This is a genomic window from Ruegeria sp. YTSA226 (genome assembly GCF_059609905.1).
In genome coordinates this window covers 55,725-113,395 of sequence record NZ_JBXWMQ010000005.1, presented here as the reverse complement: position 1 = coordinate 113,395, position 57,671 = coordinate 55,725, and the positions used below count along the sequence as shown (strand labels likewise).

The following is a 57,671-nucleotide window of genomic DNA, read 5'->3' as shown; positions in this document are numbered from 1 at the left end:
CCTGTTAGGATTGTGGAAACCGGCCGTTGGCGAAATCAGGCTTGGAGGCGCTACACTGGATCAATACGGGACTGATGATTTGGGCCAACACATCGGCTATCTGCCGCAGGAAGTCACTTTGTTCAACGGAACAGTGACCGAAAACATCGCCCGGATGTCCCAAAACCCGGATTCGGAAGCGGTCATCGCTGCAGCCAAGAAAGCCAAGGCTCATGACCTGATCCTGACATTGGAAAAGGGGTACGACACTTTTCTGGAAGGCAATGACAGTCAACTGTCGGGTGGCCAAAAGCAACGTATTGCTCTGGCGCGCGCTTTGTATGGAGATCCTGTCCTACTGATCCTGGACGAGCCGAACTCGGCTCTGGATGCTGATGGCACTGAGGCATTGAACACCGCGATCCGAGAACTGAAGGCCGCGGGTAAATCAGCCATCATCATGACGCACCGGCCACAGGCCATTTCCGAATGCGACGATCTTGCAGTTGTTGAAAATGGGCAGGTTGTGAAATCCGGCAGCCGCGACGAGGTGCTAAGCGCCATGGTTCAGAACGCAAATGCGATCAAAAAGGGTCTGGCACGGGTGGGTGAGTAATGCAAAAGCCCAATCATAATAACACGCGCCCTGTTTGGCGCATTACATTTCCTGCTCTGGTCGGGTTTCTCGCACTGGCTATTTTAATCGGCGGGTTGGGCTTTTGGGCGGTGCAGACCAGGCTGGCAGGCGCCATTGTATCGCAGGGCGTCATCGAAGTTCAAAGCAACCGCCAGGTAGTCGAGCATCCAGACGGTGGCGTGGTCGGCGAGATTTTTGTGCGCGACGGTGATTCCGTCACCGGCGGCGACATTCTGTTACGTCTGGATGACACGTTTCTGACCTCGGAAAAGACCATCGTTGAGGCGCAGCTGTTTGAATTACTCGTCCGAAAGGCGCGGCTTCAGGCCGAACGCGATGGCACTGATCTGACTGTTTTGACATCCGCGCTGAACGACGTACAGAAACAAGAAGACATTGACCCTGAGCTGATCGCCGGCCAGCAACGCCTGTTCGAGGCGCGTCTGAATACCCTAAATCAGCAGACTCAGCAGTTGAGCAAACAACGGATTCAGATAGAAAGCGAGATCGAGGGCACCTTGGCGCAACTGGTCTCGCTGCGCCGTCAGGTCGATCTGATACAGGAGGAGCTGCAGGACCAGCAAAGCCTGCTTCAACGCGGTCTGACACAAGCCAGTCGGGTTTCCGCCTTGCAACGCGAAGAAGCCAGCCTGACAGGTGAAATAGGCAGGCTCGAAGCGGCTGCCGCGCGGCTCAAAGGCCAAATCGCGGCAACCGAGATCAAGATTGTAGAACTGCAGGCGACACGCCGCGAAGAAGCAATCACCGCCTTACGCGATGCGCAATCGAAAATCGCCGAACTGTCTGAACGCAGGCTCTCGCTGGCTGTTCGTCTATCGCGGCTGGATATTAGGGCGCCGGTTTCCGGTACTGTCTATGGAAGCCAGGTGTTTGCACTGCATTCGGTTGTACAGCCGGCAGAACCGATGATGTATGTCGTACCACAGGAAATTCCTCTGCTGATCGCCGCTCGCGTAGATGCGATTCATGTGGACCAAGTATATATTGGGCAGCCCGCCCTCCTGCGATTTCCCGCCTTCAACCAACGCGAAACCCCCGAAATCGAAGGGCATGTTGTCACGATTTCTGCCGATACGTTCACTGATGAGAACACCGGACACACATTTTATCGCGCTGAAATGTTACCTGATGCCAACCAGATCGAGCGCCTGAACGGGCAACGCCTTCTACCCGGCATGCCAGTCGAAGCGATGATCAAGACGGACGAGCGATCCCCGTTTTCATATCTGATAAAACCGATGGCCGATTACTTTAACAGGGCCTTCCGGGAATAGATTCCGTCGTCTTTAAACCGCTTCGAGATTGCCCAACAGGATCGAAGTCATGTCAGTCGTGATCACTCCGTCTACCGCGACGACATCGACACCGGTTTCGTAGGTCACGTTTGAACTTGTGATCCCCGACAAATCAGCGTCTGCGTCCAGAAACACCCACTCTGCCTCATGCGCTGTGGGCAATCCGACGGCGATCTGCAAGATAGCCAGCGCATCCAGAGCGTTGATGAGGCCATCTTGATTGATATCGGCTGCAATTAGGTTTTCCGGTGCTGCCTGCCCCCATGTCGGGTCCAGTCCCACAGAAAGCCGCAAGACCTGCAATGCGTCCAAGGCCGTGATCTCGCCGGTCCCAGCCGAATAGGACTTTATGATATCCAGTTCACCGATAAATGTGCCCGAAGGCAGATCCAGATCGAACCTCCCTTCATCGTCGGCTTGGACACTAACCGTGCCGCCTCCGTCCGGGGTGAAACGTATTTCAGCGTTTGACAGACCGGGATTTGCAGCTTGTGAATCAATGGTAATATTCCCTTGAATGCCTGCCGAACTGTCCGGGTCGAGCCCGCCCAAACCGTTCAAATCCAACGGAATATGGTCTGGCCCGCCAAATCCGGCGCCAAAGACATCTGAACTGGTCAGCGGAGCACCTGACGCCGAAAACACCTGAACCACATTATCCAGATACCCGATCTGCGCACCTTGCGCGGTGGACGTAAAAGTGAGCTGTCCAGGTGAGCGCAGAAATGGATAGTCAAACAGATCCAGCCTGTCCGATCCGACTTCAAAATCGGTAATCGTTGTCATCGCGGTTCCGGTCTGCATCACAAAGATATCAGACCCGGAACCGCCGGTCATCATAGTGGCCCCAATCCCCGCAATCAGGATGTCATCGCCGCCGCCGCCAAGTAGAGTGGCATCAAGGATGCTGCCACTGAGCATATCGTTCTGCGCGGTGCCAGTGACTGTCCCATAACCGTCCGCGGCGATACCCAGGTCAGCGACCGAAAAAGTAAGCTGCGTTAACCCGGCCTCTTCTTGTGAGGCGGCAAAGATCTGAATTTCGTCCCCGACATGGGCCACGCTGAGCGATTCGACATTTTGCAGCCCGGTGCTCAACGTATCGGCAAAACTGTCCAGATAGACCAGTTGACCATCCGGTGTCAGGGTAAACAGTGTCACCCCATCATCGCCTCCCCCGGCCACGACAAACACCTGACCATTCACTTCGACCACGGCCAGGTCCTGAGCCGATTCAAAGCGGGTATTCAGTGTATCCAGCACGTGATCGGTGGGTATCAACCGGCCATCACCAGACAGCTCCATGACGCTGATCGTGTTGCTTTCGCTGCCAGCAACGATGACCCAGGAATGGCCATGCGCCTGCACAATTTCGACGGCCGTTGGGGCGCCAATGCCCAAGGTCGAGACCCCATCGCCGGAATCTGCGAGGCTCAAGGTTGCCGCGCTGCTGTCCACCAAATAGGTCGTTATCGAATTGCTGGTGGCGTCGGTTGCGACGACAAATTGATCCGACCCGGACTTAGCGGTCTTGATCGAGTCGGCCTGACCTGCAACGGCCCCCGAAAAGGTCAGTGAGCCGTCTGAGCCGACCGTATAGGTCGAAATCAACCCGCTGCCCTCTTGCGCCACGGCCAGAATGTCGACCGATCCAAAGGAAACCTGCACTAAGGCCGAATAGCCACCCCCACCGCTCAGGGTCCCGGTTTCCTGTAATTCTCCGATAGATCCGTCTGGAAGGATTTCGTAGCTGACAAGGCCGGCTGCGGACCTGACATCCAGAACGATGTGATCGCCCCCCAACAGAGAAACCGTTACCCCGGAACGTCCAACTGTGCCCAAGATTGTACCACTGAAATATTCTATGTCTTGCTGCTGGGGAACCGCGCCTTCGACGAGGTGCCATACAACAATGCCCCCTCCCTGTCCGGTCAGGCTGTACAGATACGTTTCCCCGTTAAACGTTTCTAAAGCCGTATCGCCGATACCTGAATCGAGCGCTGCGCTCCCTGTTGCAACTACTCCGCCGAACTGAAGCATCATACCAAATCACCCCACGCCAAAATCTGGCTCTTGAACAGGATGATCTGATGCCCGGTCCAATACCAAAGCGGGATTGTGGTGAAAACGAGGAGTTCGGTTTCAGTTTAACACAATTTTTTCTGGTCCGACCGCATGAACATCCGATGGGCAACACACATGAACAAAACGTCGCTGCCCATGATTTCAGCGCGGAAACAGCATGTGAGGGCAAGATGACCAAAACACCTGATATGACACGCAATCCTGCAAGTACCCGGCCCGATGCGGGTCAGCGGCAACAGATACGCAAGTGGATCGGCAACAAAATGCGTCGCTGGGTCGGGCGCGGTATCGCAGGCAGTCTAAGTTCGGCCTTGCTTGCCCTTCCTGCGTTGGCACAGGCCACGACCGAAGAACTGGACACCTTCCAATTCGCTGATGCGATTCCCGGCGTTAACAGCGCAAAGCTGCTGGCAAATGGCGATGTTCTCCTCAAATTGGAAGATGGGCGCACGATTTTGGTCTCGGCAGAGAATGTTCATATCCTGGATGGCGGCTCCATCATGATTGCCGAAGATGCGGCGGCGGAAATCGCGCAATTCGCACTGGCCGCCGAAGCCGGGGGAGCCGCAGCAGCCGCTGGCGGCGTTAGCGGCGCCGGTGCTGTTTTGGGGGGCCTTGGTCTGGCGGGTGCAGCCGCAGCAGGAGGAGGTGGTGGCGGTGGCGGTGGAGATGACGAGGCTCCGGCGCCCGCGCCGGATATCCAAAGCCTGAACCTTGCTGGTCTGCAAGCGAACGCATTGAACAGCGCCAGCGCAAACCTGATGGCACCGACCGGAACCACAACGGTCGAGGTGACAATCGGGTCACTGACCAAGACGGCAACGCCCAATCCAGATGGCAGTTGGAGTATTTCCCTTACGGCGGTTGAGGCGGCTAGCCTTCCTCAAGGTGTGACAACAGTCACCGTCCGCAACCTGGATGGAGCGGGTGAGGAAGTATCGGTCGAAACGGTAAGATTTGATGTGGACACTCTTCCACCGACGGTCAGCATTACGGGCTTTTCGGTCGGGGCCATTCTGAATGCCGCCGAGCAAGCGACTGATCTTACAATCTCGGGCACTTCTGACGCCGAGAGAGGTCAAACAGTAACGGTATCTGTAAACGGGCAGACTTATACTGGGACAGTGAATGGCGGCGGCCACTGGAGTGTTACCGTGCCAGCCACAGACCTGGCCGCCCTGCCTGACGGGGTGACCGTTTCAGTGACTGCCGATGTCGACGACCGCGCGGGTAATCCGGCGGTACAGACAAGCGCAAGCTTTGACACAGACTTTAGCGCTCCAACGATCACGCTTGATCCGGTCTCTGGCGGCTCGATCGGCCTGGGGGACATTAGCTCTGATCTGGTTGTGTCCGGGTCAACGTCCGCCACAGACGGTCAGACGGTCACTGTGACGTTCGATGGCCAAGCATATACCGGCACCGTGTCAGGCGGTACTTGGAGTGTCACCATACCCAGCGGCGACCTCGGCTCGCTTTCCACCGGAATTCCGGCCACGGTAAGTGTTGTCGTAGATGATGTGGCAGGAAACCCATCGGTACCGGTCACCGCCTCGGTTCCGGTCGATCTGACGGGACCCTCGGTGAATATCGCGCCATTGTCAGTTGGCGCGGTCATCAACGCTGCCGAAACCGCCTCCGACCTGACCATCAGTGGCACAACAGGAAATGTTCAGGACGGCCAGGTGGTGACAGTCACCCTGGATGGACAAACCTACACCGGTTCAGTCAGCGGCGGCAGTTGGAGCGTCACCGTCCCTGCAAGCGATCTTGCATCGCTGGCAGATGGGGGCGATTTCACGATCACGGCGGATGTGCTTGACACAGACGGCCTATCTGCACCGCAGGCAAGTGTCCCGCTTTCGAAAGATGCCACCGCGCCGACTGTAAGCATCGACAACTTTTCCGACGGCGCTGTCATGAATGCAGCCGAACAGGGCACTGATCTGACAATCTCTGGAACAACGAACGCTGAGGATGGTCAAACCGTAACCGTTTCCATGAATGGGCAGGACTACACCGCAACCGCCTCTGGCGGTACCTGGTCGGCGACCGTCCCGGCGATAGATCTTGCTGCCCTGTCCGATGCAGCAACCGTCAATGTTACCGCAGATGTCTCGGACGCGGCTGGAAACCCTGCCCTGCAGGCCATCGGCAGTTTCACAACCGATTTCACAGCCCCGGCGGTGTCTATCACCGGATTGTCGGATGGTGCTGTCATGAACGCAGCAGAACAGGGAACCGACCTTACGGTGTCCGGAACTTCTGCCGCGGCAGACGGCACGGTTGTGACTGTAGAAATCGTTCGGCAGGATGGCACAGTTGACGTCACCGGCACGGCGACCGTAACAGGCGGGTCCTGGACCTATACCGCCTCCGCCGGGGATTTGGCCGGACTTCAGGACAGCGAAACCTATGATGTGGAGGCATCTGTTTCGGATGCGGCTGGGAACGCCACAACGACATCAACCAGTTTTGACACCGACTTTACCGCACCATCGGTCACCATCGACCCTCTTTCGGTCGGGTCAGAGCTGGATGTATCCGAAAAAGATAGTGACCTGACAATCACCGGGACAACGGATGCCGCCGATGGGGAAACGGTGACGGTCACACTGAACGGGCAATCCTATACAGGCACCGCCTCAAGTGGCACCTGGTCAGCAACCGTTCCTTCCGGTGACTTGGGAGCATTGGCAGACAGCACAACCTTCCAGGTTTCAGCGACGGTTACGGATTCCGCCGGCAACATCTCTACCGCCGCCGCCACCCCGTTAACCACGGATTTCCGGCCTGTCCTGACAATCAATGACACCGGAACAAACGGTGCCGTTTCATTGAATGACGCCCAAAATTCAGGAGTCGTTGTCTCTGGCACGTCAATAGGCCTTGCCGCAGGCGAGGCTGTAGATGTGACGTTGAATTCCATGTCAGTCGGAACCGCTACGGTCAGTGCCGACGGAACCTGGACACTGTTGGTAAGTGTTGCGACCTTTGCATCAGTCGAGGCGGGGGATGATCTGGACTTTGGCGCAGAGGTATCTGTGGCAGGTGGCCCTGATCCTTTGCCAGTTACGGATGAAAACACGGCCCATGAACCTGCAGCCTATGTGATCACTGAAGCCGGACAAAGTGGATCAACAGTCACATTTGAAATCTACGCAGACCCTGATACGGATCTGTCCAGCGGTCTGGCGATCACAGCCGAACTGGGTTTCGATCCCTCAGTGGTGACGTTTGACACCGGATCAGATGTCGAGAATGGGGCATTCGATTTGTTCCTGACGAACCCGGTGAGTGGATCAGCCGTCAGTTTTGCTGGCGCGGCGACCACCTATTCCGACCTGTCCCAACCCATCGTCACATTCACGATGACAGTTCTAGATGCCTCTGAACCGATTGTTCTGACGTTGACGACTCCGGATGGTGGTCCATCGGTGCTGCAGATCGGGACGTCAGGCGACGACACATTGATTGCAACCAACATCGACAACGTCATTCGTGGCCAGGACGGCGATGACACAGTGGATGTCTCAGGTGCTGGTCGGGACATTGTCGTGTTCGAGCCGGACCCAACAGCAAATGGCGTTGATACGATCACTGGCTTCACGACTGGACCCGCGACTGACACCGCTGATGCGATCATGTTCAGTGGATTGGATGTCGACAGCCTGCGCGGAGACGGAACCGGTGTGGAAACGCTTTCAGTAGGGGATGCACTGGGTACGGACACCGGAGTGGTTGGTTTGACGACAGAGCTGAGCGATCTGACGGCTCAAACCATCGAGACCGCTGTTGAAAGCCTTACCGGCGCCGAAGCAGGTGACGAGATCTATGTCCTGGCTACGGATGGAACTGACAGTGTGCTAGTCAAGGTCGACTATTCCGCATCCGATGCGGCGACAGTCGAAACGGTGGCCCATTTCACCGGGTTGGATGACCTCAGCGGGCTTACTGCTGACAATATTCTGCATACCGATCCAACCGGGGCCAGTGCCTGACGCTCGACTACACTGCCACCCTGCACGGGTGGCAGTATTCTCGATATTCAAGAGGTTGCCATGGCACAGAATGGCCTAGTTCCAATCAATTTCAACCGTCACAGTCATCAGTATTGGAAGCGTTTCACATCTTATGACTTTGCAGCTGAACGCACCGAGAGCGTGATCGTGGAAGAAGAGGTGCTCCAGATTGCAGCCACTTTTCCGATTGTGTTTCGCAGGACCGGCCCAGAAATTGAACCGATTGCTGTATATTCACTTCTTGCTGGTGAACCCTCGCCATTTGTTTCAACAGAAGGGCGTTGGCTGGCCAGCTATATTCCGTCCGAACTGCGCAGCCACCCCTTTTCGTGCCGCCGAATGGATAACGGCAGCACCTTTCAGCTGGTGGTAGATGAAGGTTCAGGCCTGTTGACCGAAGAGTGCTCTGACAATCCCTTTTTTTCAACTCCGGATACGCTCGGCACTGAATTGAAAGAAGTTCAAAACTTCTTGAAAGCGCGCGCAACCTCTCAGATTAGAACAACCGAAATTTGCAAAATGATAGACGCCTTTGGGCTGTTTGAGCCCCTGAGCGGTAATTTGGAATTCGGCTCTGCACATAACTGGTTGCAAATCAACTCTGCACGCCTGGAACAGCTATCGGCAAAACGCAAATTGGAACTGGTCGAAACAAAAGGCTTACGCCTGATCTATGGCCATCAGGCTTCATTATCCAATCTCAGATGGCTTTTTCAGGCGCAAAAGCAGATTTCCCAGGCCGGTGCATCTGTAAAATACACCGAAAATTCAGAACTTACCGGTTTCATGAATGCATTCGCCCAAGCCCAAACCGATGACGTAATCTGGTCCTAATGAAGTGTGAATGACAAATGCCCACATGCGGTCGCTTTTTGAGTTTTCTGATTTCTGCTCTCTCTTTCAGCATAGTATCGGCCTGTACCCAACCACCTGACATTGCCGGTGTCGAGGCTTCTTTTTCAACCGGGGCCGTGGGTTTCCGCACACATGAACCATCTCAGAAACTAACCACCAGTTCCTTTGGCAAGCGCGTACGGCACGCTGTCGAGACCAGCCCCAACCTCGCGCGATCTATGTCCGCGCTGGATGTGGCGGTAGCCAATCACGACGCGGCAAAAGGGGCCTTTCTTCCGCAGGTTTCACTTGGAATCAACGCCAGATCCGAGCGGGTAGACTCGGACACAGCCGACGTGACCCCTTATCTGCGGATCTCACAGCTCGTTTATGACGGGGGGGCCGCATCCGGTGATTTGACTGCTGCAAAAGCACGGGTTTTTGAAAGTCGCGGCGGCCAGTTATCAACAGCCTCGGCAACCGCTCTGGCTGCGATTGAGGTCTATATAGTGGTCTTGGATTTACGGAAAATCCTGGATATTTCGGTGAAAAATGTGGAAGTCCACCAACAGCTCGTTCAACAAATTTCCGAGAGGGCTGCATTAGGCGCTGGTTCGAACGCCGATGTATTGACAGCGCGGTCGCGGATGGCCGATGCACGGACGCGACTGGCGGATGCAAAAGCCAGAGTGGACCTCGCCGATGCCCGTTTTCGTGAAGTTTTTGGCAGCCCGTCAGGTGATCTGCAACCCCCAATCAAAGCGCCGACGATCTCACAATCGGATCATAGTATCGTAACGGGAAGCCTGCAGATTCGACGTTCGGAAGCGGCCCTGCTTGCCGCCAAGGCAGAACGTGCTGCCGCTTTGGCACGCCGTCAACCCGGCGTGAATGTTTCGGCATTTGCGGATCGCGATGATAGCAATGACGCAAATTTCGGGGTCGACCTGTCCTTCAATTATGAGCTGGACTCTACTGGACAGCGCCGTGCCGCCATCACCGCGGCTGAAGCCAAAGTTCGCGAAGCGGAATTCGTTCATCAATCCCTAACGCGAGAAATACAAAGAGAGCTGGACACAATTCGCGCTGACCAAATTGCTGGAGCACAACGGCTTAGAGAGGCGCGAATAGCTGCGCAGGCGAATGCTGACAGTGTTGCAGCGGCGCGAGCGCAATTCACAATCGGACGACGCAGTCTGATCGAAATCCTTGACGCACAGCGCGACTATGTGAATGCACAGGAAAGACTTATCCTAGCCGAACAGAACTATTTCCTGACAGACTACGCAATCCTTAGTTTGACTGGTGACATCCTGGATCTCCTTGGCATTTCAATCAGTTCCGTTGAGGGTTCTCAATGAAACAATTGACACCTGCCTTCGCAACGCCCGAATTATCGTGCTTTGAAAAATGCCTGATGCACGCTGCGGCCCATCTTGACTGTCCAATCACTTTTGCCGGGATTCTCGCGGCCCAAACAGGCTCGAACGGAGAGCTTACAATCCGCGATTCATTGGAACTGGCACGGCGTGTTGGGATCCAGGCGGGATACGGAAGAAGGGCTTTGTCAGCTTTTGACAACACTTTGGTTCCTGCGTTGTTGATTCTTGAAGGGGGAAGATACGTTGTGTTTCATGGCCGAACCTCAATTGGTCGGGTTCTGATCTATGATCCAGAGGTTGGTTCGGAAATAGGTGAAATTCAGCAAACCGATCTATCAGATGTCTATACAGGGTTTGCGATCCTGCTGCGGCGCAATCACCGTGAGGATTTAGCTACGGGGTCCAGTTCTGCTTCGGGCCACTGGTTTTGGTCCGCTATGACGGCAAATCGTTGGTCTTACACTCAGGTTGCGCTTGCGGCGGCGTTGGCAAATCTACTTGGTCTATCTACCTCGGTCTTTATCATGGTCGTCTATGACCGTGTTTTGCCAAACGAAGCCACAGAATCTCTGATTGCTTTGACAGCAGGTGTTGGGATCGCGCTGCTTTTTGATTTCGTGCTCAAACTCCTGCGGGCAGGATTCATAGATCGGGCTGGCCAGAAAGCAGATATTTCGATGGGCCGTAGAGTCTTTGACCAGGTCCTCAACATTCGCATGAAGGCGCGCACAGGTTCGACAGGGGCCATGGCCAGCACCATTCGTGAATTTGAGACACTCCGTGAGTTTTTCACATCCGCCACCTTGGTGGCAGTCGTGGATCTACCCTTCATAGCATTGTTTATCTTTGTCATTTACTTGGTCGGTGGCCCGCTTGCACTTGTTCCAGCTCTGGCTGTGCCTGTCGTTTTGCTAGCAGGCATCATCGTGCAACCTATACTTTCTCGTCTTGCCGAGAAAAGCTTCATCGATGGTCAATCCAAGCAATCGGTTCTGGTCGAAACTGTATCCGGGTTGGAGACCATAAAAACGACAGCGGCGGCCCGGCCAATGAGGTCGCGGTGGGAGGCTGCCATACAGCTTCAGTCATCACATGGCGCGCGCAGCAGGGCAGTGACTCAATTTGCCTTGAATCTGACCGGATTTACCCAACAGGCCGCCCAGGTCCTTATCGTTTTCTACGGTGTTTTTCTTGTGATGGATGGTCAGGCAAGCATGGGCGCGCTTGTTGCTTCGGTCATGTTGACCGGGCGGGCTCTTGCGCCACTTGGGCAACTGGCACAGACCCTGACACGGGTTAATCAGGCCCGAAATGCCTATCAAAACCTTAATGCCTTAATGCAGGCCGACAGTGAACGCCCCGAAGGGCGGAGCTGGATCAGTCGCGATCGCTTTGAAGGGAGATTAACCTTCGAAAATATCCAGTTTGCTTATCCCGAAAAACACGACAACGTCTTGTCCGGTGTTTCATTCACCATCTCGCCCGGAGAGAAGGTTGCAATCCTTGGTCCGATCGGCTCGGGGAAAAGCACGGTCGCGCGGCTAATGCTTGGCTTGTACGATCCAGACGCCGGGTCTGTTCAATTGGATGGGGTCGATATCAGACAAATTGATCCAGGTGATTTGCGGCGCAATATCGGCTCTGTTCTGCAAGATATTTGGCTGTTTTCCGGGTCAATCCGCGACAATATCAAAAGCGGCGCAATCAGGCCAAGGGATGAGGACCTGATTTGGGCGGGGCAAGTCGCTGGGGTCGAGGATTTTGTCTCTCGCCATCCCGGAGGCTATGACCAAAATCTGGCAGAGCGCGGTGAGGGATTGTCAGGGGGACAACGGCAGGCCATCGCCTTGGCCAGAGCCTTGATTGGTAAACCTCCGGTTCTTCTTCTGGACGAGCCAACAAGTGCCATGGACGTCAAAACCGAAGCTGAGGTCATACAGCGGCTCAAAAAGGCGACCCCCGACACAACTATGCTGATCGTAACCCATCGAACCAGCCTATTGGAACTTGTCGATAGGGTTATCGTCATAGAGGGCGGCAAAGTACGGGTAGATGGACCAAAAAGCATACTGTCACAGCATTCCGGAAAGCAACGGAGGCATCTGAATGTCGCAGCATCATGACCTAGCCTCGCTTGCCCGGGAAATGCGAGGCGGGTCACCGGTCAGGAGTTCATTGCTTCTCTTGGTAATCCTGACTTTCTTGGCGGCTGCAGCGTTTTGGGCCCATTTCACTGAACTTGATGATGTCACCCGTGTAGAAGGCCGCATCGTGCCGTCGGCGGATGTTCAGATGATTGAAGCTACGGAGTCCGGCATTCTACAGTCATTGAATGTCCGAGAAGGCGAGGTTGTTGAAAAGGGGAAGTTGCTGATGGAGTTCGATACCACCCAAATCGACAGCAAGCTCAGCCAAGAGGAACAGCGTGCATATGGCTTGAGAGCCCGATCTCAGCGCCTGCAAGCTGAGATAGACGGGACCGAGCTGACATTTGATACGATCCTGGTCCAAGGTGCGCCGACTGTTGTTCAGTCTGAGACAGCTCTGTTTCAAGGCCGGCGATCAGAGTTGCAGGCAGAAATCTCAATTCTGATGAGCCAACGGGAACAACGGTTAAGAGAATACGAAGAAGGGCTTGTCGATACGGTGACCGCGTCCGAGACTTTGAAAGTTCTGGCCGAGGAACGGGCAATCATTACCCCCCTAGTAGAACAGCAGATGGAACCCGCCACGACACTATTGTCATTGCGACGCAGCGAGGCTGAGTGGCAAGGCCGCCGGACCAGGGCTGAAGCCGCTACCAACCGTCTGAAGACAGGATTGGAGGAAATTGATGATCGGGTTCGGGCGACACAAAGCAGGTTTCGAAGTGCGGCTTTGACCGAACTTGCATTGGCAACTGCGGAACTGGCTACTCTGGAACCATCACTGCCAGCCTTACGAAACAGAGCGGAACAGGCACAAATCAGGTCGCCGGTACGCGGCATCGTAAATCGCATTCACCGCACGACCATAGGCGGTATGGCACGGAGCGGTGAGGAACTGATCGAAATTGTACCGCTGGATGAGTCTTTGTTGGTCGAAGCCTATGTCCGCCCCGAAGACATCGCATTTCTGCACCCTGAACAGTTGGTTCGGATCAAGATTACTGCCTATGATTTTGCTCGATACGGGGCCTTGGACGGGCAAATTATCCGTATCGGGGCTGATACCGTGACGCGATCTGAGCGGGACGATGAAGAAGTTTTTGTCGTGGAAATCCGGACCAACCACTCGATGTTGGATGGGAACGGAGTAGCGGTTGAAATTATTCCCGGCATGATTGCCGAGGTGGATATTCTTACGGGCAAGAAAACCGTTTTGGACTACCTGCTGCAGCCGATTGTCAAAGTCAAAGATCAGGCTCTTCGTGAGTAGTAATTGACCGGGCCAACGCCCATTACTTCTCGATGCCGTTCAGAATCTATGTGGGGCCCCGCCCATTCGGACTGAGCTTAGGATCCCGGAAGCTTGAATTGCTGGTCAAACAGTTGGCGGAACGTCCCGTTATGTTCGATTAGCGCATCAAGGTTGCCTTGTTCGATAACTTCACCGTCTTGAACAACCATAATGGTATCTGCCTGAAGCACAGTTGAAAGCCGGTGTGCGATTACAATGGTTGTTACATTCTCGGTCAACTTGTCCAGCGCAGCCTTAACAAGCGCCTCAGATTCCGCATCCAAAGCACTGGTGGCTTCATCCAAAAGCAAAATCTCGGCATTGCGTAGAATTGCCCGCGCGATCGCCAGACGCTGTTTTTGACCTCCAGAAAGAAACGCGCCGTTTTCGCCTACCTGCGTATCGTACCCATTTGGCAGTTGTGAGATGAACACATCAGCATGGGCAGCCTTTGCGGCCTCAATCACCTCTTCATCGGTGGCACCAGGTCGCGCAAAACGAAGGTTCTCCATCACGGTTGTCGAGAACAGGAACGTGTCTTGGCCCACATAGGAGATCTTCCGGCGCAAAGAGGCAAAACTTACATCGACAAGGTTTTGGCCATCGATTTCGACCTTGCCCTGATCGGGATCATAAAACCGCATGATCAACCCAAAAATCGTGGACTTGCCACCACCGGACTGACCCACCAGAGCTGTCGTCTTGCCTGCCTCGAAGGTCAGGTTCATATCTCGGATTACTTTTTGCTCACCCTGATAGCCGAACGTCACGTTGTTTAGACGGATTTCACCCGGGCCGGATTTCAGCTTTTCAGGGTTCACGCTTTCGACCATCGGGTCTTCCTGATCGAGCAGCTCGAACATCATCCCCACTGGTACCAGGGCCGTTTCAATCACGACCCGCATTTTTGACAGGCGTTTGGCGGGTTCATAAGCCATCAAAAGGGCTGTGATGAATGACATCAGCTGACCTGCCGAAGTCGGTTCGCCGCCGGTAATATCAAGGGTACTGATGATCAGAACACCCGCAATCGCGACACCGGCCAGAAGCTCCATCAACGGGCTGGCAATCGACTGCAATCTGGAAATTGAGTTCGCCCGTTTTTCAACCGACCTGATCGCCCCATTCATACGGTCAGTCATGTTGTCTTCCAAAGCAAAGACCTTGATGACCCGAATGCCCGCAGATGTTTCCTGCAGAACCTTGATGATTTCAGACAGCGCCTTCATTTCTGACTGCATGATCGACCGCACACCTTTGAGGATGTAACGCACACTCAAAAGCGCAACGGGACCCACAAAGAAGAACAGAATTGACAGTACAGGTTCCTGGTAAATCATCACGAAGATGAGGCCGACCAATGTCAGGGCATCGCGCACGAAGCTGGTCACCATGACGTCGATAAGCCGACGCGCGGCCTGAGCGCCATGAGTTACGCGCATAAGAAGGTTGGACGATTCTGTTTCAGCAAAGAAACCAACACCGCGTTTCAGCAGCTTATTGTAAAGCCTTTCCTGTTGCACCGCGATGATCCGGTTGCCCGCACGCGCCAGAAAGATTGACTGGATATAAGAGGCGACAGCCTTACTCAAAAACAAGCCGACGACCGCTGCGGCAATCAGGTAGACTTGCGACTTCATCTCTGGCGTGGTCATCGCATTTACGATGTTCTCCATCATCCAGGCGGTTCCGGCCGTTGTTGCGGCGACAACGATCATCGCCAGCATGGCAACACCGTACAACCAACCCTGCTTCCGGAGACTTTCACTCAAAAGTCGACCGAGATGGCTGGATCGCCAGTTCGCTAAGGTCTCTTTGATCATTTTACGCTCCAAAACCTTTTCGAATTCGATATCTGATCACGTTTCAACCCAAGTTAGCCTTAGCCAAAGAACCGCGCGGTTGTGTTAGTTATGCCTGACTGTGCCGAGAATCCAGAGCCTGCCGACAGATTATCAACACGCGACCGACAATAACGGGGTGGCGACCGCAATATCTACGTTAGCGCCCCTACGTTCCGACAGCTTATGAGCCCGTTTCACACCGAATGCTAGGTGCACCCAGCTTCGTCATCATCATCGCCAGGCGACGTCGCCCAAAAAAATGTACCCTGCCCCATAGATGGTTTTAATCAATCGCGGGTTCTTGGGGTCCTCGCCCAGTTTTGTTCGCAATCGGGATATTCGCACGTCCATGGCCCGGTCAAAGCTGTCGCCCGCGCCTCCCCCGAGCGCCTCTTGCATCTGCGACCGGCTGATCAATCGTTTAGGACTATCTAGAAACAGACGTAACACCTCGGCCTCGGCGTGGCTGAACGGCGTTTCTGATCCGGAACCGTCTTCAAGAACATAGCGGTCGAAATACGCGGTCCAGCCGTTGAATTCTGCGATCTCTGACTGAGGCGCTGGTGCCCGCGATGATCGAAGCCGCGCCCGGATACGAGCGACCACTTCGGCTGGATCAAAGGGTTTGGTGATGTAATCATCCGCGCCAAGCTCCAATCCGGTGACACGATCCTGTACCTGTGCCCGCCCCGAAATAATGATGACTGCGGCACCTTGTTCCAAAGCCAGGCGATGAACAAGAGCCAAGCCGTCTGTGTCCGGCAAAGACAGGTCGACTAGACACACATCGGGCACCACTCTTTTCAACGATGCTTCAAATTCACGAGCACGGGAAAAACTTTGAGTGCGGAACCCCGCCTCTTCCAGTGTGTCGGTCAGGATACGACGTATCTCAGGCTCATCATCTAAGATGGTTACCAGCGGTTGGTTCATCATGCGGCCTCATTTCGGATTAAGGCAGTAAGCTGCGCTTGTGTGAACGGTTTGCGCAGAACTGGAGCCAAAGCCAGTGCCTGACGATGCAGCGGGTCGGAATAAGGCAGCGATGTCATTAGAATACACGGCAAGGCAGGGTTCACTTTCTGCAAAAGGTCAAGCCCCGTCTCTGGTCCTTCCAGCCGAATGTCGGACAATATCAATGCGATGTCTTCGATCTGGTTCACCAATGAAAGCGCCTCATCGGTTGAAGTCGCTTCAATCACGGTGAACCCCATCTCCACAAGCATATCACGGAAATTCCGACGAAGTTGGCTGCTGTCTTCAACCAACAGAACCAGCCCTTCCAGCGCAGGCGGCGCGGCGCGGTATGGTAACCGAAGAACCACCATGGCGCCGCTTGGTGTATTGCGCAGGCTCAGATTTCCGCCGGTCAATTTGACCGTATCGTAAACCATGGGCAAACCCAAACCCGATCCCTTGTCACCCTTTGTGGTGAAGAAAGGATTGAGTGCCTTGCCAAGCGCTTCTTCCGAAAAGCCCGGCCCTGTGTCCGAGACGGAAATCTCGACCCAGGTTCCACCAATCGTATGCGCGCTGATCGTGATCTGACCTGTTTCTCCGCAGGCATCTCGCGCATTCAGCACCAGATTCAGGATGGCGTCCTGCATCATCCCCTGATCCAGCATAAGTGCCACATCCGGCAATGTATTCACGACCGAAAGCCCCATGCCACGCGGCAGTGACGGCGTGGCGAGAATACGCAAATCCTCGAGCAGGGCACGCATATCCGTGGCTTTGGGTTGCGGCGTTCGGTTGCCGGTCATACCTGCTATGCGGTTCAGCAACTGCCCGCCGCGTTTAGCAGTCTGGCGCGTGGCGGCCACCAGCTTTTGTGCGCCTTCCGGCAGGTCCATTTTATCAAGCTTGGCCTGCATCCCCAATATAATTGTCAGCAAGTTTGAGAAATCATGCGCAAGACCGCTTGTCATTTGCGCCGCCATTTCCCGGCGACGTGTTTGTTGCAGGGCCACACGGGCTTGCGTTTCTTCAGTGATATCGACTGACATCACATATACACCGCCTTCGCTATCGGGCGTGAACGAAACACGGATTCGACGTGAATCCTGACCCTCTGTGAATTCAAATACCGTGGCTTCCCCGTCGTAGGCACGGTTCAGGTTCTGTTCGATCCGCGCAAATGCGGCCGGTCCCAAAGCGTCAGAAATATGCATCCCAAGAATCTCAGAGGGACGGCCGGGCAAAACCGAACTGAGCTTGCGATTGGAATAATCGTACCGCCCATCGGCATCCAGATGCGCAATATGCGCTGGCATCATTTCGGTTGTCATCCGGGTACGGGCTTCGATTTCGGTTAACTGACGTTTTGCCTCTTCCAAAGCCGAAATTGTCGACGCTAGCTTTCTGTTGGTCGCTGCCAATTCCTCGGCCCGGGTCAACAATTCGTCCGACAATTCTTCGGAACGCGCCCGCAATAGCGCTTCGGCCTGTTTGGTATCCGTGATGTCGGTATAGACCGTTACCCATCCGCCGTTGGGCAGCGGTGCACCCTCGACCGAGATCACCTGCCCATTCGCCCTGACGCGCTCAATATAGTGCGGTTCAAATGTGAGGGCTTGACTGACCCTATGTGCGACGATGTCCTCGACATCCTCATCATGGCCATACTCGCCGATGCTCGCCAGAAAATGTATTGTGTCACGGAACAACGCACCCGGCCGGACCAGATCATCCGGAAGGTCGAACATCACCTGAAAAGGCCGGTTGCAAAGCACCAGCCGCAACTGACTGTCGTAGATCGACAACGCCTGACCGATCAGATTCAGCCCAGCTGTCGTCATTGCCTTTATCTGGTTATCTGTGATGTTCAATCTGCCCCCTCTCTGAAGCTATGCGTAACATCAGATTGATCGCAGGTGTAGCAGAGACAGGGCAACATTCCCGACTAATGCCTGAGCTTGGATTTTGGCCCCTCTTTGGTGATGGAATGCAGGGAAAGCGTATGGTCCATATTTCGCATACGGTGCCGCAGCATCTCGCGCCCCAACCTGGCCAGGTCTGTTGCGTATTCCGGGTTGCTCGCCACGTTTTCCATTTCGCCGCGACGCAGGTGGTCAAACAAAAGCGGTGGCAGGTTTGCCGCAAACTCGACCAGCGTAAAACGTTCGTCACGCAAGATGGACAGGCATGAATCGCTACTGCCCGTTCCCAATTCCTGTTGCCAAAGGGTTGGATTTTCCGGCTCGGCAAAGTCAAGCTCGCTGAAAGAAAAGCTTCGCCAATCCTTGGGTCCCTGCCCCTGCAGAAACGGCATCAAAGACCGCCCATCCATAGAATTCGGGATACTCTGGCCCACCCAATCCAAAATGGTTGGCGTGATGTCAATCGACTCGGTCGGTGCCGTCACCACGGCTCCGGCCTGCGCCTGATTGCCTGGCATCCGGACCAGTAAAGGCGTGTGATAAGCTGCGTCATAGACGGTCATCTTACCCCAGCTATGTCGATCACCCAGCATTTCACCGTGGTCAGCTGTGATTACGATCAATGACTCATCATATTGATTGCTGTCCTTGAGAAACTGGACAACGCGGCCGATATGATAATCGACCTCTGTTGCAAGGCCCAGATAAACAGAGCGCAGCGCCTGAATATTGGCCGTGGAGGGTTGCACCTCATCAAAACCCAAAACGAAATCCGAAGCCGAATACCGAGCCATCGTTGGTCCAAAAAACGGGTGTATTGCCAGTTCATCTTCTGGGCTGACATGACCAACCGGCCGCGGCAACGCGACGGGATCGTACATATCGTTATAGGGAGCGGGTGCGACCAAAGGAGGATGAGGCCGGATATAGGTCAGATGCGCAAACCAGCTTTGGTCGCCGAAGGCCGCGATACTGTCCAGAAAAGCGTTGGTCAAAAAGGCGGTGTCGCTGTCTTCGGCGCGGTACACCGCCGGGTCGTTCAATTTGGATGGCTCACCTGAGGTTGAAACAGGTTTGTGCAGATCCCAGTATGAGTCGAACCTGTAACCTTTTTTCAGCAAGTCAGCGCGCCAGGGATAAGATTCTTCAAGCCGCATTTCCACGACCTCTTCAAACCCCTCCATGGGACGTTCGTAAGATTTCAGGATCGGGTCATTGGCATCGTAAACCCGTGGGTCAGCCGAGGTGTCTGTATACCCGTAGAGCAAGGGCAGATATCCCGCCTTACGCATCTCGGTTGCGATGTTTGGCGTGTCGTGCCGCAAAGGCGTTCCATTGCGAACCGATCTATGATTCATCGCATATTGCCCGGTCAGGATGGACGCACGCGACGGGCCACAAGGGTTAGTAACCGAGAAATGGCGCTGAAACGTGATGGCCTCGTCCATAAAAGCGCGCAAATTAGGCAAATTGACATGCTCGGCCAGCGCGCCGGTCAGACAATCTGCCCGAAGCTGGTCAATCACGACAAACAAGACATTTCCGCGCTGCCGCATTCCCTGCCCCCGATTCCACCAAATAGGTCTCAGGGGCAGACTGTGTCGCGGTTCCGCCGCTTGCGCAACAGATTAGTCCAGCTCGTATTTTGTCTCGTAATTCTCCCTAAGCGCGGGATCCTGATCTTCCTTACGCAACAGGCAGTTCCCGATGGACAGGACCTCGATATCCGTTCCCATGAAACAGCGGAACGCATCGGTGGGCGTGCACACAATCGGTTCGCCGCGCACATTGAATGAAGTGTTCACCACCAAAGAGCATCCGGTCAGTTCTTTGAACTTTGAAATCAGCGCGTGATAGGCTGGGTTGGTCTCTTGGTGGACTGTCTGGATGCGGGCAGAATAATCAACATGGGTAACAGCAGGGATGTCAGATCGCTTGACGTTCAGCTTTTCAATCCCGAACAGAGCGTCTTCTTCCTCGGTCATCTTGCGCCGGATTTTTTCCTGCACATCCGCCACAATCAACATGTAAGGGCTATCGCCATCCAGTTCGAACCAATCGGCTACGTCTTCGCGCAGAACAGATGGAGCAAATGGGCGGAAGCTTTCGCGATACTTGACCTTCAGGTTCAGCGTTTTCTGCATCGAAGCTGACCGTGGATCGCCCAGAATGGAGCGGGCACCCAACGCGCGCGGCCCGAATTCCATCCGCCCCTGGAACCAACCAACGGCCTTACCGTCAGCCAGCGCCTGCGCCGTCTGGTCAATCAACTCACCATTTTCATAGGTGGAAAACTTCGCACCGGCCGCCGCCAGTTCTTGCGCTATGTCGTCATCTTCATAACGCGGACCAAGATAGGCCCCCAGCATCTGATCACCCGAGGTCACCTGCCGCGGCTGCGCTAGCTCTTGATGCCAGGCCGCATAGGCAGCACCCAGCGCCCCGCCCGCATCACCCGCTGCGGGCTGCACCCAAACATTATCGAAGGCGCCATCGCGAAGGATTTTGCCATTCGCGACACAGTTCAGAGCAACGCCTCCGGCCATACAGAGGTTGCGTATACCATGCTCTTTCGCCAGGTCCCGAGTGATCCGCAGCATGATCTCTTCGGTCACGGCCTGAACCGAGGCGGCAATATCCATATGGAACTGCGTCAGCTGGTCGGTTTCGGCTTTTCGAACCGGTTGGTCGAACAGCTCTTCCATCGCTTTGCTCGTCATGGTCAGACCAGCGGTATAGTTAAAATACTTCTGGTTCAGGCGGAACGAACCGTCCTCTTTCAGGTCGACAAGATGCTCAAGGATCAGATCCTTGTATTTGGGGTCGCCATAGGGCGCCAAGCCCATGACCTTGTATTCACCAGAATTCACCTTGAACCCGGTGTAATAGGTGAATGCAGAATACAGCAGACCCAGCGAATGCGGAAAATGCAGCTCTTTCACCATGGTCAGCTCATTGCCGCGACCAATACCCACGGTGGTGGTTGCCCATTCTCCGACACCATCGACGGTCAGTACGACCGCGTCTTCGAAGGGTGACGGATAGAACGCACTGGCCGCGTGACTGATGTGGTGCTCGGCGAACAGCAGTTTTTCGAGATCGAATTCCGGGTCGATTTTGCGAAGCTGCTTTGCAAGCAGATCCTTGAGAAACAGCTTCTCTCGCAGCCAGACCGGCATTGCCATGCGGAAGGAATTGAACCCGCGTGGCGCCACTGCAATGTAAGTCTCGATCAACCGTTCGAATTTTAGAAACGGTTTGTCGTAGAAAACCACATTGTCGACATCTTCAAGCGCAACCCCCGATTCGGCCAGCACGTAATTGATGGCTTCTACCGGAAATCCGGGGTCGTGTTTGCGCCGTGTAAAACGCTCTTCCTGCGCGGCCGCAACGATCTTGCCGTCGCAAAGCAACGCCGCTGCGCTGTCGTGATACAGCGCCGAAATACCTAAAATGTATGCCATGTGATCAGAACAACGTGTAGACGAAAGGTGCAATCGCCGAGCCTTGGCTCAACACGATCAATCCACCAAACACACCCAAAACGATCAGAATGGGCAACAGCCAGAATTTCTTTCTGACTTTCATAAATGACCAGAGCTCGGATACGAATGTCACGCCTGGTACTCCCTTGTTAAAATTGCTGTTTCATGCTGCCGGGCTGCTCTTCACGAACAATCCAGTAGCTATCTGAGGAACTGTCCAGTTTCTGTGACAGCAGGTCTTTTCCCAACAGGCGCGTAACCAGCCCAAACGGGACAAACGTAGTGACAAACACCAAAAACATGACGATTGGGGCCACAATCGCACCCAAAAGCATGCCGAGTTTGAACCAAAGCCGGTTCGGCACCTTCAGAGTGGCGGGTGCAAAAACTGTCAAAGCCAGAATAACCCCGGCGATAACCATTGGGATCAGGCGCACCGACCCTCCGCCCCACAAGGGCCAAAGAGCGATAATTAAGAAGACAGCGGTGAAGACGTAACCAAAGCCCCGTTCGGACCCGATTTCGACTTCTACCTTCGCGTGATGATCAGACATTGAACACAACCATAATAACCAAACAAAAAACCTGCGCAAAGAATAACACTACTGGTTGCCGAAACAAGCCTTTTGCAAGCTCACACCATCATTCTTGCGATGAATGCCATCTTGCATCGCCTGATGGCTAAATACTTGAAGCGTGACAAAAACCCGTTGCAGCACCATGCAGATTCACATCAGATACCCCCATGACCCCGCCTACATTCACAACTGACCTGGATACGGATCAGGTTCACCTGCAGATATCGGGTGATCTTCACACCCAGTCTCTGGATATGGTTGAGCGTGAATTCGCGAATTTCCATCCCAACGGCGGAACGGTCACAGTTGATTTGACAGGCGTTAAGGCACTCGACACTGGCGGGGCTTGGCTGATTGCCAGCCTTGTCCGCAAGGTGAAGTCCAGCGGCGGGCAAGTCGAGCTGCACGGTGCAACCGCCGCGCATTCTGCGCTGATCGAAACGGTTTCTCGCAACATGCCGGACGAACCCGCCCCTGATCCCGGAAAGCCAGATTTTCTGGATTGGGTGGCACGTGTCGGCGAGCGCACAGTCGGTGGCTGGAAAGACAGCTTGTCGTTGCTTGAGTTTCTGGGCCTGACGCTACACCGGCTGGTCCGCACAATCTTGATGCCGCGGCGTCTGCGGCGGGCTGCGCTGGTATCGCAGATGGAAGAAACCGGATTGAAAGCGATTCCGATCGTTGCCCTTATGGGTTTTCTGATCGGCGTTGTACTAGCATTTCAGGGGGCCACGCAGCTCAAGCAGTTCGGGGCCGAGATATTCGTGGTCGAATTGATCTCGATCTCTGTGCTGCGTGAGCTGGGCATTTTGTTGACGGCAATCATTGTTGCGGGTCGCTCGGGATCTGCCTTTACAGCTTCCATCGGCTCGATGAAGGTGCAAGAAGAAATAGATGCCATGCGGACGCTGGGCCTGGATCCGATCGAGGTTCTGGTCATTCCACGCGTTGTGGCGTTGCTGATCATGCTGCCAATCCTAGGGTTCATCGCCGATATCGCCGCCTTGATTGGCGGCGGTCTTATGAGCTGGATCGACCTTGGAGTCAGCCCCGGAATGTTCGTGACCCGCCTCAAGGAAAACACCGGCATCTGGCAATTTGCCATCGGTATGATCAAGGCACCTTTCTTTGCGCTGGTCATCGGTATCATCGCCTGTTGGCAGGCCTTACAGGTCAAAGGATCGGCACAAAGTGTTGGGCAAAGAACCACCGCGTCCGTGGTCCAGGCGATCTTCTTGGTGATCGCGCTGGATGCCATGTTCTCGATCTTTTTCTCGGTACTGGGGGTCTGAAATGGACGGTGTAGCCCACGAACAGATGCCGATTGGCGACACCCAGCGCGAGGCGGTGATACGGGTCCGCAATCTGACCAACCGGTTCGGGCCGCAGGTCGTGCACCAGGATCTGAATTTGGATGTCTGGCGGGGCGAAGTACTGGGCATTGTCGGCGGCTCGGGCACGGGTAAATCCGTCTTGCTCCGCACCATCGTCGGCCTGAACAAACCAGCCGCGGGAAGCATCGAAGTTCTTGGCGTCGACGTCCTGAACGGCCCCGAACAAGAGAGGCGGCGCATCGAACGCCGCTGGGGCGTCGCCTTTCAGGACGGCGCGCTTTTCTCGTCGCTCACCGTGTTGCAGAATGTCGTAGCCCCCCTGCGCGAGCATACAGGAATAAGTGAAAGCCTTATGTCGGCGCTTGGCGGTCTGAAAATCAGCTTGGTCGGACTGCCGCAGCTGAGCTGTGGCAAATTCCCGTCTGAACTGTCGGGCGGGATGCGCAAACGTGCCGCTTTGGCGCGCGCGCTGGCGCTGGACCCTGAGATCGTATTTCTTGATGAACCAACGGCCGGTTTGGATCCCATCGGCGCCGCTGCTTATGACGACCTGATTGGCGAACTTCAGCAAGCGCTGGGTCTGACTGTGTTTATGGTCACGCACGATCTGGATAGCCTTTATGCGATTTGCAACAGGATCGCAGTTCTTGCAGAAAAACGTGTTCTGGTTGATGGTCCGATTGAAGAGATGACCAAAGTCGATCATCCTTGGGTACAAGAATATTTCACCGGCCCCCGGGCGCGCGCAGCACAAAAAAAGGGTCAGGACAGGTAACACCCATGGAAACCCGAGCAAATTATATCCTGATCGGTGCATTCACCCTGGCTGGAATACTGGGTGCGTTTGGCTTTTTTCTATGGCTGGCCAAATTCGAGGTTTCCCGGCAATACGCCTATTACAATGTACTGTTCGACAATGTTTCGGGCCTGTCTGCGGCAGGTGGCGTCAGTTACAACGGACTGCCAGTCGGGCAGGTAATCTCCCTTAACTTGGATGACGAGCACCCATCTAAAGTGCGCGTCCGCATTGAAGTAGACGCAAGTATCCCGGTGACCGAGGATACCGTCGCCCAGTTACAATCGCTTGGGGTCACTGGGGTCAGCTATGTGGAACTGACCGGAGGCTCGGCCTCGGCCAAGCGTTTAGAACAGGACAGCCTGATCAAAAGCAAACGCAGCACCATCCAGTCCTTGTTCGAAGGTGCCCCTAAACTGTTGGAAAAGGCGATTACGCTGATCGAGGATATCGACAAGGTGGTGGATGACAAGAACCGCCAGCAGGTATCTCAGATTCTGGAGAACGTATCTTCGGCCACCGGAAGGCTGGACAAAACCCTTGCAGATTTCGAAAACTTGTCCTCAGATTTGGGTGGCGCAGCTAAAGAAATTTCAGCCTTCTCAAAACGCCTCGAAAAATTGGCAGACACGGCAGAAACAACGCTGGAAGCCGGAACAAATACATTAAATAGCCTGAAAACCGCATCCGACACGGCTGTATCGGCCCTAGACAGCGCAAAAGATACTTTTGACGCAGCAGATCGCATCATGCAGCAGGATCTGCAGCCCTTCATCGAACGGGCCTCGACCCTGGCAGACCACCTTACGGTCCTGACCGAAGATGGGCGCGTCGCGCTGGCCACGGTTTCCGAGACTTTCGTGAACGCAAACAAAACGCTCGGCTCCGTCACTGGTGCGATGGAAACAGCAAAGGGCACTTTGACCTCAGCTGAACGCGCATTTGACTCGGCCAATGAGGTGATCAACAAAGATATCGGCGTCGTCATGGATGATGTCCGCAATGCCGCCAACCAAGTGGCGTCCACGGTAACGAAAGTGACAGACAGGCTTGATGATATTTCAGCCGACATCCTCAGCGCGTCCAAATCGGCCTCGGAACTTTTGGGAACGATCGACGGCATCGTTCAGGACAATCGACGTCAACTGTCCGATTTCATGCGGGTTGGCCTGCCACAATTCACCCGTTTCATAGAAGAATCCCAACGACTGGTGATCAGCCTCGATCGTCTGGTGGACAAAGTTGAACGCGACCCCGCCCGTTTCCTTCTTGGGACCCAAGCATCGGAGTATCGTCAATGATCAGGCATTTGATAATGACCGCAGTTTTGGCGTCTTTGGGGGCGTGTACTGGACTGGAAACGCTGCGGCAGGCCTCAGAACCCAATGATCTCTATCTGCTGACACCCAAAAGCACGTTTTCTTCTTCGCTGCCACGCATCCAGAAACAGATCGTGGTCCAAGAGCCAACCGCGACTGCCGCGGTAAATACCGATCAAATTGCAGTTCAGCCGACACCTTTGCAAGTTCAATATCTGCCGCGTGCCAGATGGGTGGATCGAGCGCCGCTGATCGTCCAGGCGCTTTTGGTCGAAAGCTATGAAAACAGCGGACGGGTATCTGCCGTGGGTCGTTCGACCGTGGGGCTTCGTCCGGATTATGTGATTGTTCCCGATCTACGCGAGTTTCAGGGCATTGTCGTTAACCAGGATGGTGAAAGCTCGACCGTACGCGTCGAAGTCCGCATGAATATCAAGATCGTGGACGAGTTCGACGACAAAATCATCGCATCGAATTCGTTCCAAGAGAACGTAATTGCCAAAAGTAACCAGACCGAAGATCTGGTTACTGCCTTTGACGTTGCTCTGGGTAAAACCATGCGGGATGCTGTCGAATGGAGCATTCGTAGAATTAGTACCCATACAGCCAACAACCCTAGGTCATTCTAGTTACTCCCAAGCCCGGGCCTTACTCAGCCAGCGTCTGGGCCAGACGCATCAAGGTGACAGCTTCAGCCCGATATCCGAAAGAATCCTCACCTCGGGACAGCGTGGCCAGATCAATGGCATCCGCATAGGACCAGCCGCCAAGATATCCTCCGCCCCGAAGCAACTGACCAAATCCTGCAATCGCATAGGAAAAGCGGATGTCATCCGTGACTGTCCCTTGTCCGGGTAAAATAGGCTGCTCCATCAGATTGCTTTGATCTTCACCAGGAAGCTTGTAACGCATTTTGAAGAAACCAATTTCCACTGAATCATCCGATATGGATTGTTCAGCATACCGCAACGGGCCGTTTCTGATCGCATCGGAACCAACTGGCGTGACCTCGTAGATCGCCGTTACGGTGTGACCTGCTCCAATATCACCAGCATCCACTTTGTCATTTGAAAAGTCCTCGCGCTGCAGGGATCGGGTTTCATAACCGATCAGACGGTATTCAGCGATCTGTGACGGGTTGAACTCGACCTGGATTTTGACGTCGTTGGCGATGGGAAAAAGCGCCCCGGTAAGTTGATCGACCAATACTTTTTGCGCCTCAACCAGCGTATCGATATATGCCGCCTGCCCGTTTCCGTTCTGGGCCAGAGCCTGCATGGTGGCATCGTCCAGATTGCCTCGGCCAAAACCCAGAACGCTTAGGAATGTACCACTGTCGCGCTTGCGGGCGATAAAATCCTTCAGGGCATCAGGGTCTGACAGACCCACATTGAAATCGCCATCGGTGGCCAGAATTACGCGGGTCACCTCACCGTCCGCAACCATACCTTCTGCCACTTGATAGGCTTGCTGCAACCCGGCCTGCCCCGCTGTCGAGCCACCGGCTTCGAGCCTGTCGAGGGCTGAGAGAATGGTCATCTTTTCGGCTGCCGCGGTCGGTGGCAAAACCTGCCCGGCACTTCCCGCATAGGTGACGATCGAAACCTGATCTTCCGGACTGAGTTCAGACAGCATCAACCTGAAAGACTGTTTCAGCAGCGGCAATTTGTTAGCATCCTGCATTGAGCCCGATGTGTCGATCAGGAAAACCAAGTTCAATGGAGGACGGTCTTCGATCTGGGGCATGACCCCTTGGATGCCGACATGAACAAGCTGCGTCCCCTCATTCCAAGGCGTCGGTGTCACGGTGATCGTAGAACGGAACGGTTCCACCCCATCAGGCGCTGGGTAGGAATAGGGGAAATAGTTCACCATCTCTTCAACCCGCGCCGCATCCTTGGGCGGCAGATAACCATTCATCAAAGACGACCGAACAATGGCGTAAGAGGCGGTATCTACATCAATCGAAAAAGTCGAAACCGGTTCGTCCGTCGTGATCTTCAGCGAGTTGCTGTCCGCGTTCGCGAAAGTTTCGGTATTCTGTTCCGGCGCGGGAACAGTCTCATGTTGAATGTCAAATTTCCCGACCGCCGATGCCGGCGCGCTCTGTAAAAGGTCCGCAGCCCCCAGCTGCGCAACGGCCCCCTGCCTCTTGGCGGAAGGTGCGATTGTTTCTTCAATCACAACAGGCGCCTCAACAACTGGTTCTTCGAGATTGGCCTCGGGCATATCCGCCACCAATAGGTCAGACTCCTGCCGTGCGTCGGCGCGGTCCTCGGACCAGGGCAGTGGCGCAACAACCTCGTCGCGCGTCTGCGGCAAGATCACTATCAGAGCCACAGCAGCAACTGCGGTGGTAGCGGTCAGGGCACCGCGATAAGAGAGGGCATTCAACATGGCTTTCGCTCCTTCTGTCAGGCGGGCTATGAGGCCGCGCTTGACAGTGGGACGTCGCGCAGAGGTCGATCCTTGGATATTATCGAATTTTTTTTGCGCCTGGCTCAGATTTTCAATCCGTCGCGACGCATCCGGGGTCGGCGTGGCGGCGTCCATCAGCATCTTCAGCTTGTCCAGTTCATCGGTCATTGTGCCAGTTCCTCTTGCCGCAAGGCGCGCAGCCGTTTGCGGATATCTGACATCCTCCAGGACACTGTCCCTTCGGAAACACCCAGCACCTCTGCAGCTTCTGCATGGGTCATCTCATCCTCGAGGGTCAGGGCCAGAGTGTCTTGCAAGTCCTGCGGCAGGGACCGCATGGCCCGTTGCAACCAATCGACAGCCTCGGCCGTTTCCTGCACCTCGGCCCGGCGCATCTGTTCCACATCCCCCCAGCCGTGGGCCGCCCGCGTGTGACGGGTCGCGCGACGGCGTGCATCCTCGGCTGCATTGACAACAACACGGTACAACCATGTCGTAAACCGGGCTTCGGCACGAAAACCTACGATCTTTGACGGCAAGGCGGCGCATATATCCTGCGTCAGATCTTCGGCCTGATCCGCGCGTCCTGTCAGTCGAAAGGCCAACCGAAAGACCCTGTCGTAGTGGCGTGCCAATAGCGTGGCAAACGCATCAGCGTCCCCTGCAGCAGCGGCCTTTGCCAGATTCTCATCCGATGTTTTCATGCGCATCACAATGGGTAAGACGAACCAAAAACATCAATCCTTGGCAATGCACACAAAAAAATCAGAAATGATGCGCCGATGCGCGATTCCAGTCCTCTGCATATTCATCCGGAAGCGGAGCCTTCAGCAAAGCGCCTTCTTCAAGATGCAAATAGAGTTCAGCATAAGAGCGATCTCTTTCATCTGCAGTACGCCGAAGGATGTCCGAAGGGTGAAGTTCGGAGACCTTTTCCTTGCCCATGGCGCCCAGCAGCTCACGAAAGCTCTCTAAAGTCGCGTCGTGATAGCGATGTACCCGTTGTCTTTTTTGCGGAACATTCACAGCGCGGCCTCGGACCGGATCCTGTGTGGCCACGCCGGACGGGCATCGGTTTGTGTTGCAGTGAAGCGCCTGAATGCATCCCACTGCAAACATCATTGCCCTTGCCGCATTACACATATCGGCCCCAAGCGCGCATTTCTCGATGATGTCATAGCCTGTGGCGACTTTGCCCGAGCAAATAATGCGGATCTTATCGCGCAAACCCACACCGCGTAGACAGTTATTCACGAAAATCAACGCCTCGTTCAAAGGCATGCCCAACCGGTTGGTGAATTCTACTGGGGCCGCGCCCGTGCCGCCTTCGGCACCATCAATGGTGATGAAATCAGGCAGGATGCCTGTTTCCAGCATGGCTTTGCATATCGCTAAGAACTCGGACGGACGACCAATGCACAACTTAAACCCAATAGGTTTGCCACCGGACATCTCGCGCAGATTCTGAACGAAATTCATCAATCCGGTAGGTCCGTCAAATGCGGAATGAATTGGCGGAGAGATCACGTCCTGATGCAGGGGAACTCCGCGTATCTGCGCAATCTCTTCATCCACCTTCGCCGCAGGCAACACCCCCCCGTGCGAGGGCTTGGCCCCTTGCGACAGCTTGATTTCAATCGCCTTGACGACCTCGTTCCTGGCTCTTTCGGTGAATTTGTCTTTGTCGAACCCGCCATCCGGTGCGCGGCATCCGAAATACCCAGTGCCAATCTGCCAGATGATATCGCCACCTTCGGCCAGATGGTGCGGCGACAGACCACCCTCACCCGTATTATGCGCAAAACCTCCATCCTTTGCCCCACCATTCAATGCTCGGATTGCATTGGCGCTGAGGGCACCAAAGCTCATCGCTGAAACGTTCAGGCGCGAGGCACTATAGGGTTGGGAACATTGCGGCCCGCCCAGCATCACCCGTTCTTCGCTTTCGGGCACATGTTTGGGCGCAAGCGAGTGATTGGCCCTGTGGTATCCAACGGTTTGGATGTCGTATTGGGTACCAAATGCCTGGGTATCAACCTGCCCTTTGGCACGGGAATAAACCAGGCTGCGAATGATGCGATTATAGGGACGGCCGTTTTCGTTGGTTTCAACAAAATATTGCCGTATCTCTGGGCTGACAAATTCCAGCATGTACCGGAAATGCCCCAGAACCGGATAGTTGTTCAGCACGTTATGCCTTGTGGTCAGGATATCATATAGCCCGACCACCGCGTATGGGATCAGGAAAAGCAGCAGCCAATGGGCCGGGGGCCAGAAAAACCCGGCCACGATTGTCAGTGGCAGGCACACGAGGCTCAACACGTAATAGAGTCTGCGTATAATCATTCGTGCTCTCCCACTGTGGCTGTTAGCTGAGTCACCGTGGTACAAATTCGCGATTGCACGCAAGCCTTTACGCCCGAAATCACGTAAATGGTGAAACTTGTGATCCGCCATGCGCAGTTGATCCCGGCCGCGCCAATCGGTATCCCGGATGGCAGGGCAACGCGGGCAGGATCATTGGCTGTGAAAAAATCGCAAACAGCATGGGCCACGGCTCTCATGTTCTGTGCCGTTTTCGCGGGTGGCGCGGCTGGGTCACTGGTCAGAGAAGCGTTATCGCTCGGGATCTCGGGCCTGCCGATCCTGACCGAGACTTTTGGAATCAATATAGCCGCATGCTTTGTGCTTGGCTGGTTATACGCCATCCGACACCGGGTGCATGCGCACGTCCTGCATCTGGGCGCGGTTGGGTTTTGTGGCGGGTTATCTACGTTTTCCTCATTTGTTGCGGAATTGGAACGTCTGGCAGAGGTCAGCTTCGGGCTTGCCCTAACCGCAGCGGGTTTGGAAATTGTGGCGGGTCTTTTTGCGGCGATTTTGGGTGAAACCGCCGGGCGTCGCTTTTTCCCGCGGAGGTCGTCAGAGTGAGCGATCTCTACCTGCATGCAATGTTTGGTTTAGGCGGCGGTCTGGGCGCGGTTCTGCGGCACTGGATCGCCATTCGAATTCGCCATGACCTGCCCGTGGCAACGCTGATCGTGAACGTCTTTGGCAGTCTGTTGCTTGGGCTTTGGGTCGGGTATCTGGGCGGACCGACGGGCGTCAGCCAGGAGGAACAGCGCCTGGTGTTCGGCTTTTGTGGCGGCTTCACCACTTTCTCCAGCTTTGCCTACCAGTCCCTGGAACTGCGGCGCGAACGTACAATCGCTACGGCGGCGGGCAATATCGTGCTGAGCCTCTTGCTGTGTTGGGGCGCGCTGTGGCTTGGGCTGATGGCGATGCGCTGATCCGGTGCAGCCGGACCTACATCGGATAGGTATGCATCCGCACCGCCAGATTCCCCATTATCCAGACCGTCCCAACAATGATGATCAATAGAACCATCGTGGAAAACAGGACTAGGTCCAGGTCCTCGCGGCTGCTGCGTCGACGGTCGATATGCAGGAAATACACCAGTTGAACAATCAACTGCGCAAGCCCCAACAAACCGATCGACAAATAAACGCCCTTGGTCTCGATCCCGAACGTATATGCAATGGTAAAGACCGCCAGCGTCAGCAGCAGCGATCCGCCATAGCCAATCACATATCGGCGGCGTTCACGTCGGTGCATTTCGCTGCGCCTATCCATAGGTCAGCCCTCCGAAATAGACGATCGTGATTATGCCGATCCAGATGAGGTCGAGAAAATGCCAGAACAGGGCCAGACGAACCACCCGTGACATCAGAACGTCGGTTAGACCAAACACACGCAGCTGAATACCCAGAACGATCAACCACAGGCACCCCGCAGCAACATGCAGCCCATGCAGCGGCACTAGCCCGTAAAACGCTGACAGAAACCCGCTGCGCTGTGGAATGCCACCCTTTTCCGCCATAGCCAGAAAGTCACGTATCTCAAGTACCAGAAAGCTGAGGCCCAGAACCAGAGTTACCGCGAACCAAAGCACGATACGGGGCCGTGGCAGGTTGTATTTCAACGCCAGCATCGCAAGGCCCACTGTAAGACTGCTGGTCAACAGGATCAGGGTCTGGGCAAAAATGCTGGTCAGGTCGAACAGCTCATGCGGACCGGGCCCACCCGCCTGCGCGTCGATCATGGTGATATAGATCGCGAACATCAGGCCGAAATAGACCAGATCGCTCATCAGAAAGACCCAGAACCCAAAGGTGACCACTTCGCTGGCCTTGTCGGCACCCGGATGGCGTCGGCCCAAGTTTAGGCCCGGATAGCTGTGTGTCGGCGCGCGTTTCATGTAGTGGCCTCCAGATCGGGACGGGCAAGGCCGCGGTTTTCGGGCGCGTATTCATGATCGCGATTGACCGGAACCGATGCGCGCACGAGATCAAGCCAGGCTTCATGCTCTTTGCGGACCTGCTCGGCCGGAATAACCTCTTCGGTGTCGGTTCTGAAAGTCCAGGCGATGAAAGCCGCCAACATCGCGGCTGTCGTCGCAATAGCCAGCCACCAGATCCACCAGACCAGCGCAAACATCCAGATACCGCTGAGCACGCACAGACCGAACCCGATCGCCGTATTGCGTGGCATGAGGATATCTTCATAGGCATCAAGGGACGGATAGGCGTTGCCGCGCTCTTTTGCGGCGGCAAAATCGTCCCGGTCGGTCACATGCGGAATGATTGCAAAGTTATACGGAGGCGGCGGTGCCGGAATTGACCATTCCAGCGTGCGCCCATCCCAAGGGTCGCCAACCGGCACGCGGGTTTTTTCCCGGTCTCGAATGCTGACCCACAGCTGGACAATGATCGACAGAAGCGCTGCGAGAATGACCAGAGATCCAAGCACGGCGACGATCATATAGGGGTGAAAGCTGGGATCTTCCCAACTGTAAGATCGACGCGGCATCCCCATCAGGCCGACAAAATAAAGCGGTAGGAAGGTCAACATAAACCCAACGGTCCACAACGCGACAGATATCCGTCCCCAGCCTTCATTCAGGCGGAAGCCAAAGGCTTTGGGGAACCAATAGTTGTATCCCGCAAGCAGGCCAAACAGGACGCCAGGCAGCAGCACATTGTGAAAATGCGCGACCAGGAACAGGGTGTTATGCACCTGATAGTCGATGGTCGGATTGGCCAGGATGACGCCCGACAACCCTCCGATCACGAACAGCATCAGGAAAGACAACCCATAGAGCATCGGGACCGAGAACCGGATACGCCCGCGAAACAGCGTGGCCATCCAATCATAGACTTTCACGCCAGTCGGTATGGCGATCAGCATGGTGGCAATCCCAAACACCGCATTGATCAGCGCGCTTTGGCCCATGGTGAAAAAGTGGTGCAGCCAGACCGTGAAGGACAGCACCGCAATCGACATCGTTGCAATCACCAAGGAGTTGTACCCGTACAGGCGCTTGGCCGAGAAGGTCGCAAAAACCTCCGAATAGATACCATAGGCGGGAAGGACCAACAGATAGACCTCGGGATGTCCGAACAGCCAGAACAGGTTGGCATAGTTCATCATGTTGCCGCCAAGGTCATTTGTGAAAAAGTGGAAATCCAAGTACCGGTCTGCGGCCAGCATCAGCGCCGCAACACCCAGCGGCGGCATGGCAAAGACAATCAGGATCGAGCTGCAGATGATCGTCCAGCAATACATCGGCAACCGCATGAACTGCATCCCCGGCGCGCGCATCTTGTAGATCGTAACGGCAAAGTTGATCCCGGTCAGTGTCGTTCCGATCCCCGATACGACGATGGCCCAAATCCAATAATCCGGCCCAACGCCGGGATTGAAGGCCGCACCGGTAAAGGGTGGGTAGGCCGTCCAGCCCCCGGTCGAGAACTCTCCGACCACCAGGGAAACCATCAGCATCATGCCCGAGGACACGGTCAGGCCTAGGCTGATCTGGTTCATCACCGGGAATGCCACGTCGCGGGCGCCGATCATCAGCGGGATCAGGAAATTGGCGGCACCGAACACAAACGGAACAGCCACGAAGAAGATCATGATCGTGCCATGGGTACTGAAAAGCTCGGCGAAATGCTCGGCTTCCAGAAAGCCTTCGCCCGGGCCAGCGGCTTGTTGGGCGCGCATGACGACACCTTCCAGAACCCCCCGCGCCAACATCACGATGGCAAAGACGATATACATGATGCCGATCTTCTTGTGGTCGGCGCTGGTCAGCCAGTCACGCCACAGCGGCCCCCACAGACGAAACCATGTCAGCAGCCCCACAACGGCAATGGCGCCCACAATCACGATCCCAGCGGCAGCATTTGCCACGATCTCATTTGCGTTGGGCGACTGGATCAACCCGGTGATCGGAAAAGCATCCCAGTTTAGACGGCCGAAAAAACCAGTCTCGACATCGGTCATTGTGTTTTCTCCTGACCATACTCGGCAGTGCCCGGTTGCTGATCGGCAGGCAAGGGTGTGGCCCCGTGATAGCGGTGCAGGATCGACTGAAACAGATCACCATCGGCTAGTGTGAAATACAGCGCATCAGTCGGCATCTGATCATTGCCCAACATGGCCTGCACCTCATCCCGATCGGTTCGCATGGCGAGGGTTCGGTATGTTTCAGCGCTCAACGGAATCCCGTTTGTCCGGACCTTTTCGGCCCAGTCGTTGAAGTCCTGGGGCTCCATGGCAATCGCTTTGAATTTCTGCTTGGTAAAGCCACGCCCGTTATATTGCGTGTTCTCGCCCTGCATCGTTTCGGGCCTATCGGCGACAAGGTGCAGTTTGGTCGTCATCCCCGGCATGGCATAGATCTGTCCGGCCAGCGCCGGGATCATAAAGGACTGCATCACCGTATCCGTTGTCAGTATGACAGCGACCTGTTGGTTAACGGGGAGGCCCATCTCACCCACGCTGGCGATACCAAGATCGGGGTAGATGAACAGCCATTTCCAGTCGAGACCAACAACCTGCACATTCAGCGCCGGGTCTTCCCCGAACGAAGTCGCGTAGGGGTCCAGCCGATGGGTGGCTTTCCACAGATAAAACGAGAGGATGGCCACGATAACAACCGGGATACCCCACATGAGGAATTCCAACCGGGCAGAAAAATCCCATTCCGGTCGATAATCTGCCTGCCCCTCCTTTCGCCTTCGATACCGTATGGCAATCAAAGGCACCAGGATCAGAACCGGAACAACTGCGACCAATATCAGAACAGTTGCCCGTAAAAGGTGGCTTTTCTGAAGGGCGGCGACGGGTCCTTGAGGGTCCAAGAAATTGTTGCTGGCTTCGGCAACCGGCACAAAGCCAAGACCTGCTATGGCGGTAGACAGGACAACCAAGGATGCAAAAGACGGTCTGGAATATGTCACGCCTGTTCATCCTCATTTCAAAACTGATTGGGACAACTATCGGCAGAGTCCTGAATTTTCACAAGGATTTTTAGACAGCTCTGCCTGTTTCCCGAGATTTGATCTTGCCACCCGGATCACAGCGGCAGAAACGCCGTTCTGGTAGGTTGACTTAAAGCAGATCGCAGGTGAGATCATAGGACAATGCGTTGGTTAATCCTTACTCTTGGACTTTGCTACCTGTCGACAAGTGCGACAGCACAGGATCGTGCGGCGACCGAGGCTCAGTTTCAGTCATGGCTGAAACACACGGTCTGGGCGCGGGCGAAATCCGAGGGTGTTTCAAAACGCACGATGAACAGGGCCTTCAACGGCGTCACGCTGAACTGGAAACTGCCAGACCTGGTTCCTCCGGGTACGGCAACAGCGGTTCCCAAGGAACAAAAGCAGGCCGAGTTCGGATCACCCGGGCGCTATTTCAACGCTGGTTCGGTTCAGGGGGCCACTTCTGTCGGACGCAAGATGGCCCGGCGCTATAACACGACACTGAAACAGGTAGAATCCGATACCGGAGTACCAGCGCGCGTCATTCTGGCGATCTGGGGCCGCGAAAGCGGATATGGGCAGGTGGCTATCCGGCATAATGCGTTTCAGGTTCTGGGCACCAAAGGTTTCATGAGCACCCGCTCAGAATATTTCACGTCAGAGCTTATCGCCGCGCTCAAGATTGCAGAGGCTGGCCACATACCGCCGGATCAAATGAAAAGCAGTTGGGCGGGTGCGCTTGGGCAACCGCAGTTCATGCCATCGAACTACCTGACTTATGCGGCCGATGGAAATGGCGACGGGCGCGCGGATATCTGGACCTCGGCCGAGGACACAATTTCATCGATCGGAAACTACCTCGACCAACATGGCTGGGTCTCGGGTCGTGATTGGGGGTTCGAAGTAACTGTCCCGTCTTCGGTTTCCTGCACCCTTGAAGGGCCGGATCAGGGCCGTCCTATTCGCGACTGGGCCGGGTTGGGGATCACCCGTGTATCTGGCAAGCCGTTTCCAAAACAAGAAATGCAGGGACAAGGGTTTTTGATGATGCCCGCCGGGCGCAATGGCCCGGCCTTCATTGTCACCCCCAATTTTTATGTCCTGAAGGAATACAACAAAAGCGATCTCTACGCCCTGTTCGTCGGCCATGTTGGGGATAGGATAGAATATGGCGTCCAGGATTTCCGCGGCCGGTGGGACAAAGTCGGCGGTCTTTACCGATCGGATATAGCAGCCATGCAGCGCGCATTGGAACAGATGGGCCATGACGTCGGCGGCGCTGACGGCCTGCCGGGCTTTCGAACACGCCGCTCTATCGGGCGCTGGCAAGAGGCCACCAATCAGTCCGCCACATGCTTTCCTCAGGCCCATATGGTCCGGGCACTGACCCAATAGCGATTCGCGCCAATTTTTGGAAAGCCGCAAAAGCGGACCTTGCGTCAACGCTCAACCGCTTACTCAAGAGCTTCACAAAAATGTCAAGAAACCATCGCGTATCATTATAATATTTCCATTCTCCCGTGGAATTTTTTAGATTTCGGCCGCACCTGGCCATTTTGCACGCAAAGGCTTTAACCTTTTTTGAAATAGTGCCACGTTCTGCATCAGTGAAAGGCGACTTTCGCAACTACGTTTCCGACAGCAAACCGAAAGACTGCGACGCGGTGTTCATTGCGATCTGAAAAAGCAAAATTCGAACAAGTCCCGGTCTATCTGAGTCGGACAATCATGGTGGTCAGCGACCATCCTGAACGGATGTGCGTACCTTGCCACCACACAAATGGGAGTAGAAAGATATGAACAAATACATTCGGACATCTCTGGCGGGGCTACTGACCTCGACCATGATCACCGGCGCTGCATTTGCCGCCGGCACCCATCCCGAAACCGGCGAGGCGCTGGCGGATGATCAAACCTTCACCTATCGCGTTCTGGATGAGCACAGTTCGGTTGACCCGCAGGTTGTTGAAGACGTTACCGGTGCGGAAATTGTCCGCGACCTGTTCGAAGGCCTGATGAACCAGGACGAAGACGGCAATTTGGTGCCCGGCGTCGCAACCGGCTATACCACAAACGATACCAAGGACGTTTACACATTTACACTGCGTGATAACGCCAAATGGTCCAATGGTGATCCGGTCACGGCAGGCGATTTCGTTTTTGCATGGAAACGTGCCGTCGATCCCGCTCTGTCCTCGCCCTATGCGTGGTTCATGGAGCTGATGTCGATCGAAAATGCGGCCGAAATCATTGCTGGTGAGAAGCCCGTGGACGAACTGGGCGTAACCGCCATCGACGACCACACACTTGAGGTTAAGCTGAGCGCAGCACTGCCTTATTTCGCGCAAATGACCACCCATTCCACCACCTTCCCTGCCCCGCAGAAGGTGATCGAAGAGTTCGGCGACGCCTGGACTAAGCCGGAAAACATCGTCTCGAACGGCGCCTATGTTCTGACCGAACACCTGCCACAGGAACGCTCGGTCCGTGAGCGCAACGAGATGTATTGGGATAACGACAATACGATTGTCGAAAAAGTCGTGGCCCTTGTCATCAACGACGAAAACGTAGCCCTGACCCGTTACCTCGCAGGCGAGCTGGACCGCACTGAAGTACCTGCTGGTCAGTTCCCGCGCCTACAGAAAGAGCACCCCGAAGAGGCCATCAGCTTCCCGCGCCTGTGCAACTATTACTATACATTCAACCTGTCTGACAGCGGACCGGAAGAATTCAAGAACCCAAATGTACGTCAAGCCCTGTCTCTTGCAGTTGACCGCGACATTATCACCAAGAACGTCAAAGCCGGTGGAGAGCCGCCCGCATATACGTTCGCACCCGAAGCAACCGCTGGGTTCACCGTCCCTGAAGTCGAAATGGCTTCGATGACGCAAGCCGAGCGTGACGAGCTGGCCAAGGAGCTGCTGGCCGAGGCCGGATTTGGCCCCGACAACCCGCTGAGCTTTGACATGGTCTACAACACATCAGAGGCCCATAAGAAAGTCGCAGTGGCACTGAGCCAGATGTGGAAACAGAAACTGGGCGTACAGGTCGAGTTGGCCAACATGGAATGGAAAGTGTTCCTGGAAGAGCGCGGCAACCAGAACTTCGATCTGGCCCGTGGCGCCTGGTGTGGCGACTATAACGAAGCCTCGACCTTCCTGGACCTGTTGCAGTCGGATTCCGGCTATAACGACGGCAAGTACAACAACCCCAAGGTTGACGAATTGCTGACCCAAGCCAAGACAGCAGATGACGCAGCACCACTGTATACCGAGGTTGAGCGGATCATTGCACAAGAGACTCCGGTTATCCCGATCTATCACTATGCTGGCGTCTACATGATGGACAGCGATGTCGGCAACTGGCCGGTCAAGAACGTAGAGCAGAACTGGTACTCCAAGAACCTCTACAAGATCGCCGAATAACCTTCCTTAGACCACGCTTTGCCCCGAGGATCACCCCGGGGCAAAGCCAATAATGGGGGCATGAAATGCTTGCCTATATCATCCGGCGATTGCTGATCGCCGTTCCAACGATCCTGTTGCTGATCGTTGCCTGTTTTTTTCTGATGCACTACGCGCCCGGCGGGCCGTTTACCTCGGAACGGCCATTGCCGCCGCAGGTGCTGGCCAATATCGAGGCGCGCTATGGTCTGGACCAGCCGCTGTGGAAACAGCTTTGGGACTATCTGTACAACATTGTCGTGCATTTCGATTTCGGCCCGTCCTTCAAGTTCAAGGACCGAGACGTCAATGATATCATTTCGCAAGGCTTCCCGATCTCGCTCACTTACGGGTCATTGTCATTCCTGCTGGCGAGTGTCGTAGGTATTGGCCTTGGGATCGCCGCGGCCATCCGACACAACAGCTGGATCGACTATTTTGCCGTAGGTCTGGGGATCGCTGCGCAGGCGCTGCCGAACTTCATCATGGGCCCGATCCTGATCCTGACCTTCACTTTGTGGCTGGGATGGTTGCCGGGTGGTGGCTGGAACGGCGGTCAGTGGCAATATCTGATCATGCCGGTCATCGCATTGGCCACGTCCTATATGGGGTCGATCGCGCGGATTACCCGTTCGTCGATGCTGGAAGTTCTGAACTCGAACTTCATCCGCACGGCCCGGGCCAAGGGTTTGCCTACCAGGACCGTAATCTGGCGCCATGCGTTGAAGCCCACGCTGCTGCCGGTGGTGTCCTATCTGGGCCCGGTCTTTGTCTATGTTCTGACCGGATCGGTTTTTGTCGACATCTATTTCTCGACCGGTGGTCTGGGGCAGGCTTATGTCGGCTCGGCCCTGTCGCGTGACTATGCGGTGCTGCTGGGGGTCACGATCTTGTACGGCACGCTTACAGTGATCGTGAACCTGCTGACCGACTTGGCATATGCCTGGTTCGATCCGAAAATCCGGTACTGAGGGGCACAAAATGCTAGGAAAATCACAAAAAGCCGCCCATCTGGCCGAGGACATCACCGATTTCACGGCCGTTCAGGGGCGTTCCCTCTGGCAGGATGCGCGGATGCGGTTTGTCCGCAACAAAGCCGCAATGGCGAGCGTATTCATCTTGCTGATGATCGTTCTGTTCACAATCTTCGGCCCATATTTCGCCGTTTGGAGCAATGAGGAAATCGACTGGAACGTGATGGGTGACATCCGTGGCATGGGAATGCCGTCGATCGAGACCGGGCACTTCTTTGGCGTCGACGATCTGGGGCGCGACCTTTACAGCCGGGTCATTCAGGCCACAACAACATCGTTGTTGGTGGGGCTCGTCGGGGCGGCCACCGCGTTGATTGTTGGCACCTGCTATGGCATCGCCGCCGGGTATATTGGCGGGCGCCTTGACGGCGCGATGATGCGGTTCGTCGATATCCTTCTGGCCATTCCGACAACTCTGATCATCATTCTGTTGCTTGTGGTGGCCGGTCGGTCGTTCTTTACCCTGTTCATCGCGTTGGGCGCGGTTGGTTGGTTGACCATGTCACGGATCGTCAGAGGGCAGACTCTGGCCCTGAAAAACCGCGAATTCATCGAGGCCGCGCGCGCCGCCGGTGTCAGCGAATTCACCATCATGTATCGCCATATCCTGCCCAACCTGCTGGGCGTGGTAATCGTCTATGCATCGCTTCTGGTGCCTGAGATGATCCTGACCGAAAGCTTTATCTCGTTCCTCGGACTTGGCATCTCGGAGCCCTATACCTCGCTAGGCCGTCTGATCGCTGAAGGGGCAGGCACAATGGGGTACGGAACCCTCTGGCAGCTGATGTTCCCTCTGACATTCTATGTCGCCATTATCATCACGATGTTCTTCATCGGCGATGGGCTGCGTGACGCTCTGGACCCAAAGGATCGCTGATATGAGCCTGTTCTCTGTTAAGGACCTAAGCGTCCAGTTCGACACCCCCGATGGTGTGGTCGAGGCCGTCAAAGGCATCAGCTTTGACATTAATCCGGGCGAATGCCTTGGTATTGTGGGCGAAAGCGGGTCCGGTAAAAGCCAGACTTTCATGGCCGCGATGGGGCTGTTGCCTTCAGCGGGTCGTGCAATCGGATCGGCCACGCTGAACGGCAAGGAAATCCTGAATCTGTCGATCAACAAGCTGAACCAGATCCGGGGCGATGACGTCGGCATGATCTTTCAGGATCCGCTGACCGCCCTGACCCCGCATCTGAGGGTCGGGCAGCAAATGCGTGAGGTTCTGCAGGTTCACGAAGGGTTGCAGGGTTCGGCCGCTCGGGCGCGCTGTCTGGAGTGGTTGGACCGGGTCCGCATCCCAGAGGCAAACCGTCGTCTGGATCAATACCCGCACGAATTGTCGGGGGGCATGCGCCAACGTGTCATGATCGCCATGTCGATGTTGTGCAACCCAAAGCTGCTGATCGCCGATGAACCGACCACGGCGCTGGATGTGACGGTCCAGGCCGACATCCTGGACTTGATGGTGCACCTGCAAAAAGACGAAGGCACTGCCATTGCGCTGATCACGCATGACATGGGTGTGGTGGCACGGATGTGTGACCGCATTCAGGTCATGCGTCTGGGTCAGTTTGTTGAGGCCGGGGACACGCGCGAGATCTTCCGCGCGCCGCAGCATGAATACACCCGCACCCTGCTTGAAGCGATGCCGCGCATTGATGCCGGTGACGCGCCAAAAGCGCTGGCAGAAACCGATGAACCTCTGCTGCGGGTCGATGACGTGAAAGTGCATTTCCCGATCCACGTGTCGGGCGGGTTGTTCGGGCGCAAAGTACCGCTGAAAGCTGTGGACGGTGTCAGCTTTGACATCCGTAAGGGCGAGACGCTGGGCGTTGTGGGTGAATCCGGCTGTGGCAAATCCACACTGGCGCGGGCGGTTCTGCAGCTGATCGAACCCAGCGGTGGCAATGTCAGCTGGTTGGGCCATACGATTGTCGGGCTAAAGCGGGCCGAGCTGAACAAGTACCGCAAGGACCTGCAGATTGTGTTCCAGGATCCGCTGGCCAGCCTCGATCCGCGGATGACCATCTCGGCCTCTATCGCTGAACCGCTGAAAACCTATCGCCCGGATCTGACAGAGCGTGAGCGCAAGAAAATGGTCGGGGAAATGATGGAGCGGGTCGGCCTGCAGGCCAACATGATCAACCGCTATCCGCACGAGCTGTCCGGTGGGCAGAACCAGCGGGTCGGGATCGCGCGGGCGATGATCAACAAGCCCAAGCTGATCATTTGTGACGAGGCGGTCTCGGCTCTGGACGTGTCGATCCAGGCCCAGATCGTAGAGCTTTTGAAAGAGCTGCAGCAGGAATTCGGGCTGTCTATGATTTTCATCAGCCACGACCTGTCCGTGGTACGGACAGTGTCAAACCGGATCATGGTACTGTATCTGGGGCGCATCGTCGAATTGGGAGATGGAGAGGTGATCTGTTCGCAGCCTCTACACCCCTATACCAAATCGCTAATCTCGGCCGTCCCGATCCCCGATCCGGATGTGGAACGGCAACGCCAGCGCCTCAAATTGCCGGGCGAGCTGCCTTCGCCGATGGACCCGAAAGCGGCGCTCAGGTTTTTGCCCAGCCGGCTATCGGCCGGTCAGAACGATTATGTTCCACAGCTCAACGAGGTCGCACCGAACCATTTCGTGGCCGAGCATGATCCGCTTGAGACAATCCTGGCGAACACATAAATTCCCTGTCCCCGAGGCCGCATGAACAGCCTCGGGGACAGGTTTGGCTTTGCACGACTTCATGACGATTCTTGGCGCATTCTTGCCAATGAATGGACGAAGGGCCGGATTGTACAACAAAACACCGGTAAATGACGGGTTTCAAAGGCATCAAACGGCGGTTCGTTTTGACTTCCCCTACCCCCGGTGGCACCTTCCTGTCAGATTTTAGACTGCGGCCGCGATGTCATTGATTGTTCTGACTGCGCAGCCTAATAGGAAACCCCGGCCTGCCCTACGCGGTCGGGCAAGAATTGAATTTGAGAGGTAACATGGTACGCAAGGTCACCAAGGCGATTTTCCCCGTTGCGGGATTGGGCACGCGTTTTCTCCCAGCGACAAAATCCGTCCCCAAAGAGATCATGACACTGGTTGACCGTCCTTTGGTTCAATACGCAATCGACGAAGCCCGCGCCGCAGGTATTACCGAATTCATCTTTGTAACTTCGCGTGGCAAATCTGCGCTGGAAGATTACTTTGATCACAACCTCGTGCTGGAACAAGAGCTCAAGGCCAAGGGCAAGGATGACCTGCTTGAGGCGCTGAATGCAACGAATATGGAAAGCGGCGCCATCGCCTATATCCGCCAGCACAAGGCGCTTGGTCTGGGCCACGCAGTCTGGTGTGCCCGCCGTCTGATCGGCGACGAGCCATTTGCAGTAATGTTGCCTGATGACGTCATTGCTGCTGATAAACCCTGTCTGCAGCAGATGGTCGAAGCCTATGAGGAAACCGGCGGCAATATGGTCGCAACGATGGAAGTGCCAAACGAAAAAACCAGTTCCTATGGCGTTCTGGATGTAGGCGAAAACGTCGGCTCCGTGGTACGCGCCAGAGGAATGGTTGAAAAGCCCAAGCCGGAAGAAGCCCCCTCGAACCTGGCCGTTATCGGTCGGTATATTCTGGGGCCGTCAGTGCTGTACAATCTCAACCAAAAGAAAACAGGCAGTGGCGGTGAGATTCAGCTGACCGATGCTATCGCAGAAGACATCTGTAACGGTGTGCCCGTGTTTGGCTATAAATTCGACGGCCAGCGATTTGATTGCGGCTCGAAAGCCGGGTTCCTCCAGGCAACTGTTGCCTTTGCGCTGGCCCGTAGCGATCTGCGTGATGACCTGAGCCAGTATCTGAACGAGATAGCCGCCGCCGGGAAGGCCGCTCAATAGCGCCCGCAACCTTCAGCATGTCGTTTCTAAAGTGACAAAGTCCAAGAACCTTCGAGGCAAGCCGCAATGACCACCATCCATCCCATCATACTCTGCGGAGGGTCCGGCACCCGACTGTGGCCCCTGTCGCGCAAAAGTTACCCCAAGCAGTTCGTCCCTCTGATCGGTGATTCAAGCCTGCTTCAGGATTGTGCTGAACGAATGCAGGGACCCAAGGACGCGCCTTATGCCAAGCCGCTGATCCTTACCAATGATGCATTCCGTTTTGTGGTTCCGGAACAACTGGGCGCGATTGGCATAGATCCGGGCCCCATTCTGATCGAACCCGAAGGGCGCAACACAGCACCAGCGGTTCTGGCCGCCGCGTTGTATCTGGCCGCCAGCAACCCGGATGCGATCATGCTTGTCGCCCCATCGGACCATGTCATCCCGGACAAAGCTGCTTTTCATCAGGCAGTTACCGAAGGCGCGCGCGCGATTTCGGATCGTGGGGATCTCGTCACTTTCGGGATCACTCCGGACCGGCCGGAAACCGGCTATGGATATCTCAAGCTCAGCCATGCCCCAGATACGGGCAACACCGCCATTGCGCTGGACCGTTTTGTCGAAAAGCCTGATCTGCAGAATGCCCAAGCCATGATCGCCGATGGCAGCTATCTTTGGAATTCGGGGATATTTCTTTTCGCGGTCAAAGACATAATCGCTGCATTCAAAGAACATGCGTCCGCACTGCTGGACCCGGTCGGCAAGGCCGTCCGTGAGGCAAAGGCCGACCTCGGGTTTCTGCGCCTCGACCCCCAAGCCTGGGGCACGGTCGAGGATATCTCGATCGACTACGCGGTCATGGAGAAAGCCCGCAATCTGAGCGTCGTACCCTATGCGTCGGGCTGGTCGGATGTCGGCAGCTGGTCGGCAGTTCAAGAGCTGAGCAATCCAGACGCCGATGGCGTTGCCACTACGGGCCAGGTTACCACCATTGACTGCCGGAACGTATTGGTGCGTTCAGAAACCCCCACGCAAGAAGTTGTTGCGATGGGTCTGGAAAACATGATTGCGGTCGCCATGCCCGATGCGGTTTTGGTGGCCAGCATGGACAAGGCTCAGGACGTCAAACAGGCGGTTGCGGCCCTGAAGGCCAAAGGCGCCAAACAAGCGGAATCGCTGCCGGTCGATCATCGCCCTTGGGGCTGGTTCGAAAGCCTGGTCATCGGGGATCGGTTCCAGGTCAAACGCATACACGTTCACCCCGGCGCCTCACTAAGCCTGCAATCCCATCACCACCGGTCTGAACACTGGATCGTTGTTCAGGGCACGGCAAAAGTTACGATCGACGAAGATGTGCGCCTGATCTCTGAAAACCAATCTGTCTACATCCCGCTCGGCGCCGTTCATCGGATGGAGAATCCGGGCAAGGTGCCGATGGTTCTGATCGAGGTCCAGACCGGGTCTTATCTGGGTGAGGACGACATCATCCGGTACGAGGATGTGTACGCCCGCAGCTAACCTTTAGCGGTGATTGGTAAACTTAAGGGCAGCTTCGGCTGCCCTTTTTCGTTGAATCCTGACCTTTGGCTACGCCCCATGGAATCCTCCAAACGTTAGCAAATGATTATTCGAACGTTCGGTCAGATCAGACCGGATTCATCCTGGGCACGGCAATGTGGCGCGCAATGCAATAGTCGGACCGACAGCTACAGGAGGACGCCACCCGTGTCACAAAACTCACCCAGATTGGATTTACCTTTCCTGCAACCTTCGCAGGCCCAGAAACACGTCACCCATAACGAGGCGCTGCGTGCTCTGGACCTGATTGTCCAGCTGAGCGTAGCGTCGACAAACGCCTCGGTGCCGCCTGCGGTGCCGGAACAGGGCGAGATTCACGCGCTTGGTGCCAACCCTACCGGGGATTGGGCCGCGCAGCCGGGCGCCCTTGCGGCCTGGTTGGATGACGCCTGGCACTTTGTGACCCCGGGAATCGGCTGGCGGGCCTGGGATGAACAGGCCAACCGGTTGAAGATCTGGGACGGCGCAGACTGGTCCGAACCTCAGGTCGCGACCCAGAACCTGGACGGGTTGGGTATCGCAACCGGGTATGATAGCACCAATCGGCTATCGGTCCGGTCGCCTGCGACGTTGCTCAGCCATGACGGGGCGGGGCACCAGTTGAAGATCAACAAGGCAGCGGCCGGGGATACCGCCTCGCTTTTGTTCCAGTCAAACTGGGTCGGTCATGCGGAGATGGGATTGTCCGGCAACACCGGTTTTTCCATCAAAGTCTCGGCTGATGGCGGATCCTGGACCGAGGCGCTGAGCTTTGACCCAGCCACCGGAACAGCCTCAGGCTCTGCCATTCAAAACGATGCCGAAGACATCACCGCAGGTCGCCTGATGCGGGCCGACTATGGCTACTGCCCCGGAAACCTGCTGGGCTCTGTGTCAGAAACCGCCGGGGTGCCAACCGGCGCGGTCGTCGAACGCGGATCAACCGCCAATGGCGAATACGTCCGGTTTGCGGATGGTACACAAATCTGCACGGGCGTTCTGACGGCCACCGATTGCGTGAACGCCGAAGGATCGCTGTATTCCAGCGCCGAGACCGCCTGGAGCTTTCCCGCAGCCTTTGCGTCCGGAACCTCACCCTCGGTCGGTGGCAGTGGCGGCGCGACAAGCCGGTTTATAGGTTTGGGCGCGGCCACTGAAACACAAGTGCCCTTTAAGGTTCTATCGGCATCCTCGGACACAAGCAGCCTGTCCCCAACGGTAATCGCAACCGGTCGCTGGTTCTGAGCTTTAGACCGTCCGGAGCTATGCCCAGGCGGTCATTTGGCGCGCAAATCGGTGTCTGCCTGCTCCAGAAACCACGCATAGGTCTCGCGGATACCATCTTCGAGTCCAACGCGTGCGCGCCACCCCATATCTGCCAGTCGGGACACATCCATCAACTTGCGCAGTGTCCCGTCAGGCTTGCTGACATCCTGAGTGATCTTACCCGTGAATCCGGTTGTTCCGGCCACTAGGGCCGCCAGCTCAGCGATTGAGATATCTTCGCCGCATCCCACATTGATATGGCTCAGCATCGGCTGGGTATTCGCGTCGTAGATATCGCGCGGTAAGTCGAGCACAAACAAGGACGCCTCGGCCATATCATCGACATGCAAAAACTCGCGCCGCGGTTTTCCTGTGCCCCAGATCACCACTTCTTCCAGCCCGTCGCGTTGTGCCTCGTGGAATCTGCGGATCAGGGCCGGCAGGACATGGCTGTTTTCGGGGTGAAAATTGTCTCCGGGTCCGTAAAGATTGGTCGGCATAACCGACCGGTAATCGACACCATGTTGGCGATTATAGCTTTCGCACAGCTTGATCCCGGCGATCTTCGCAACCGCATAGGGTTCGTTGGTGGGTTCCAGCACGCCGGTCAGCAAAGCGTCTTCACGCATGGGCTGAGGGACAGCCCGTGGGTAAATGCACGAACTACCCAACTGCAGCAAATGCTTTACCCCCGCTGCAAAAGCCTGATGGATCACGTTGCATTCAATCATCAGGTTTTCGTAAATGAAATCTGCGGGGTACGTGTTATTTGCGTGAATCCCACCGACCTTGGCCGCGGCTAGGATCACCATATCCGGACGCTCAGTCTGCATAAAATCACGCACGGCGGATTGGTCGGTTAGATCCAGTTCGGAATGCCTGCGCGTGATCAACTCCAGCTCTTCGCCTTCGTCCTTGCGGTTTTGCAAACGGCGCAGGATTGCGCCGCCAACCATACCACGATGCCCGGCAACATAGATCTTACGCATGAGGGCCTCCTCAGCCGTTTTCCAGGCTCATTGGCAGCTCAAACCCGTGCTCTTTCAAAAGCGCGTGACGTTTGGCCGTCTTCAGGTCTTCGGTCACCATCTCAGCGCACATTTCCTGCACGGTCAGTTCTGGTACCCAACCCAGTTTGTTCTTGGCGTTTGAGGGATCGCCCAGAAGGGTTTCGACCTCGGCCGGGCGAAAATATTGTGGGTCTATCCGCATTACGACGTCACCGGGTTTCAATCCCGGGGCTTTGTCCCCCTCGATCGAAACGACAGTCGCGGTTTCGTCAACGCCTGACCCGGTGAATTCCAGTGAAACGCCAAGCTCGGCTGCCGACCATTCAATGAACTGTCGTACCGAATACTGAACCCCGGTCGCAATCACGAAATCCTCAGGATTGTCCTGCTGCAGCATCAGCCATTGCATCCGCACATAGTCCTTCGCGTGGCCCCAATCCCGCAGACTGTCGATATTGCCCATGTACAGGCAACTTTCCAGTCCTTGCGCAATATTTGCCAAACCGCGTGTGATCTTGCGGGTAACAAAAGTTTCGCCCCGGCGCGGGCTTTCGTGGTTAAACAGGATCCCGTTACAGGCATACATGCCATAGGCCTCACGGTAATTAACCGTGATCCAGTAAGAATAGAGTTTGGCAACCGCATAAGGTGACCTTGGGTGGAACGGGGTGGTTTCGCGTTGCGGAGTTTCTTGCACCAGACCGTAGAGTTCCGAGGTCGAGGCCTGATAGAAGCGTGTCTTTTTCTCGAGCCCGAGAAAACGTATCGCTTCCAGCAAACGCAAAGTACCAATGGCATCCACATCCGCAGTGTATTCCGGGGATTCAAAACTGACGGCCACATGGGACTGTGCGCCAAGGTTATAGACCTCGTCCGGCTGCACTTCGCGAATGATTCGCGTCAGGTTAGACGTATCGCTCAGATCACCATAGTGCAGGTGCAGTTTGGGATTGGGAACGTGTGGGTCTTGATAGATGTGGTCGATGCGTTGCGTGTTGAATGAGGACGCGCGGCGCTTAATGCCGTGAACTTCATAACCTTTTTCCAACAAAAACTCGGCCAGATACGATCCGTCTTGTCCGGTAATCCCGGTGATTAATGCCGTTTTTGTCATAGTTCCGCCCTACGAAAACAAATGTGTATGATTGCCGACCCAAAAACAGCAAGAATCCCCGGAATGCAACCCAAGCACGCTGACAGGCATTGAAACCGGCGGAACTTTCTTCGAATGTGTGCGCGCCAAAGGCGGTATTTGTTAAGAAGGGTATTTTAGTATGCGTATTGCGATGATCGGAACCGGCTATGTAGGTTTGGTGTCCGGGGTATGTTTTTCCGATTTCGGCCATGATGTCATTTGCGTCGACAAGGCCGAACAGAAAATTGAGATGCTGCAGGCTGGCGAAGTCCCGATATATGAGCCCGGGCTTGACGTCCTGATGGCCAAAAACGTAGCCGCTGGTCGGCTCAGCTTTTCCACGGACCTGGCCGCAGCAGTGGATGGTGCGGATGCTGTTTTTATTGCCGTGGGCACGCCCACACGTCGCGGGGACGGTCACGCCGATCTGACTTATGTGATGGCCGCCGCAGAAGAAATTGCGCATGCGATTACGGGCTACACTGTGGTGGTAACCAAATCGACCGTTCCAGTTGGCACCAATCGCAAGGTGCATCAGGTCATTTCTGCCGCCAACCCGAAGGCCGAATTCGACGTCGCCTCGAACCCTGAATTCCTGCGCGAAGGGGCCGCCATTGATGATTTCATGCGCCCGGATCGTGTGGTTGTCGGCGTTGAATCAGACCGCGCCGCCGATGTAATGGCGGAAATATACCGCCCGCTTTACCTGCGGGACTTCCCGATCCTGACCACTGATCTGGAAAGCGCAGAGATGATCAAATACGCCGCTAACGCGTTTCTTGCGACCAAGATCACCTTTATAAATGAGATCGCAGGCCTGTGCGAACGTGTTGGCGGCGACGTGAAAGAGGTCGCCCGAGGCATCGGTCTGGATGGGCGCATTGGCAATAAATTCCTACATGCAGGTCCGGGATATGGCGGATCGTGCTTTCCAAAAGACACCGCCGCTTTGGCCCGGATCGGTCAGGAACATGCCCACCCGATGCAGATCACCGAAACCGTCATCCGGGTGAATGACGAGGTCAAGAAACGGATGATCCAGAAAATCCGAGATGTCTGCGACGACAGTTTCAATGGAAAAACGATCGCTGTTCTGGGCGTGACCTTCAAACCCAATACCGACGATATGCGTGATGCGCCCTCGTTAACTATCGTGCCTGCACTGATCGGTGGTGGGGCAACGGTGCGGGTTGTCGACCCTCAGGGGCGTTCCGAAGGTGAGGCCCTGCTGCCCGGCGTCGAATGGTGCGAAGACCCCTATGCTGCTGCTGCTGATGCGGATGTCGTTGTGCTGTTGACCGAATGGAACGAGTTCCGTGCGCTCAATCTGAGCGAACTAGCTGGCACGATGAAATCCCCCCGAATGGTCGATCTGCGCAATATCTATTCCGAACCCGCCGTCAAGAAATCCGGCTTCGATAGTTACGTCGGTATTGGGCGCTGATCTTCGGATCAAGTTTGGATGGCCGATTCAAAACAACCGGCCATCCGTCATTCATTTTGTCAAAACGCCGCCAGATCCCTGAGGAACAGCGCGATACCTGGGAAGTAGATCAGCATAGCCGTCATCAGCGCCAGGATCGCGAAGAACGGCAAAGTGCCCCGGATCACCTCAAGATAAGGTCTGTTGAAAATCGCGATTGCGGTGAAGATATCGCAGCCAAACGGCGGTGTTGCTGATCCGATGGCCATCTGCAGCGTCACCATAACCCCGACAAGAACCGGATCAATCCCCGAGGCATCCACGATCGGAACGAAGATTGGCGTAAGGATGACAAGCACGACCAGCGAGTCGACGAACATACATCCCACGAAGAAGCACAGCGCTATGATGAACAGGATGTATTCCTGCGACGCGCCTTCCAGGTTCAGCGGCTCTAACAGGCCCTGTGGAATCTGTTCGAAGGAAATATACCAGGAAAACGCCTGACCGATCCCGACAAGGATGAACACAACCGCCGTAATCAATCCTGTGCTGAGAGCGGAATCCAAAACGTCGTTGAGTTTCAGTTCCCTATAAATCACGCATTCGACGATCAGCGCATAAAGCACCGAAAACGAGGCTGCTTCGGTCGGGGTCACTGCGCCGGTGTAGATACCGCCGACGATCAGGACCGGGAAACCAAGCGGCAGTATGGCCTTGCGAAACGCTGCGCGCCGCTCGGCACCTGATTTCTTTGGCACCCGCGCGATCAGATCGCCCTGCAGGACGCTGTAGAAATAGCAATAGACCGAAAACATCAGCGCCAGAACAACGCCCGGACCAATTCCTGCAATGAACAGCTCGCCCACGCTGGTATTGGCCAGCGTGCCGTACAGGATCATCCCGATGCTTGGAGGGATAAGGAAGGCGATGTCGCTGGCATTGATGATCAACGCCATGACAAAACTGTCCTTGTAACCGGCCTTCAGCAGCTTTGGCCGCATGATCTGACCAATCGAAACCACGGTCGCCTGAGTCGAACCCGAAACCGAGCCGAACAATGTGCAACTGATGCAGGCCGTGATCGGCAATCCGGCCCGGCGGTGACCGACAAAGGCTTCGATCAGCCCCAGCAGATTGTTGGCCGTATGACCTCTCGCCATGATATCGGCGGCGAATATGAACATCGGCACAGCGATCAGCGCGTTTGGCGAAATGCCAGTGACCATCTGCTGGATGATGACGCCAGTATCGCTTTGCGAGAAATGAACAAGGCCAATCAGCGTGGCAACCGCTAGCGGAACAACCATCGGGTAGCTGAGGAACAGCAGAACCACCATCGCCGCGACCAGAGCAAAGGTGATGACATAGATATCCAGCTCACCAGCTATGACATCGCCAAGGAAATCAAGGAATCCGGGCATCTCAGACTCCTACATCCACTGCATCATTGTCCTCGACCTCGTACGAGTGCCAGATGCCGACATGAGTGACATTCATGATGAATGCGATCAGATATTGCAGGCTGGCCATAAACAGGCCGACCGGGATCACCGAGTAGATGATATAGACCGGAAACTGCAGCGCCGGGCTCAGACGGTTCAGCTCTTTGATCTCAAGCACGTAGAACACGGACTTGTAGGCCAAAAAGGCCAGCAGCATGCTGGTCGTGATCGAAATCAGCGTCAGGATCACCTTCTTGGATCGACGGGACAGCGTGTCATAAACCGCCGTCATCCGAATGTTTCGACCTTTCCGAACCGCATAGGCAAATCCAAAAAAGGTCACGCTGACAATCAAAAACTGGTTCAGCTCTTCCGAGAAGAACAGGCTTTTGCCAAAGGCGTAGCGGCCAATAGCGTTTGCGGTCGAATTCACCATCATCAACAATATGGCCAGAATGATAACGAATTTCTCGATGAACTCGGTGCCCCTACTCAGAGCGACCAATGCGCTTTTCATGATTTTCCCTCCCTCGGCCCGCCAGTCAGCGTTCCGTAAATGAAAGACGCGACGTCTGAATGAGACGCCGCGCCTTTCAGTGATGTCAGCTTTTATTGCGACGCATTACTCACCTCGTTAAGCAGGCCGTCGAGGATCTTCTGGGCTTGCGCGCGGGCCGCAGGTTTCTCGGCGTCGTCATAGGCGTTTTCGACCACATCGAAGAATGTTTCGTGCAATGTGGCGCTTTGGGCTTCAAAGACAGCGCGCTCGTCCTCAGTCAAGACGATGACCTGCAGATCGGGGCGCTCGGCCTTGATCTTGTCCATGTTTTCCAGATTGATCTTGATCTGATAATCATGCGCAGCCTGCTCGCCCTTGGCGATGGCGTTCTTGACCATCTCTTGCTGATCCGCGGGCAGACCGTTGAACCATTCACTGTTGGTGGAAACGGTGCCGACGTAAGGAAGCTGGCCCGGGAAGATCAGGTAATCCTGAACCTCATGCCACTTGGCGTTGTAGATGAAATAGATCGGGTTCACCATGCCATCGACGGTCTTCAACTGCAGCGCGCCATAGACCTCGCCCCAGGACAAAGGCGTCGGGTTGGCGCCAAACGCCTTGAAGGTTTCCACCGGAATGGTCGAAGTGAAGGTACGGATTTTCTGGCCTTCAAAATCCGCCGGGCTGCGGATCGCCTTGTTGGCACCCCAGGCCATGTCGCCTTCCGAGATCATAGTGAGCAGCTTGAGGTTCACCTTCTCGAATTTCTCGCTGAGGTCTTCATAGATGGTCGGGCTGGTGGTCAGAACTTCGCGGATCACGTCGATATCACCGCCCAGAACATAGGGCAGATCAAGAACCTGCGCCTCGGGCACATAAGACCCCAGGTGACCGGTGCCCACCGATACGAACTGGACCGTACCCTTAGATGTCAGCTCGACAATATCGTTCTCGGTACCCAACTGACCGTAGTAGTAGATACGCACTTTGATGTCGCCATCGGACTGCTCTTTGACACTTTCGGCGAAGGCCTGTGCAAAGATATCCTGTACGTCGCCTTTGTCCTCTTCCGAGGCGAATTTCCAGGTGTCCGCAAAGGCAGCAGTCGACAGACCTGCCGCGAAAACCGCCGAGGTTATCAGCTTGCTAAAAATGGATGTCATTCTGTTAGTCCTTTCTTGCCCGCTCATGCGAGCCCTTCTGAGATGATGACAAGAGGACGTAATTCCTGCGTCCTCGCCTGTTGGTTGGTTCTCTTGCACAGGGCGCCGTAACCGGCCGCGCCTGACGGCGTGGTCGCGATTCCAAGTGCTGTGACAGCTTCTGCGGCTGCCTGGCCTTCTTCTTCGGAAAGGGTTTCGTAGCTCACGCCGCAGCGCTCGAGCACATCCCAGGCCACGATCGACGGTGCCTTGCAGTCAAGCCGACCCATATTCGAATCCGGCCCATCGCTGCGGGTGGCCCGTCCGGCCAAGTGACTGGCCCGCAAACAGGACGCAGCGCCGGGTTCGACAACGATCAGTTCAGGCTGTTCCGCCCAGTTCAGACGGATCATATGCGACATTGCAGCGGCCAACCCACCGACACCGGCCTGCAGATAGACATGCGTAGGCCACTGCCCCGAGGCCTCGAACCGCGCGCGCAACTCTTCGGCGATGACGCAATAGCCCTCCATCACCAGTTTCGGTATCTCGGTGTAGCCAGGCCAGGTTCCGTCGGCCAAAAGCGTGGCACCGGTGGTTTTGGCGTCAGCAATAGCGGCGGCGACGCTTTCGTCATAAACATCGCCCGAACGGACAACCTCGGCACCGAAGGTTCTAAGACGGTCGCCGAACCCTTGCGGTACGGTCTGCGCCAAATGAATTCGCGCCTTTGCACCCATCGCCCGCGCCCCAGCCGCAACGCCCATTCCGTGGTTGCCTGCACTTGCGCAGACGAATGTGTGGCCAGATGCGAATTCTCGAAAATCGGCATCCTTCATCCGCGTGAGGGAGAGCGTTTCACCGGTATTCTCGTGCCATGCATCCTCGAGAAGGCGTGCAACCGCATAGGGTGCCCCCAAAGCTTTGAAGGCGCCAAGCCCCATACGCTCTGTCTCGTTCTTGGCCAGAATGCTCTGACCATCCGGCCCCGTGATTTCAATCAGCGGCGATACAGCATAGGTCTCTTGCCCCTGAAAAAACTCCTGCGCACGGACGAAATCCGGGGCGAAGCTTAGGTCGTCGGTCGCTATCATGTATTTTTCATCCGCTTTTTCCATGTGCAGAGATTGTGCATGACCGACCTATTTCTATTTATCGTATTTGACCCTAATCTCGATAATATGTTTCAAACCTGCCTCTTCCATCGCGAGGATTTTTCATGAACCAACAACTTGATGATGCAGACACGATAATCCTCAGAACCCTGCAAAGGGATTGTCGAATCGGGCTGGAACAGCTGGCGCAAGAATGCAGTCTTTCAGTTCCCTCGGTGCAGCGGCGGCTCAAGCGGTTGCGAGATTCCGGGCTGATCCTGAAAGAGGTCGCGGTGCTCAACCCGTCGCGCTTTGATTATAAGATGACCTTCATCGTTCTGGTCGAACTTGACCGGGAATCGCTTCAGCAACTCGATCTGTTCCGCAAACGCGCCAGGAACGAGCCGCAAGTTCAGCAATGCTATTATGTGACCGGTGATGCCGACTTTGTTCTTATCTGCGTCGCACAGGACATGGAGGATTTCGAGGACCTGACCCATCGCTTGTTTTTCGATAACTCGAACGTCCGCAGATTTCGCACATCCGTCGCGATGGACCGTACAAAGATTGGTCTGGAACTTCCGATCTGAACTTGGCGCTTTTGTGCAATTTTTTCTGCTTTAGGGTCGGAAATTTGATGCGAAACACGCAGCCCTATCCTGTAGAACCGATGCAACTCACACGCGGATGAAGAAATGAGCGATTTAGAAAACCGTATGATCGCGCTTCGGCGGGATTTGCACAGGCACCCGGAACTGGGCTTTCAAGAGAAGCGAACCAAGTCGGTTGTCGCTGAACGGCTGCGCGCCCTTGGGATCGAAGTGCACGAAGGCGCAGGCGTTGTCGGTGTGCTTCGATCCGGCGGTGGCAACAAAGCCATTGGCCTGCGTGCTGACATGGATGCGCTTCCAATCACCGAAACCTCGTCCCATGACTATGTCTCGACCTCACCCGGTGTGATGCATGCTTGTGGCCACGATGGTCATACAACCATGCTGCTTGGGGCGGCAGAGCGTCTGGCGAAAGAACCTACCTTTGACGGTACGGTTGTTTTTCTATTCCAGCCAAACGAAGAGCACGGCCTGGGCGCGCGCGCGATGATCGACGACGGTGTGCTAGAACAATTTCCGGTCGAAGAAATCTATGCAATCCACAATTTGCCAGGCGCTCCAACCGGTCAGATTTCGACCCGCGCCGGTATTATCTGTAACAGTGAAACCCTGTTCGAGATCACGGTTAAAGGCCAGGGCGGTCATGCCTCGATGCCACAAACCGGCGTTGATGCAATTACCGTAGGGTCCGAGATTGTGGTGGCATTGCAGACCGTGGTGGCACGAAAGCTTGCGCCCGCCTCTGGCGCGGTAGTTTCCGTGACCGAATTCCTGACGGACGGCCAGCGAAATGTCTTGCCGGGCAACGCCACTCTCAAAGGAGATTTTCGCGCCAGATCGCCCGAGGACCGCAACGCCATCGAAGGTTTCATGCGTCAGATCACCGAAGGGATTGCGGCAGCACATGGCATTCAAGCATCGGTCAGCTTTGATACGCAGTTCGTCGAGACCATCAACGCCGCCACCCCGGCCCTTGCGGTATATCGCGCAGCCGAAGCCGCCGGTTGTGACCTGATCAAAGATCGGGCACCGATGAGTTTTTCTGAGGATTTCGCCCAGTTTTCGGCCGCCGTGCCGGGATGTTTCCTGTTGCTGGGCAATGGCGAGGCCGGGCCGCATGGCCAACCGCTCCATGCTTCTGACTATGATTTCAATGATGAACTGCTGCCGATCGGAGCTGAATTCTGGACCCGATTGGTTCAGGACCGGTTGCCCCCGCGAAAGGATCAAGAGTCATGAACGCCCCACGACGTGGTTTTGACCAACAAGAATTCGCAACGCGTACCGCAGCGGCCCAGACAAAGATGGCCGAAACCGGTATGGCGGGCATATTGCTGACAACTGAACCGGATGTGCGCTATTTCAGCGGGTTCCACACGCTGTTTTGGCAAAGCCCGACTCGCCCATGGTTCCTGTTCATCCCGGCAACCGGTAAGCCCATCGCAATCATCCCTGAGATCGGCGCAGACCTTATGCGGCGAACCTGGGTCACAGATATCCGCACCTGGGGCGCACCTGCACCAAAGGATGACGGTATCGGGCTGTTGACCGATCTGCTGGCGCCACATGCCAGCCGTGGTGAAACCGTTGGATTGATGAAGGGGCACGAAACCCATTTGCGGATGCCGCTTGGCGATTATGAGCGGCTGTTGGCGGGCCTGAATGGGCTAAAGATCACTGACGCGACCGAGATCGTCCGAGGCTTGCGAATGGTGAAATCCGAGGCCGAGATCGAAAAACTCACCTATATCTGCGCCATCGGGTCGCGCACATTTGAGCGGGTGCCCGAAATCGCCCGCGAAGGGCAGCCGCTTGAGGATGTGTTCCGCTCCTTTCGGCGCGAAGGGCTGGCGCAGGGTGCTGATGATGTTCCGTATTTGGTCGGCGGTGCGGATACGGGCGGCTATCACGACGTCATCTCGCCCCCGTCCCGCCGACCACTGGCGCGCGGCGATGTGCTGATGCTCGACACCGGTTCCAACTGGGACGGGTATTTTTGCGACTTCGATCGGAATTGGGCCATTGGCCGCGCCGATGACGCCTCACGCCATGCATATGATGTTCTTTGGCGCGCGACTGAGGCCGGGATGGCCGCAGCTCGCCCCGGAGCGACTTGCCGAGAATTGTTTCAAGCGATGCAGAAGGTGATCACGGAGCTCGACGATCAGGGTGGTGACGTCGGCAGGCTGGGTCATGGGCTTGGCATGCAGCTGACCGAATGGCCCTCGCACACCAGTTGGGATACAACCGAGATCGCCGAAAATATGGTACTGACCCTTGAACCATCGCTTGGCTATGGCGACGGTCGGGTCATGGTGCACGAAGAGAACATCGTCATACGTGCAAGTGGGGCGGAGCTTTTGACCAAACGCGCCGCGCCTGAACTACCAATCATCTGAGGCCAATCATGAAGCTTGATTTCGAAACAGACGAAGGCATTGGCACCCGCGCCAATCTGGGTGTG

The 57,671-nt window shown here is 55.6% G+C and carries 47 protein-coding genes (2 of these 47 cut by a window edge); 26 read left to right on the top strand and 21 right to left on the bottom strand.

The window, feature by feature from the left end; all coding sequences use genetic code 11:
* Together AC2FFF_RS09575 and AC2FFF_RS09570 are read left to right on the top strand one after the other, a co-directional pair.
* Positions 1-595, top strand: partial view of a type I secretion system permease/ATPase gene (locus tag AC2FFF_RS09575; protein WP_416383920.1) — the 3' portion only. It extends 1,145 nt beyond the left edge of the window; 595 of the gene's 1,740 nt are visible here — the last part of the coding sequence; its start codon lies off the left edge, out of view; it ends in the stop codon at positions 593-595.
* Positions 595-1,911 (top strand): HlyD family type I secretion periplasmic adaptor subunit, encoded by a 1,317-nt coding sequence (locus AC2FFF_RS09570; RefSeq protein ID WP_281972891.1) that lies wholly within the window; start codon positions 595-597, stop codon positions 1,909-1,911. The genes AC2FFF_RS09575 and AC2FFF_RS09570 overlap by 1 nt, the downstream gene beginning before the upstream one ends.
* Before the next feature lie 12 nt (positions 1,912-1,923).
* Here AC2FFF_RS09570 and AC2FFF_RS09565 read toward each other — a convergent pair whose 3' ends face one another.
* A complete protein-coding gene (locus tag AC2FFF_RS09565) occupies positions 1,924-3,975 on the bottom strand; it encodes a dockerin type I domain-containing protein (protein ID WP_281972890.1) in 2,052 nt (683 codons plus the stop codon).
* A gap of 212 nt (positions 3,976-4,187) precedes the next feature.
* Here AC2FFF_RS09565 and AC2FFF_RS09560 point away from each other — a divergent pair, with 212 nt between their 5' ends.
* From AC2FFF_RS09560 to AC2FFF_RS09540, 5 genes are all read left to right on the top strand, one after another.
* Entirely contained in the window at positions 4,188-8,018 is a 3,831-nt protein-coding gene (locus tag AC2FFF_RS09560; protein WP_281972889.1) for an Ig-like domain-containing protein, read from the top strand.
* Between the two features lie 60 nt (positions 8,019-8,078).
* Entirely contained in the window at positions 8,079-8,873 is a 795-nt protein-coding gene (locus AC2FFF_RS09555) for a SapC family protein (protein WP_142636409.1), read from the top strand.
* A gap of 137 nt (positions 8,874-9,010) precedes the next feature.
* Complete coding sequence (locus AC2FFF_RS09550; protein WP_496790982.1) at positions 9,011-10,234, top strand: TolC family protein; 1,224 nt, start codon at positions 9,011-9,013, stop codon at positions 10,232-10,234.
* The gene (locus tag AC2FFF_RS09545; protein ID WP_281995120.1) at positions 10,231-12,378 is read left to right on the top strand and encodes a type I secretion system permease/ATPase; all 2,148 of its coding nucleotides are present in this window, start codon (positions 10,231-10,233) and stop codon (positions 12,376-12,378) included. The genes AC2FFF_RS09550 and AC2FFF_RS09545 overlap by 4 nt, the downstream gene beginning before the upstream one ends.
* A 52-nt stretch (positions 12,379-12,430) precedes the next feature.
* Positions 12,431-13,672: an HlyD family type I secretion periplasmic adaptor subunit gene (locus tag AC2FFF_RS09540; RefSeq protein WP_281972886.1), complete on the top strand. Its 1,242-nt coding sequence runs from the start codon at positions 12,431-12,433 to the stop codon at positions 13,670-13,672.
* Positions 13,673-13,749: 77 nt separating this feature from the next.
* Here AC2FFF_RS09540 and AC2FFF_RS09535 read toward each other — a convergent pair whose 3' ends face one another.
* From AC2FFF_RS09535 to AC2FFF_RS09505, 7 genes are all read right to left on the bottom strand, one after another.
* Complete coding sequence (locus tag AC2FFF_RS09535; protein WP_496790979.1) at positions 13,750-15,465, bottom strand: ABC transporter ATP-binding protein; 1,716 nt, start codon at positions 15,463-15,465, stop codon at positions 13,750-13,752.
* Positions 15,466-15,768: 303 nt separating this feature from the next.
* A complete protein-coding gene (locus AC2FFF_RS09530; protein WP_142636417.1) occupies positions 15,769-16,470 on the bottom strand; it encodes a response regulator transcription factor in 702 nt (233 codons plus the stop codon).
* Complete coding sequence (locus tag AC2FFF_RS09525) at positions 16,470-18,335, bottom strand: PAS-domain containing protein (protein WP_281995123.1); 1,866 nt, start codon at positions 18,333-18,335, stop codon at positions 16,470-16,472. Before AC2FFF_RS09525 ends, AC2FFF_RS09530 begins: the two co-directional genes overlap by 1 nt.
* A 104-nt stretch (positions 18,336-18,439) precedes the next feature.
* Positions 18,440-19,972, bottom strand: coding sequence for a sulfatase-like hydrolase/transferase (locus AC2FFF_RS09520; protein ID WP_282021783.1), 1,533 nt, complete (start codon positions 19,970-19,972; stop codon positions 18,440-18,442).
* 72 nt (positions 19,973-20,044) lie between these two features.
* Positions 20,045-21,880 carry a carbamoyltransferase family protein gene (locus AC2FFF_RS09515; RefSeq protein ID WP_142636420.1) on the bottom strand — a complete coding sequence of 612 codons (1,836 nt, stop codon included), beginning with the start codon at positions 21,878-21,880 and terminating at the stop codon, positions 20,045-20,047.
* A 4-nt stretch (positions 21,881-21,884) separates the two neighbouring features.
* Positions 21,885-22,034, bottom strand: coding sequence for a DUF5989 family protein (locus tag AC2FFF_RS09510; RefSeq protein WP_142636421.1), 150 nt, complete (start codon positions 22,032-22,034; stop codon positions 21,885-21,887).
* 16 nt (positions 22,035-22,050) lie between these two features.
* Positions 22,051-22,455, bottom strand: coding sequence for an SxtJ family membrane protein (locus AC2FFF_RS09505; RefSeq protein ID WP_281972881.1), 405 nt, complete (start codon positions 22,453-22,455; stop codon positions 22,051-22,053).
* 191 nt (positions 22,456-22,646) lie between these two features.
* Between AC2FFF_RS09505 and AC2FFF_RS09500 the strand changes: the two genes are divergently transcribed.
* The 4 genes from AC2FFF_RS09500 to AC2FFF_RS09485 are packed head-to-tail and all read left to right on the top strand — an operon-like array spanning position 22,647 to position 26,557.
* Positions 22,647-23,771, top strand: a complete 1,125-nt coding sequence (locus AC2FFF_RS09500) for an ABC transporter permease (RefSeq protein ID WP_281995125.1) — start codon at positions 22,647-22,649, stop codon at positions 23,769-23,771.
* Position 23,772: 1 nt separating this feature from the next.
* Positions 23,773-24,588 carry an ABC transporter ATP-binding protein gene (locus AC2FFF_RS09495; protein WP_281972879.1) on the top strand — a complete coding sequence of 272 codons (816 nt, stop codon included), beginning with the start codon at positions 23,773-23,775 and terminating at the stop codon, positions 24,586-24,588.
* Positions 24,589-24,593: 5 nt separating this feature from the next.
* The gene (locus AC2FFF_RS09490; protein WP_271949005.1) at positions 24,594-25,910 is read left to right on the top strand and encodes an MlaD family protein; all 1,317 of its coding nucleotides are present in this window, start codon (positions 24,594-24,596) and stop codon (positions 25,908-25,910) included.
* Positions 25,907-26,557, top strand: a complete 651-nt coding sequence (locus AC2FFF_RS09485) for an ABC-type transport auxiliary lipoprotein family protein (RefSeq protein WP_142636431.1) — start codon at positions 25,907-25,909, stop codon at positions 26,555-26,557. The genes AC2FFF_RS09490 and AC2FFF_RS09485 overlap by 4 nt, the downstream gene beginning before the upstream one ends.
* 19 nt (positions 26,558-26,576) lie before the next feature.
* Here the strand turns inward: AC2FFF_RS09485 and AC2FFF_RS09480 are convergent, their stop codons facing one another.
* From AC2FFF_RS09480 to AC2FFF_RS09470, 3 genes are all read right to left on the bottom strand, one after another.
* Positions 26,577-28,514, bottom strand: a complete 1,938-nt coding sequence (locus AC2FFF_RS09480; protein WP_496882925.1) for a vWA domain-containing protein — start codon at positions 28,512-28,514, stop codon at positions 26,577-26,579.
* Complete coding sequence (locus AC2FFF_RS09475; protein ID WP_142639814.1) at positions 28,511-29,050, bottom strand: RNA polymerase sigma factor; 540 nt, start codon at positions 29,048-29,050, stop codon at positions 28,511-28,513. The genes AC2FFF_RS09480 and AC2FFF_RS09475 overlap by 4 nt, the downstream gene beginning before the upstream one ends.
* A 61-nt stretch (positions 29,051-29,111) precedes the next feature.
* Positions 29,112-30,692 (bottom strand): FMN-binding glutamate synthase family protein, encoded by a 1,581-nt coding sequence (locus tag AC2FFF_RS09470; protein ID WP_142639816.1) that lies wholly within the window; start codon positions 30,690-30,692, stop codon positions 29,112-29,114.
* An 87-nt stretch (positions 30,693-30,779) separates the two neighbouring features.
* Between AC2FFF_RS09470 and AC2FFF_RS09465 the strand changes: the two genes are divergently transcribed.
* Both AC2FFF_RS09465 and AC2FFF_RS09460 read left to right on the top strand, forming a co-directional pair.
* Entirely contained in the window at positions 30,780-31,277 is a 498-nt protein-coding gene (locus AC2FFF_RS09465) for a fluoride efflux transporter FluC (RefSeq protein ID WP_281972877.1), read from the top strand.
* Positions 31,274-31,636 (top strand): fluoride efflux transporter FluC, encoded by a 363-nt coding sequence (locus AC2FFF_RS09460; protein ID WP_281972876.1) that lies wholly within the window; start codon positions 31,274-31,276, stop codon positions 31,634-31,636. The genes AC2FFF_RS09465 and AC2FFF_RS09460 overlap by 4 nt, the downstream gene beginning before the upstream one ends.
* A 16-nt stretch (positions 31,637-31,652) precedes the next feature.
* On the opposite strand, the gene AC2FFF_RS09455 is transcribed toward AC2FFF_RS09460, so the two are convergent.
* Genes AC2FFF_RS09455 through AC2FFF_RS09440 form a run of 4 tightly spaced genes read right to left on the bottom strand, consistent with a single transcriptional unit; the run spans position 31,653 to position 35,650 of the window.
* A complete protein-coding gene (locus AC2FFF_RS09455; RefSeq protein WP_142639820.1) occupies positions 31,653-31,979 on the bottom strand; it encodes a cytochrome o ubiquinol oxidase subunit IV in 327 nt (108 codons plus the stop codon).
* A complete protein-coding gene (locus tag AC2FFF_RS09450) occupies positions 31,972-32,604 on the bottom strand; it encodes a cytochrome c oxidase subunit 3 (protein ID WP_142639822.1) in 633 nt (210 codons plus the stop codon). The genes AC2FFF_RS09455 and AC2FFF_RS09450 overlap by 8 nt, the downstream gene beginning before the upstream one ends.
* Positions 32,601-34,691 carry a cbb3-type cytochrome c oxidase subunit I gene (locus tag AC2FFF_RS09445; RefSeq protein WP_281972875.1) on the bottom strand — a complete coding sequence of 697 codons (2,091 nt, stop codon included), beginning with the start codon at positions 34,689-34,691 and terminating at the stop codon, positions 32,601-32,603. Before AC2FFF_RS09445 ends, AC2FFF_RS09450 begins: the two co-directional genes overlap by 4 nt.
* Entirely contained in the window at positions 34,688-35,650 is a 963-nt protein-coding gene (locus tag AC2FFF_RS09440) for a cytochrome ubiquinol oxidase subunit II family protein (RefSeq protein WP_281995132.1), read from the bottom strand. The genes AC2FFF_RS09445 and AC2FFF_RS09440 overlap by 4 nt, the downstream gene beginning before the upstream one ends.
* 183 nt (positions 35,651-35,833) lie before the next feature.
* Between AC2FFF_RS09440 and AC2FFF_RS09435 the strand changes: the two genes are divergently transcribed.
* The 8 genes from AC2FFF_RS09435 (at position 35,834) to AC2FFF_RS09400 (ending at position 46,827) form a co-directional block, all read left to right on the top strand.
* Positions 35,834-37,069: a lytic murein transglycosylase gene (locus tag AC2FFF_RS09435; RefSeq protein WP_281972873.1), complete on the top strand. Its 1,236-nt coding sequence runs from the start codon at positions 35,834-35,836 to the stop codon at positions 37,067-37,069.
* Between the two features lie 401 nt (positions 37,070-37,470).
* Positions 37,471-39,099: a peptide ABC transporter substrate-binding protein gene (locus AC2FFF_RS09430; protein ID WP_281972872.1), complete on the top strand. Its 1,629-nt coding sequence runs from the start codon at positions 37,471-37,473 to the stop codon at positions 39,097-39,099.
* Between the two features lie 65 nt (positions 39,100-39,164).
* Positions 39,165-40,088, top strand: coding sequence for an oligopeptide ABC transporter permease OppB (gene oppB / locus AC2FFF_RS09425; protein ID WP_142639832.1), 924 nt, complete (start codon positions 39,165-39,167; stop codon positions 40,086-40,088).
* Between the two features lie 10 nt (positions 40,089-40,098).
* Positions 40,099-41,028 carry an ABC transporter permease subunit gene (locus AC2FFF_RS09420; RefSeq protein WP_142639834.1) on the top strand — a complete coding sequence of 310 codons (930 nt, stop codon included), beginning with the start codon at positions 40,099-40,101 and terminating at the stop codon, positions 41,026-41,028.
* 1 nt (position 41,029) lies between these two features.
* On the top strand, positions 41,030-42,835 hold the full coding sequence (locus tag AC2FFF_RS09415) for an ABC transporter ATP-binding protein (RefSeq protein WP_281972871.1): 1,806 nt from the start codon (positions 41,030-41,032) through the stop codon (positions 42,833-42,835).
* A 311-nt stretch (positions 42,836-43,146) separates the two neighbouring features.
* On the top strand, positions 43,147-44,040 hold the full coding sequence (gene galU / locus AC2FFF_RS09410) for a UTP--glucose-1-phosphate uridylyltransferase GalU (RefSeq protein ID WP_142639838.1): 894 nt from the start codon (positions 43,147-43,149) through the stop codon (positions 44,038-44,040).
* Between the two features lie 66 nt (positions 44,041-44,106).
* Positions 44,107-45,543: a mannose-1-phosphate guanylyltransferase/mannose-6-phosphate isomerase gene (locus AC2FFF_RS09405; RefSeq protein ID WP_142639840.1), complete on the top strand. Its 1,437-nt coding sequence runs from the start codon at positions 44,107-44,109 to the stop codon at positions 45,541-45,543.
* Positions 45,544-45,750: 207 nt separating this feature from the next.
* A complete protein-coding gene (locus AC2FFF_RS09400; RefSeq protein WP_142639842.1) occupies positions 45,751-46,827 on the top strand; it encodes a DUF2793 domain-containing protein in 1,077 nt (358 codons plus the stop codon).
* Positions 46,828-46,859: 32 nt separating this feature from the next.
* Here AC2FFF_RS09400 and fcl read toward each other — a convergent pair whose 3' ends face one another.
* Positions 46,860-47,837 carry a GDP-L-fucose synthase gene (fcl, locus tag AC2FFF_RS09395; RefSeq protein ID WP_281972867.1) on the bottom strand — a complete coding sequence of 326 codons (978 nt, stop codon included), beginning with the start codon at positions 47,835-47,837 and terminating at the stop codon, positions 46,860-46,862.
* 10 nt (positions 47,838-47,847) lie between these two features.
* On the bottom strand, positions 47,848-48,972 hold the full coding sequence (gene gmd / locus AC2FFF_RS09390) for a GDP-mannose 4,6-dehydratase (protein ID WP_142639846.1): 1,125 nt from the start codon (positions 48,970-48,972) through the stop codon (positions 47,848-47,850).
* A 160-nt stretch (positions 48,973-49,132) separates the two neighbouring features.
* Here gmd and AC2FFF_RS09385 point away from each other — a divergent pair, with 160 nt between their 5' ends.
* Positions 49,133-50,437, top strand: a complete 1,305-nt coding sequence (locus AC2FFF_RS09385) for a UDP-glucose dehydrogenase family protein (RefSeq protein ID WP_142639848.1) — start codon at positions 49,133-49,135, stop codon at positions 50,435-50,437.
* Between the two features lie 59 nt (positions 50,438-50,496).
* Here the strand turns inward: AC2FFF_RS09385 and AC2FFF_RS09380 are convergent, their stop codons facing one another.
* From AC2FFF_RS09380 to AC2FFF_RS09365, 4 genes are all read right to left on the bottom strand, one after another.
* The gene (locus AC2FFF_RS09380; protein ID WP_425595593.1) at positions 50,497-51,780 is read right to left on the bottom strand and encodes a TRAP transporter large permease; all 1,284 of its coding nucleotides are present in this window, start codon (positions 51,778-51,780) and stop codon (positions 50,497-50,499) included.
* 61 nt (positions 51,781-51,841) lie between these two features.
* A complete protein-coding gene (locus AC2FFF_RS09375; RefSeq protein WP_271949035.1) occupies positions 51,842-52,378 on the bottom strand; it encodes a TRAP transporter small permease in 537 nt (178 codons plus the stop codon).
* Positions 52,379-52,470: 92 nt separating this feature from the next.
* Positions 52,471-53,523 carry a TRAP transporter substrate-binding protein gene (locus AC2FFF_RS09370; protein WP_271949037.1) on the bottom strand — a complete coding sequence of 351 codons (1,053 nt, stop codon included), beginning with the start codon at positions 53,521-53,523 and terminating at the stop codon, positions 52,471-52,473.
* A gap of 23 nt (positions 53,524-53,546) precedes the next feature.
* The gene (locus tag AC2FFF_RS09365) at positions 53,547-54,620 is read right to left on the bottom strand and encodes a pyridoxal-phosphate dependent enzyme (RefSeq protein WP_282027209.1); all 1,074 of its coding nucleotides are present in this window, start codon (positions 54,618-54,620) and stop codon (positions 53,547-53,549) included.
* 101 nt (positions 54,621-54,721) lie between these two features.
* On the opposite strand from AC2FFF_RS09365, the gene AC2FFF_RS09360 reads away from it, so the two are divergent.
* From AC2FFF_RS09360 to AC2FFF_RS09345, 4 genes are all read left to right on the top strand, one after another.
* Positions 54,722-55,186: an Lrp/AsnC family transcriptional regulator gene (locus AC2FFF_RS09360; RefSeq protein ID WP_271949042.1), complete on the top strand. Its 465-nt coding sequence runs from the start codon at positions 54,722-54,724 to the stop codon at positions 55,184-55,186.
* 105 nt (positions 55,187-55,291) lie between these two features.
* Positions 55,292-56,446 (top strand): amidohydrolase, encoded by a 1,155-nt coding sequence (locus AC2FFF_RS09355; RefSeq protein ID WP_281972864.1) that lies wholly within the window; start codon positions 55,292-55,294, stop codon positions 56,444-56,446.
* The gene (locus AC2FFF_RS09350) at positions 56,443-57,606 is read left to right on the top strand and encodes a M24 family metallopeptidase (protein ID WP_281972863.1); all 1,164 of its coding nucleotides are present in this window, start codon (positions 56,443-56,445) and stop codon (positions 57,604-57,606) included. The genes AC2FFF_RS09355 and AC2FFF_RS09350 overlap by 4 nt, the downstream gene beginning before the upstream one ends.
* Before the next feature lie 8 nt (positions 57,607-57,614).
* Positions 57,615-57,671, top strand: partial view of a maleate cis-trans isomerase family protein gene (locus AC2FFF_RS09345; protein ID WP_142639862.1) — the 5' portion only. Its footprint extends 684 nt past the window's final position; the window shows 57 of its 741 coding nt (coding positions 1-57); it begins with the start codon at positions 57,615-57,617; the stop codon falls past the right edge of the window.

Bases quoted from the DNA above. Each gene is read 5' to 3' on its own strand.
- AC2FFF_RS09570 (WP_281972891.1), top strand. From the start codon at position 595: ATGCAAAAGCCCAATCATAATAACACGCGCCCTGTTTGGCGCATTACA.
- AC2FFF_RS09565 (WP_281972890.1), bottom strand. From the start codon at position 3,975: ATGATGCTTCAGTTCGGCGGAGTAGTTGCAACAGGGAGCGCAGCGCTC.
- AC2FFF_RS09560 (WP_281972889.1), top strand. From the start codon at position 4,188: ATGACCAAAACACCTGATATGACACGCAATCCTGCAAGTACCCGGCCC.
- AC2FFF_RS09555 (WP_142636409.1), top strand. From the start codon at position 8,079: ATGGCACAGAATGGCCTAGTTCCAATCAATTTCAACCGTCACAGTCAT.
- AC2FFF_RS09545 (WP_281995120.1), top strand. From the start codon at position 10,231: ATGAAACAATTGACACCTGCCTTCGCAACGCCCGAATTATCGTGCTTT.
- AC2FFF_RS09530 (WP_142636417.1), bottom strand. From the start codon at position 16,470: ATGAACCAACCGCTGGTAACCATCTTAGATGATGAGCCTGAGATACGT.
- AC2FFF_RS09525 (WP_281995123.1), bottom strand. From the start codon at position 18,335: ATGACGACAGCTGGGCTGAATCTGATCGGTCAGGCGTTGTCGATCTAC.
- AC2FFF_RS09520 (WP_282021783.1), bottom strand. From the start codon at position 19,972: ATGCGGCAGCGCGGAAATGTCTTGTTTGTCGTGATTGACCAGCTTCGG.
- AC2FFF_RS09515 (WP_142636420.1), bottom strand. From the start codon at position 21,880: ATGGCATACATTTTAGGTATTTCGGCGCTGTATCACGACAGCGCAGCG.
- AC2FFF_RS09505 (WP_281972881.1), bottom strand. From the start codon at position 22,455: ATGTCTGATCATCACGCGAAGGTAGAAGTCGAAATCGGGTCCGAACGG.
- AC2FFF_RS09500 (WP_281995125.1), top strand. From the start codon at position 22,647: ATGACCCCGCCTACATTCACAACTGACCTGGATACGGATCAGGTTCAC.
- AC2FFF_RS09495 (WP_281972879.1), top strand. From the start codon at position 23,773: ATGGACGGTGTAGCCCACGAACAGATGCCGATTGGCGACACCCAGCGC.
- AC2FFF_RS09490 (WP_271949005.1), top strand. From the start codon at position 24,594: ATGGAAACCCGAGCAAATTATATCCTGATCGGTGCATTCACCCTGGCT.
- AC2FFF_RS09485 (WP_142636431.1), top strand. From the start codon at position 25,907: ATGATCAGGCATTTGATAATGACCGCAGTTTTGGCGTCTTTGGGGGCG.
- AC2FFF_RS09480 (WP_496882925.1), bottom strand. From the start codon at position 28,514: ATGACCGATGAACTGGACAAGCTGAAGATGCTGATGGACGCCGCCACG.
- AC2FFF_RS09475 (WP_142639814.1), bottom strand. From the start codon at position 29,050: ATGAAAACATCGGATGAGAATCTGGCAAAGGCCGCTGCTGCAGGGGAC.
- AC2FFF_RS09470 (WP_142639816.1), bottom strand. From the start codon at position 30,692: ATGATTATACGCAGACTCTATTACGTGTTGAGCCTCGTGTGCCTGCCA.
- AC2FFF_RS09465 (WP_281972877.1), top strand. From the start codon at position 30,780: ATGGTGAAACTTGTGATCCGCCATGCGCAGTTGATCCCGGCCGCGCCA.
- AC2FFF_RS09455 (WP_142639820.1), bottom strand. From the start codon at position 31,979: ATGGATAGGCGCAGCGAAATGCACCGACGTGAACGCCGCCGATATGTG.
- AC2FFF_RS09450 (WP_142639822.1), bottom strand. From the start codon at position 32,604: ATGAAACGCGCGCCGACACACAGCTATCCGGGCCTAAACTTGGGCCGA.
- AC2FFF_RS09445 (WP_281972875.1), bottom strand. From the start codon at position 34,691: ATGACCGATGTCGAGACTGGTTTTTTCGGCCGTCTAAACTGGGATGCT.
- AC2FFF_RS09435 (WP_281972873.1), top strand. From the start codon at position 35,834: ATGCGTTGGTTAATCCTTACTCTTGGACTTTGCTACCTGTCGACAAGT.
- AC2FFF_RS09430 (WP_281972872.1), top strand. From the start codon at position 37,471: ATGAACAAATACATTCGGACATCTCTGGCGGGGCTACTGACCTCGACC.
- oppB (WP_142639832.1), top strand. From the start codon at position 39,165: ATGCTTGCCTATATCATCCGGCGATTGCTGATCGCCGTTCCAACGATC.
- AC2FFF_RS09420 (WP_142639834.1), top strand. From the start codon at position 40,099: ATGCTAGGAAAATCACAAAAAGCCGCCCATCTGGCCGAGGACATCACC.
- AC2FFF_RS09415 (WP_281972871.1), top strand. From the start codon at position 41,030: ATGAGCCTGTTCTCTGTTAAGGACCTAAGCGTCCAGTTCGACACCCCC.
- galU (WP_142639838.1), top strand. From the start codon at position 43,147: ATGGTACGCAAGGTCACCAAGGCGATTTTCCCCGTTGCGGGATTGGGC.
- AC2FFF_RS09405 (WP_142639840.1), top strand. From the start codon at position 44,107: ATGACCACCATCCATCCCATCATACTCTGCGGAGGGTCCGGCACCCGA.
- fcl (WP_281972867.1), bottom strand. From the start codon at position 47,837: ATGCGTAAGATCTATGTTGCCGGGCATCGTGGTATGGTTGGCGGCGCA.
- gmd (WP_142639846.1), bottom strand. From the start codon at position 48,972: ATGACAAAAACGGCATTAATCACCGGGATTACCGGACAAGACGGATCG.
- AC2FFF_RS09385 (WP_142639848.1), top strand. From the start codon at position 49,133: ATGCGTATTGCGATGATCGGAACCGGCTATGTAGGTTTGGTGTCCGGG.
- AC2FFF_RS09375 (WP_271949035.1), bottom strand. From the start codon at position 52,378: ATGAAAAGCGCATTGGTCGCTCTGAGTAGGGGCACCGAGTTCATCGAG.
- AC2FFF_RS09370 (WP_271949037.1), bottom strand. From the start codon at position 53,523: ATGACATCCATTTTTAGCAAGCTGATAACCTCGGCGGTTTTCGCGGCA.
- AC2FFF_RS09365 (WP_282027209.1), bottom strand. From the start codon at position 54,620: ATGGAAAAAGCGGATGAAAAATACATGATAGCGACCGACGACCTAAGC.
- AC2FFF_RS09360 (WP_271949042.1), top strand. From the start codon at position 54,722: ATGAACCAACAACTTGATGATGCAGACACGATAATCCTCAGAACCCTG.
- AC2FFF_RS09355 (WP_281972864.1), top strand. From the start codon at position 55,292: ATGAGCGATTTAGAAAACCGTATGATCGCGCTTCGGCGGGATTTGCAC.
- AC2FFF_RS09350 (WP_281972863.1), top strand. From the start codon at position 56,443: ATGAACGCCCCACGACGTGGTTTTGACCAACAAGAATTCGCAACGCGT.